Consider the following 55,532-nt stretch of genomic DNA (forward strand, 5'->3'; position numbering starts at 1 on the left):
TGCTGCAACAGTGGAAGTGGCGGAGCTGGCTGCTGCACAGGCCCGGCAGGCGGTGATCTCGCGTCGGCAGGCGCTGTCCCTTGCGGAGGCGCGTATTGATCAGGCGGCAACCCGGCTGGCGCGGGCGCAGATCGCGCTGGATGAAGCGCGGCGCAATCTTGATGATACGACCATCACAGCCGCCTTTGACGGAACTTTGCAGTCGGTCAATCTGGTTGAGGGGCGGTTGGTTTCGGCCAATGAAAAGCTTGCGGATCTGGTAGACCCGGCGCAGCTGGATGTGGCGTTTCGGGTTTCGACCGTGCAATACGCCCGGCTGCTGGACGCGGCGGGGCAGCTGCTCTCGGCGCCGGTGGCGGTTACGCTGGACGCAACCGGTGCGGCGCTGACAGCATCCGGCGTGGTGGTGCGCGACAGTGGCGATGCAGGCGAGGGGCTGGCCGGTCGGCTGATCTACGCTCGGCTGAACCCGGCGCCCGGTTTCAAGCCCGGTGATTTTGTCACAGTTGAGGTTGAGGAACCAGTGGTGAGCGAGGTGGCCCGGCTGCCCGCCTCGGCGCTGGGGTCGGACGGCACCGTGCTGGTGCTGGGAGAGGAGGGCCGACTACAGGCGCTGGAGGTTACATTGGTGCGCAGACAAGGGGACGATGTGCTGCTGCGTGGCGCCGGGCTGGAGGGGCGCGAGGTTGTCACCGGGCGCACGCCCCTGCTGGGCGCAGGCATCAAGGTGCGGCCCCTGCGACAGGGGGCAGAGTTTACCGGCGCCAATGCTGGCACCCCGCGCGACACCGCAGCGGCAGAGGCTGAATTGATTGAACTGTCGGAAGATCGCCGGGCCAGGCTGGTTGCCATGGTTGAAGGCAATAGCGGGATGCCGGAGGCGGTGCGGGCGCGGATGCTGGAGCAGCTGGCCGCCGCAAAGGTCCCCGCGCGGCTGATCAACCGCATTGAAACCCGGATGGGGGGATAGGGGTCATGCTGCGGAACCTCCCCCGTTCGGCTGGCGGCGTTCTGAGCTATTTTACCCGTCACCGGACCTTGTCGAACCTGCTTCTGGTGCTGCTGCTGGTGCTGGGCGCGGCGGCGATTCCCAATATGCGGGCGCAGTTCTTTCCGGATGTGATCGTGGACCGGGTGTCGGTCTCCGTCGAATGGGAAGGGGCCGGGCCTGAGGACATCGACAGCGCCATTGTGCAGGCGCTGGAACCCGCGCTGCTGGCCGTTGACGGGGTCGAAAGCTCCAGTGCCACATCGCGCGAGGGGCGCGCCAGCATCTCCTTGGACTTTGAGCCGGGCTGGGACATGGCGCGCGCAGCGGATGATGTCCAGAGTGCTGTAGACGGGATCACCACACTGCCGGAGGAGGCCGAAGACCCGAGCGTGCGCCGCGGGGCGTGGCGTGATCGGGTCACAGATGTGGTGATCACCGGGCCAATTGCACCGCGCCAGTTGGGACTGTTTGCGGATGAGTTGGTTGTGCGCCTGTTTGAGGTGGGTGTCACCCGTACCACGATCCGGGGCATTGCGGCCCCGCAGACCATGGTCGAAGTGCCCTCTGCCAGCTTGATCGCCCATGATATTGCGATGGCTGATATTGCGGCGGCGATTGCAGCGGAGGTTGACGCCAATCCGGCGGGTGACGTGAGTGGCGCCAATGCGCGCATCCGCACTGGCAGCGAAAAACGCACGCCAGAGGAGTTGGCCGGTATCGTGTTGCGGACAAACCCGGATGGGTCGGCCCTGACGGTTGGTGACGTCGCCACGATCCGGGTGGAGGGCGTGGATCGCAATCGCTCCTACTTCGTGGGGGAGAACCCCGCGATGTCGATCCGGGTGGACCGGTCGGATCAGGGCGACGCCATCGATATTCAGCATCAGGTCGAAGATGTGGTGGAGGCCTTGCAGGCCAGCCTGCCGGATGGCGTCAGTGCGGATCTGATCCGCACCCGCGCTGAAGCGATCACCGGGCGTCTGGATATTCTGGTCGATAACGGGCTGATGGGGCTGGGTCTGGTGCTGGCGCTGCTGTTCCTGTTTCTCAATGCACGCATCGCCTTCTGGGTGGCAGCGGGCATTCCGGCGGCAATGTTTGCCGCCATTGCCCTGATGTATATGGCCGGGCTGACCATCAATATGATCAGCCTGTTTGGCCTGATCATCACCCTTGGTATTGTGGTGGATGACGCAATTGTGGTGGGGGAGCATGCCGATTTCAGGGCGCGGCGTCTGGGCGAACACCCAGTTGCTGCGGCAGAGAACGCCGCGCGCCGCATGGCGATGCCGGTCTTCGCGGCCACATTGACCACGGTGATTGCGTTTTTCGGGCTGGTATCGATTGGCGGGCGGTTTGGCGAGTTGATCCGCGACATTCCTTTGACAGTGATTGCGGTGCTTCTGGGATCTTTGATCGAGTGTTTCCTGATCCTGCCCAACCATCTGGCCCATGCGCTGGCACATAGTGCCAAGGAGCATTGGTATGACCTGCCCAGCCGTGTGGTAAATCGGGGGTTCCGCCGCCTGCGTGACACGTTATTTCGGCCTTTGATGGCGCTGGTTGTTCGCGCCCGCTACGTGGTGCTGGCTGCTGCTGCGGTGATCTTGGCCAGCCAGCTGGCGCTGTTCATTGGCGGCGACGTCAAATGGCGGTTCTTCAACGCGCCGGAGCGTGGATCGGTCACCGGCAATTTTGCCATGGCCGAGGGGGCAACCCGGGCGGATACGCTGGCGATGATGCGGGAAATGCAGCGCGCGGTTGAGGCGTTGGGGCGTGACTATGAGGCCCGGCATGGCCGCAACCCGGTTGATTTTGTCATGGCTGAGATTGGCGGCAACGCCGGGCGTGGTCTGGCCGGGGTGGATGCCAAGGACAGCGATCTTCTCGGCGGGATTTCGATTGAGCTGATTGATGCTGATCTGCGGCCTTATTCCAGCTTTGCCTTTGTTGCGGAGCTGCAGGACAGTGTGCGCCGCCACCCGCTGGCGGAGACGGTATCGTTCAGAGGCTGGCGGTCGGGTCCCGGCGGCGATGCGCTGGATGTGCAATTCAGCGGCGCTGCTGTCGAGGTGTTGAAGGCTGCATCAGAGGATCTGAAAACCGCCGTTCTGCGCTACCCGGAGGTGTCAGCAGTTGAGGACAATCTTGCCTATGACAAGGAAGAGCTGGTGCTCGAACTGACCCCGCAGGGGCGGGCGCTGGAGTTCACGGTGGAGACACTGGGGCGGGCCTTGCGGGCCCGGTTGAACGGCATAGAGGCGGCGACCTACCCAGACGGGCCGCGCAGTGCCGCGATCCGGGTTGAGCTGCCGGAGGGCGAGCTGACCGCTGATTTTCTGGAGCGTACGCTGATGCGCAGCCCGGCGGGTGTCTATCTGCCCCTGGCCGATATCGTGTCGGTGACCCAGCGCACCGGATTTTCCACCGTTCGGCGTGAAAATGGTGTTCGTGTGATCAGCGTCACCGGGGATATCTCAGAGGATGATCCGACACGGGCACAGGCCATTGCCACCGCGCTGCAAGAGGAGATCCTGCCGAAGATCGCCAGTGAGCGACAGGTGGATTGGCAATTGGCGGGGTTGAGCGAGCAGGAAAACGAATTTCTCAATGACGCCAGAACCGGATTGATTCTGTGTTTGACTGGGATTTATCTGGTGCTGGCGTGGATTTTCGCCAGCTGGACGCGGCCCTTAGTGGTTATGGCGATCATTCCCTTTGGCCTCGTCGGGACAATCTGGGGGCACTACCTGTGGGAGGTGCCGCTGTCGATGTTCACCGTTGTTGGCCTGTTGGGGATGACAGGGATCATCATCAACGACTCGATCGTATTGGTGACAACCATTGACGAATACGCAGAAGAGCGCGGGCTGATCCCGTCGATCATTGACGGGGCTGCGGATCGGTTGCGGCCGGTGATGCTGACCACGCTGACAACCGTTCTGGGGCTGGCCCCGTTGATGTATGAGGGCTCGCAACAAGCACAGTTCCTCAAACCCACAGTGATCACGCTGGTCTATGGCCTTGGGTTCGGCATGTTTCTGGTGCTGCTGGTTGTGCCCGCATTGGTGGCGGTGCAGGCGGATGTGGCGCGTCCCTTTGCAGCGCTGCGGCGGGGAATGTCATCGCGGGCTGGTGACCTGCGTTGGCTGACGCTAGGGCTGGGAGCGGCACAGATCCTGTGGCTGGCGGTGACTGTTGGCTATGCGATGGCGGTGGGGGCGCTGCATCCGGTGCTGAGAGCGGTCGCGCCCGGGCTGGTGGAGATGGATCCGCTGCGCGCTGCCCTGCTGCTGTTTGTGACCGGCGCGGTGCTGTTGAGTGCGATTGCTTATGTCAGTGCGCGGGTCTTGGGCGGGCGTCGCGCAGGGATCTGACGATCGGCTGCCACTGGTTCGACCTGCGACATGGAGGTCACGCACCCTTTGTGCGATGCTGCCGCTCCTGGGCAAGGGCGGCGACCTCTGCCACCTGATCGATCAGCATACGGTCAGGGGTAGCGCCAAAACGGCTGGTCAGATCGGCGACCGGCACCCATTGCGCCTGCAGGGCGTCATCGTCCGGGGTTGGTTGACCTGAGATATAATCACAGAGCACAGCAACCAAGAGATACTGTCGTTGGACCTTCCCGGCCTCATCGCGCAGCATCACATCGACATGGGTCAGCACCTCGCGCGGGGTTGCGATGACGCCGGTCTCTTCAAGCAGTTCACGGGCGGCAGCCTGCATCGCGGTTTCGCCCAGTTCGACATGGCCGCCGGGGAAGCCCCACCAGCCTGCATTCGGGGGCGATTTGCGCTGGATGAGGATGACCTGATCGCCGCCCTGATTTGCATGGCAGACCACCGCAAGGGCGCCAAGGATCGGGCGCCGGGGCTGATTTGGACCGCCGGAGCTGTCGGGGATGGCTGCATCGTTGGGCATGGCTGGATCCGATCCGGCTGATAATCCCCTTATTAGTGTCGGGTGCAGCCTTTAATGTCCACCGCGTGGTTGCGGCCCAGCACGGTAAACCGCATCTGCGAGCGATCAACGGCGAAGGGGCCACCCTCAGCGGAGATGATCTCGGTTTTGGCGGTCAGATGGCGACCCTGCCGGGTGGTTGTCGTCTCGGTCGTCACCAAAGTGGGAGGGCCAGGCTCAACCACCACGATCTCATCTCCGCCCGCGCTGGGCATGGTGATCCGAGCGACCAGCTCCATGCCGTAGCGGTTGGGGGTGATCGCACAAGTTGCGGCCTGCACGCCGGCCTCTTTCGCCGACCATGGGCGATCCGCCAGCGCTGCCACAATCGCCGGATCGCGGCGGCTGTCGGGTTGGAGTGGGCGATCAAAGCGCAGTTCGGAGGGGATACAGACATCTTTGCAGATGCCCAGCTCCATCTGGCCTTTCAGCCGTAGTGGCTGGCCGGGTTTGGCGGGGGTGATTTCAATCGGAAGCACCAGCTGATCATGGTAGCCGATGGTGCGAAATCCGGAGGTCAGGAAAACCTCGGGCGTGGGCCAGCGGATTTCCACCGCACCGACGTTGCGCGATCCCCGCCAGCTGAACCGGGGCGGGATGCCGGCGTCACCGGGTGCGCGCCAGTAGGTTTTCCAGCCCTCCGAGAGCGTCAGTCGCAATGCGCCCATATGGGTGCCGCGCCGGGTCGGGCCGCCATCCAGCACTTCGATCTGCACGATATCGGACATTTGTTCGGCTGACGTGCTGGCTGGCAAGGTCAGAAGCCCCAGCGCAAGGGGTGCGCAAAGACCCTTCGCCAGTGATCTGGCAGCAGTCGCGAGAACAGAGAGAAACGGATGTGTCGTCATGTCAGGTTACATGCGCAATTCCGCCTGAAATGCCAAGTCACGTTCCGGTCAGCGCCTGCGAGCTGACGCTTTGGCACGGCTTGGCCTTGAACCTCTCGCTGTGGGTGGCCATTGTGAAAGGGCAGGCCCGTCGCCGCACTGCGGATGACGGCAATTACAAAAAGGACGACAGCTTCATATGGATCTTACCGGCGAACTGCTGATTGCGATGCCCGGCATCGGTGACCCGAGGTTTGAACATTCGCTGATCTTGCTGTGCTCACATGAAGATGATGGCGCAATGGGGTTGATCGTGAACAAGCCCGCAGCCGGTGTCGATTTGTCCAACCTTCTGGAACAGTTGGACATCACACCGCGCAGTGCAGAGGAGGCGGCGCTGCCGGTCCGTTTCGGGGGGCCAGTTGAGACGCAGCGTGGCTTTGTGCTGCATTCGCCTGAATATAAATCCAACGTCAGTTCATTGCGGGTGGCCGATGCGTTCTCAATGACGGCGACCGTGGATGTATTGGAAGACATCGCGATGGGACGCGGGCCTGAGCAGGTTATGGTGATGCTGGGATATGCAGGGTGGGGGCCGGGTCAGTTGGAGACGGAGATTGCCAATAATGGCTGGCTTACCGCTCCGGCAACACCGGAGTTGGTGTTCGGCCTGGATGATCTCACCAAATGGGAGGCGGCCTTGCGGTCGCTGGGGGTTGATCCGTTGACCCTGTCGACCAGCGCCGGTCACGCCTGACCGATCAAGACATGCTGACGTTTTGGGGACTGCCGGTCAGCGCGGCGCAGCGGCGCGGCGCAGCCGGTCGTTGATGGCGACGCCCAGCCCGGTCTCCGGTATGGGGGCGACAGCGATGGGCTGTGCTCTGGCGTCGAGGCGGTGCAGGTGGCCAAATAACTGCGCGGCCGCCTCGCGCAGGTCACCGCTGGCGGACAGGTTCAAATCACATTCCATGGCGCCAAAGCCAAGGTAGAGTTCACCGTCCTGCGGGGCCGTGACGTTCAGGCGGACGCTGGCGCGGGGGGCGTAATGTGACAGCAGCTGTCCCGGCGCGGTGAGCGGATCGCTGGCATCGCGCAGGTGCAGGGGCTGGCCCAGAACCGCCTCGATCTCTTCTGCGGCCAGCCCACCGGGTCGCAGCAACAAGGGCGTGCCAGTGGCCAGTCCGATGATTGTTGACTCCACACCAACACCGCAGGGGCCATCGTCAACAACCGCGGCGATCCGCCCATCGAGACCTGCGATAACATGGGCGGCGGTTGTCGGACTGATCTTGCCCGACGGATTGGCCGAAGGCGCGGCCACCGGACCATCCAGCACAGACAGCAGCGCGCGGGCGGCGGGATGGGCAGGAATGCGGATACCGAGGGTGTTCAGCCCGGCGGTGACCAGAGGTGAAATACCGTGGTCCTCGCGCAGCGGCAGGACCAGGGTCAGCGGGCCGGGCCAGAAGGCGTCCGCCAGCCGATCGGCGATATCGGACCAGATCACATGGCGCTGAGCGGTTTCGACCGAATGGACATGCGCGATCAGCGGATTGAAGCTGGGGCGTCCCTTGGCGGCATAAAGCGCCTCAACCGCGTCGGTCTGGCGGGCATCGGCGCCCAGTCCGTAGACGGTTTCTGTCGGAAAGGCGACAAGCTTGCCCTCCTGCAACAGGTCCGCAGCGGTGCTGATTTCCTGCGGCTGAGCGGTCAGGAGGCGGGTTGTTGGGCTGGACATGGCTGGTGACGCGGCGTTTTGGTTGCTTGAATAAAGGGCCCGGTTAGGTAATCGGACAAGACGTTCAACATAAAGGTTTGGGGCAATGATGCCAAGGCTGCCCCGACCAGCTCTCTCTGAAAGAGGCCAGACATGACCTTCCGCGCCCCCGTTCCCGAGTATCAGTTTCTTCTGAACCACATCGTTGGCTATAGCGATATTTCCGCAACTGAGCGGTTCAGCGAGGCGAGCGACGATGTCGTGACGGCAATCCTGACCGAAGCCGGGAAGTTCTGTGATGAGGTGATGGCGCCCTTGAACCGGGGCGGCGATCTGCAGCCGGCGCATCTGGAAAATGGGGTGTTGCGCACGTCGCCGGGCTATGCCGAAGGGTGGCAGGCGATCTCCGAGGGGGGCTGGATCGGGATGAGCGCCTCTGAGGCGTTTGGCGGCATGGGGCTGCCGATGACCCTGACCACCGCCGTGAATGAAATGATGTCGGGGGCCTGTCTGTCGCTGCAACTGGCACCACTGATGAGCCAGGGCCAGATCGAGGCGCTGGAACATCACGCCAGCGATGAGATCAAGTCGCTGTATCTGCCGAAGCTGATTTCGGGCGAATGGTCCGGCACCATGAATCTGACCGAGCCGCAGGCGGGGTCCGATGTGGGGGCGCTCAGCTCCAAGGCAGAGCCGTTGGACGACGGCACCTATGCGATCAGCGGGCAGAAGATCTACATCTCCTGGGGTGACAATGATTTTGCGGGCAATATCTGCCATCTGGTGCTGGCGCGCCTGCCCGATGCGGCGCCGGGCACCAAGGGAATTTCGCTATTTCTGGTGCCGAAGTATCTACCAGATGCCGAAGGCAATCCCGGCAAGGCCAACGACCTGAAGGTGGTGAGCCTGGAACACAAGATGGGTCTGCACGGCTCACCCACCTGTGTGATGCAATATGATGGTGCCATTGGCTGGATGATCGGTCAGCCGGGCGGTGGTCTGGCGGCGATGTTCACGATGATGAACAACGCCCGTCTTGGCGTGGGTGGTCAGGGCGTTGGCATTGCCGGCGCGGCCTATCAGAAGGCGCTGGCCTACGCGCTGGAGCGCAAGCAGGGCAAATCTGCGTCTGGTACCATCGTTGATCATGCGGATGTGCGCCGGATGCTGATGGAGATGAAGGCAGATCTGTTTGCCGCGCGTGCGATCCTTCTGGCCTGTTCGCAGGCGATTGATATGCAGACCGCCACCGGTGCGCAGGAGTGGGCCGCGCGGGCGGCTTTCCTGACGCCGATTGCCAAGGGTTTTGGCACCGAAACCGGGATGCGGGTCTCAGAGACCGGTGTGCAGGTTCACGGCGGCATGGGGTTCATTGAAGAAACCGGCGCGGCGCAATTCTACCGCGATGTGCGGGTGACGGCGATTTACGAGGGCACCAACGGTATTCAGGCGATGGATCTGGTGGGCCGCAAGATGATGGACGGTGGTGACATGGCACACCGTCTGATCGACGAGATCGAGGAACAGGCCGAACGCGCCCGCACCACCCATCCGAATATGGCCGAAGCGGTCTGGCAGGCTTGCGAATCCCTGCGCGAGTCGACTGAATGGCTGACAGCACAGGATGACCTGGACGAGCGTTTTGCCGGGGCGGTGCCTTATCTGCATGCTTTTGCACGGGTTCTGGGCGGGCATTATCATTTGGCGGCGGCGATGGCGGATCTGGGAGGGCCGCGTGAGAAGCTGGCACGCTTCTACATCAACCGGATGCTGCCAGAGCACGCCTCCCTACTGGCGCATGCGCAGGCGGGGAGCGCGGGCGCGCGGGCGCTGACACTGGATGAGTTGGCAGACGGATGACCAGCCCGCGCCCAGACGGCCCATGGAGTGAACCTCCCGCGCAAGGCGAGGCGATCGAGGTGGCGGAAGGCGTGCTCTGGATGCGCCTGCCACTGCCGATGAAGCTGGATCATGTGAACGTCTATGCGCTGGACGACGGCGATGGCTGGACCATCGTGGACACAGGTATGTCGTCGAACAAGACCCGTCGGATCTGGGAACAGCTGATGGCGGGGCCATTGGGTGGCAAACCGGTTCGCCGGGTGGTCGTGACCCACCATCACCCGGACCACATTGGGAATGCGGGATGGTTCCAGTCGGTGCATGGCGCCGAGCTGGTGACCACGCGCACGGCCTGGCAGTTTGCCCGCATGCTGACGCTGGATGTGCAGGAAAGCTGGCCGGAGGAGACGCTGGCGTTTTATCGCAGCGCCGGGATGGATCCGGCGATCTATGACGCGCGGGTGGCGGAGCGGCCATTCAATTTCTCTGATACGGTCTATCCCATGCCGCTTGGATTTACCCGTATCAAACAGGGCGACCTGTTCCGCATGGGCGGGCGTGACTGGGATGTGCATATGGGCAATGGCCACGCGCCGGAGCATGCAACCTTCTGGAGCCGCGATGACAATCTGGTGATCACCGGGGATCAGATCCTGTCGTCGATCAGCCCCAATATCGGCGTTTATGCCACCGAACCCATGGCCGATCCTGTGGCGGAGTGGCTGGAGGCCTGCGAGCGCCTGGCACCGCTGACACGGCCTGATCAGCTGGCCTTGGGCGGTCATAAGCTGCCATTTCTTGGACTGCCGCATCGCATGGCGCAGCTCATTGACAATCATCACGGTGCGCTGGCGCGGTTGCTCGATCACCTTGATGAGCCGAGGTCTGCGGCAGGGTGCTTTGCCCCGTTGTTCAAGCGCAAGATCGGGGGCGGGGAATACGGGCTTGCTTTGGTCGAGGCGGTGGCCCATGTAAATCATCTGTACCACCTGGGTCAGGTGGACCGCAGCCGCCGGGCTGACGGGGCCTGGCTCTACCAGCGCAAGGGGTGATCGACCCCTGGAAAGGGAGAGATCATGACAGATGAAATCGCAACAAGCGCCGAGGCTGCCGAGGCTGCTGTTCTGCCCTGTGTACATGAGGTCCATGCAGATCCTGATGCCTGCGCAGGAATCAAAAAGCTGCCTGAGCCGCTGCAAAAGCCGGTCGCAGACAAAAGCGCTGCACGCTGGGCCTATGAACGGCTGATCCTCTACATCAAGAATTTCGAAGAACAGCTGGATGGCGAGCATGAGGTCGCCATGGGGTTTGCCGGTGGCGATGCCGGGGTGATGCGGATTGAAGGTATGGGGTATTTTGACCCCGATATCATCACATATTACGGCAGCGATTCCAGCGGTGCGCGCACTCAGCTGGTGCAGCATGTTAGCCAGCTCAATGTTATGTTGCGGGCCCTGCCCAAACGCAATGAGGCAGCACCTGCCAATCGGATCGGTTTCCGTCTGGTGTCTGACCTTGAGGGCGACGGGTCTGAGACCTGATCGCGGGGTAGCACTATCGCTGTGGGGTGGCGTTGCGCTGTTTTGCTGCGTCGCCGCGGGCGCTGCTGCCGGGGATGCGGAGGTGCCAGACGGATATTGGCAGCGCTTGGAGCGGGCCGCGCATCAGGCGCTGATGCAGGAGGTCGCAGCGGCTGGGGGTGAAACAGCGCCGTTCACCACGGACGGCTGTAGTGGTGGTTTGTCGGCGATCTGGCGGCAGCTGAGCGGACAATCCGGGGCTGATGGCGGCCCGCCGTTTGAGGCCTGCTGTGTGATCCATGACCGGAAATATCACAACGCGGCTGGGATTGGCGGTGCAGATCCAGCCGTGTCGGAAGCGGCAGAACTGGCGGCGGCCAGTCAAGGTGCGCGGTTGGCAGCGGATCAGGCTCTGCGCCGCTGCGTAGAGACAAATCTCAGCGCCAAAGACCCCACAATCGCCAATCTTGCGTCACCAGTGGCGACTGCGGTCTATGCAGCCGTGCGATTCGGTGGTGCGCCCTGCTCGGGGTTGAGTTGGCGTTGGGGGTATGGCTACCTGCCCTGCCGTGGCAATTTCACCCGCTGATTTGATCCGGCTGCGCCCGATTGACGTGGTGACAGGGTCCGTGAAATCCAGTATTCAGCGGAAAACAGACGCGTATAGGAATGGACATATGGCTGACCATAAGCACGGTTCGATGGATATTACCGTTCAGGAAAAGACCTACGAAGGCTTCCTCAAATTCACCACCCGGTTCTGCATTGCGGCGCTGCTCTTTGCGGTGTTCCTTGCAATTTTCGCGACCTGATCACCCTCGTGAGCGGTTCTGATCTTAACCTGCGTTCCGGTATCCGGCGGCTGTCGACCGGATTGCGGGTTGCAGCGCTCGGTGTGGCGGTTGCTGCGCTGACGGCCTGTGCGGCCCAACAGCAGCCCAATGCCGATGACGCCACGCTTGAGCGGGTGGCCTATCGTCACAACGGTCCGCCTGCGCTGACGCTGTACACCATGATCAACAACCGCACCGGCAAGGGCGCGCATACATCGCTGATGGTCAACGCCTCAGAGCGGGTGATTTTTGATCCGGCGGGTTCGTTCTATGCAGATGTGGTGCCAGAGCGCGACGATGTGCTGTTCGGCATTACGCCGGGCGTAGAGAAGGCCTATCGCGGGTCTCATGCACGCAGCACGCATCATGTGGTGGTGCAGCGACTTGAGGTGACACCGGAGCAAGCGCAACGGGCCTATCAGTTGGTCCGGTCGAACGGGCGCGTGCCGGGCGCGTTTTGTGCCAATGCTACGGCATCAATTCTGAAACACGTTCCGGGGTTCGAGAGCCTGAACGTGACCTTTTATCCGGGTAACCTGTCGGAGCAGTTCGGCGCATTGCCGGGTGTCACAACGGAGCGTTACCGGGAAAATGACAGCGCAGACCTGCAAGAAGGTCTGGCGAAGAACAACGCAACGCTGAACGCGGGCGGTTGATCCCCTCGGCGCGTGCCACGACTGAAGATATTTGAAAAGCCGCAGCATCGCCTGCGGCTTTTGTTTTTGATCGGTATGGATCAGGCTGAAAACAGAAACAGCAGCAGAAAGCCAATCGCGCCACTGCCCATGGCGATCAGCACATTTCGCGTCCAGTAGCCGAGTGCGAAAACCGCCGCCGCAACCGCCAGATGCGGAAGGCTGGGCGTGCCGCCAGTCGGGGTCGGCCAGACCACCAGAGGCGTCACGAGTGCCGGTATGATCGCGACCGCCGTGTACCGCAAATGACGCATCAGCCAGGGTGGCATGCTGCGCCCGCCCATGAGCCCGATGAAGGCAAACCGCAGGGCGAAACTGCCAATGGCAAGACCAATGATAATGGTCCAGAGCAGGGTCGGATCGGGGGCTTGGGTCATGACGGATCCTTTGCGATTTGGCGGCGCTCCAGCCAGACTTCGGCCTGGGCACCGGCCATCATGCCAACGAGGCCTGCAACAATCAGGCCAAGGTTATAGGGCAGCGCAGTAGCAGGCAGGGCGGTGGCGACGGCGGCGAAACAGGCCACAACATGGGCCGACGTGCGCAGCATTGGCCCGATCATAGCCAAAAACGCCAGCGGCAAGACGAAATCGAGCCCCCAGCTGGCGGGGATCTGGGTGCCGACCAATGCGCCGATATAGGTGGCGATCATCCAGCCCGGCGCCACGCAGCCGTTGGTGCCAAAGAAATAGGCCATACGTTGCGACAGGGTCATCTGCGGGTGGGTTTCGAACTGCACAATGGAGAGTGCATAAGACTGATCAACCGTCAGATACGCGGCACAGGCGCGCTGCCACAGAGGAGCGCCGCCGAGGTACGGCGTAAGCGACGCCGAATACATCGCGACCCGCAGATTTACTGCCAGAGCGGAAATCAGGATGATCACCAGCGGTGTGTTCTCTTCCATCAGCTGCAGGGCCGTAAACTGTGCGGACCCGGCAAAGACCGAGAGCGAGAAGATCATGGCTTCGGGGACAATCAGTCCCGCTTCGGCGGCGAGAACGCCAAACAGCAGCCCAAATGGTCCCGAGACCAGAAGGAAGGGCGCGCCGTCGCGAAACCCCTTCCAAAACGCCGATTTCGTGGTGGTGATTGCCATGATCTGGTCCTAGGTTACTGCTCAGATGGCATAAGCCTGGTGGCGGAGGTTTGCAATTGATGGTGGCTGAAGAAGGCTCTGATCTGGCGTCGGTATTGGCCGAATATGTGATTGCCCCTGCGCCTGCTGATACGCGGCTGACGCGGGCGGTTCAGGGCATCGACCACACCGGCACGGCAACAGAAATCTCGGTGGTGGAGGAACGGCCGCTGACGATCTACCTCAACCGTCAGGAAATCGTGACGGCGATGACCATCGGGGATTATCCTGAGTATCTGGCACTCGGCTTTCTGCGCAATCAGGGCATGTTGCACCCCGGTGATGAAATTACTGCCATCGACTATGATGAAGAGCTGGAGACGGTGGTGGTTCGGACCGCGGTTGAAACCTCCTATGAGGACAAGCTGCAGAAGAAGACCCGCACATCCGGCTGCGCCGTGGGCACGGTGTTTGGTGATATGATGGAAGGGCTTGAGGGGGTCGTGCTGCCGCAGACACCCGTGCGTAGCTCCTGGCTTTATGCGCTGGCCCATAAGATCAATCGTACACCCTCGCTCTATCTTGAGGCCGGCGCGATTCACGGCACGGTGCTGTGCCAAGAAGATCGCCCGCTGGTCTATATGGAGGATGTCGGACGGCATAATGCCGTGGACAAGATTGCGGGCTGGATCCAGAGCACGGACGCAGAGGTGTCCGACAAGATCCTCTACACCACCGGGCGGCTGACCTCAGAGATGGTGATTAAGACCGCGATGATGGGGATCCCGGTGCTGGTGTCGCGATCCGGCTTCACCGCCTGGGGTGTGGAGATCGCACAGGAGTTGGGCCTGACACTCATCGGCCGGATGCGTGGGCAGCGGTTTATCTGTCTGTCCGGGGAGGCGCGGCTGATCCGGGATATGGATCCGGCCAATGTGCCCGCAGAGGCAACGGCGCATCGGCGCAAAAGTTCGGAGCGATAGGTGCCTTGCATGTGGGCTCTGCTTTTGACGCCAGGTCATTTCGCGCGCAAAGAGGAGATGTCATGAGACAAAACGGACCGTTGGGCGTCATCCTCGCAGGAGGTCTCGCGACCCGCATGGGCGGCGGTGACAAGGGACGCCTGCAAGTTAGCGGGTGCAGCCTGATCCGTCACGTGATCGATCGCCTGTCGCCGCAGGTGGAGCAGGTGGCCCTGAATGCCAATGGGGAGGCTGCGCGTTTCGACGACCTGGGGCTGCCGGTGATTGCGGACAGTATCGATGGGTTTGCCGGGCCGCTTGCCGGGGTGCTGGCGGGATTGGACTGGGCCGCCGAACAGGGGGCTGACAGCATCGTGACTGTCGCGGCCGATACGCCTTTTTTCCCGCAGGATCTCGTCGCGCGCCTGAGCGAAAGCGCCGCCGGGCAGGTGCATCCGCTGGTGCTGGCGACAACGCCACGCACTGGAGAAGAGTTGAAATCCGGTGGGCGCCGCCGGGTAAACCGACATCCAACCTTTGGCCTCTGGCCGGTGGCCCTGCGCGATGACCTGCGCGCGGCCTTGCAGGGTGGTCTGCGCAAGGTGGTGCTTTGGACCGATCAGCACCAGGGGCGTGAAGCCCTGTTTGAGGCCGAGCCTTTTGATCCGTTTTTCAACGTCAATACACCGGACGATCTGGCGCGGGCGGAGGCATTGTTGCGATGAAGGTCTACGGTGTCACGGGCTGGAAAAACTGCGGCAAGACCGGATTGATGGAGCGATTGGTCGCTGAGTTCTGTCGGCGCGGCCACAGTGTTTCGACGTTAAAACACGCCCACCACAGCACGGATGTGGATCAGCCAGGCACGGACAGCTATCGTCACAGGGCGGCTGGGGCGGCTGAGGTGATCCTTGCTTCGCCAAACCGGGTTGCGATTATGCAGGAGCTGCGCGGAGCGGATGAGCCGAGTTTTGTTGAGCTGTTGTCCAGGTTGCGCCCGGTCGATCTGGTGCTGGTCGAAGGGTTCAAACGTGAGACCCATCCGAAGATCGAAGCCTATCGCACGGCAGCGGGCCAGCCGCTTATTGCGCCCGAGGATGCGACGATCCGTGCCGTCGCCAGCGATGTTCCGCTTCATCTCGACAGGCCAGTGTTTGATCTGGACGATACAGCCGCGATTGCGGATTTCATCGCGGGGGAGATTGCCCTGTGATCCCGTGGCAGAGCTTTGCAATGGTGGACTGGTCGGGCGGCAAGGACCGTGGTGCAACGCCGCGCAAAGATGCGATCTGGGCCTGCGTCCGTCGTGACGGTGATGCGGATGCCCCTGTGTATCTGCGCAATCGCCAACTGGCAGAGGATTGGCTGACCGATCTGATCGAGGTCGAACTGACAGCTGGGCGCAGATTGATGCTTGGGTTTGATTTTCCGTTTGGTTACCCGGCCGGATTTTGCAGGGCGATGACCGGATCGGATGATCCGTTTGCCCTCTGGCACTGGTTCGAGGCGCGCATCGAGGATGCGCCCCATGATAACAACCGGTTTGATCTCGCCGGAAGCATAAATCGACAGTTTGGTGGTTTGGGGCCGTTCTGGGCCAATGGCCTCAGCCGCGATATTGCGGGGTTGCCACGCAAGAAAGACAACTACCGCAATCCGTTTCCCGAGCGCCGCGCGGTTGAGCATCACGCCAAGGGCAGTTTCACCTGCTGGCAAATGGCCGGTGCCGGAGCGGTTGGCAGTCAGGTGATGATGGGGCTGCCGGTTTTGGAGCGCCTGCGCCGCCGCTTTGCTGGACAGGTTGCAGTCTGGCCGTTCGAACCGCTGGACAAACCGGTGGCGCTGGTTGAAATCTGGCCGACACTGCTGGCTGGACCGGGACCGGATCATTGGATCAAGGATGCCTGGCAGGTCCATAAGGTGGCGCTGGAACTTGCGGGCCTACCCGTGGCAGAATTACAGCGGCTGTTGACCGTTACCGCGCCCGAAGAGGGCTGGATCCTGGGAGTAGATCAAATATGACCCTTGCCCCGCCGCCCCTGCGCAATGACTGCTTTGCTTTGCCCGCCGGGGTGGATTGGACGCCGGTAGATGTCGCGCTGGACCATCTGCGACAGAACCTGACTGCGGTGACTGCGGTTGAGAGTGTATCGCTGGCCGCAAGCCTTGGCCGGGTGCTGGCTGAGGACGTGTTTGCAGCCCGCAGCAACCCGTCGCAGGCGAATACCGCCGTGGATGGTTACGGGTTTGCCGGCCCGATAGAAGATGGGCCGCAGGTCATGCCGCTCACTGAGGGGCGGGCCGCTGCCGGGTTGGCCTATGAGGGGGAGGTCGCCGCCGGGCAGGCCATTCGTATCCTGACTGGCGCGGCGCTGCCGTCTGGTGTGGATACCGTGATCCTTGAGGAGGATGTCAGCCGGGAGGGCGCCGAGATCGCCTTTCATGGGCCGCTGAACACGGGCGCCAATACCCGCAAGGCGGGCGAGGATGCGGCTGCTGGTGATCTGATCCTGTCCAAGGGGCGGGTGATCACCCCTGCGGATCTGGCACTCGCCTCGGCGACGGGCGTGTCTGAACTGCCAGTGCGGCAGCTGCTGCGGGTGGGCGTTCTCTCTACCGGCGATGAGCTGGTGGAACCGGGGGAGCCTGCGGCGGCGGGTCAGATCTACGACGCCAATCGCCCGATGTTGTTGGGCTTGCTGACCCGGATGGGTTTCGCTGCTGTGGATCTGGGGAAAGCGCCCGATGATCGCGCGGCGTTGCGCAACTGCCTGGATCACGCGGCGACACAGGTTGATGTGATCTTGACCAGCGGCGGGGCATCTGCGGGGGATGAGGATCATATGTCGGCATTGTTGCGGGAGAGCGGCGCCATGCAGCAATGGCGGATTGCTTTGAAGCCGGGCCGACCTCTGGCGCTGGGGCTGTGGCAGGGGGTGCCGGTGTTCGGTTTGCCGGGAAATCCAGTTGCGGCGATGGTCTGCACATTGATTTTTGCGCGCCCGGCCATGGGGCTGATGGCGGGTGCGCGCTGGGTGGAGCCGCAGGGCTTTGATCTGCCTGCCGCCTTTCAGAAGCGGAAGAAGCCGGGGCGGCGGGAATATCTGCGTGCCCGCGTGCGGGATGGCAAGGTAGAGGTGTTCAAATCCGAAGGGTCAGGACGGGTCAGCTCTCTCAGCTGGGCGGAAGGGCTGGTTGAATTGGGAGATGGCGCGGCCACGATCCAACCCGGTGACCCGGTGCGTTTCATACCCTATGCAAGTTTTGGCCTGTAGCCCGCGCGGTGTTAGTCAAAGGTGCCAGCCACACGGCCCAACAGCATGAAGGCGCGTGCGGTGCGGGTTTCGCCCAGCGATGAAATATCCGTATCGCTTGCCTCTTCCTCGAACTCGGCCAGCATCTGATCAAAACGGCGCAGGAAGTGATGGGCCGCATCGCGAAAGATCGGATCCTGCTTCATCCGGGCGGAGGTCAGCGCAAGGGAACTGCGGTCGCGGACCCCGCCAAGGGCGGCCACGGCGCGGCCACGGGTGCCTTGGGCAAACTGACGCCAGATTTCAGGACGCGCCATATCGGGGCGCAGATCGTCCATGTAAATGCCATCCTGGCTGAGCAGGGTCAGCACATCCTGCGCGGCCTGAATAACCTGTGCAGCCTTACGATCTTGCAGGGCCAGACGCAGCGCGGCAAAGCCTTCCTCATCCTCTGCGGTTTCCGGAAAGTTCAGCGCGCGGATCAACTGGGTGGAGGGCAGCGGGGTGGCCAGATCCTCGGCGGGGGTGCCAAGTGCCAGAAGTCCCTGATCGGTCACCTCGCCTCCTGCTGCTGCGGCGGTGGAGATCCCCGGCATCGGCCGGTCACGGCGGCTGGTGTGGAAGGTGGCGAGGGCGGTTTCCGTCTTGCGGGTCGCGGCGGCGATTTCATCCAGCTTGCGCGTCACCGAAGGTTCGGCAACCGAGGCCGCCTGTTGGGCATGGGCAATATAGGCGTTGCGCATCCCGTCGATGGCCGAGTGGAGCCGTTGTGATTCATCCCGCATCACCTGCGCTGATCGCAAGGCGATGGCGCCCACCCAGATCAGCAGAACCGGCAGGATCACCGCGACGATGCGCAGCAGAATATCCGGCCATCCCGCTGCTGGCGTGTTTGCTGTGCCACCCAATACAAAGACCGCAACCACCACCAGAAACCACAGGGCGCTGAGCCCGAGTGCTGCGGCCTCGATCAGGCCAAAGACCGGTCGTTCCGGTGGCGCATCAAGGGCGCTGGTGGGCGGCGTTGCGGCTGGGGAACTGGAACGGGTCATACTGTTGCTCGGAAACAGGGGTGTACTGGGTTGGCATATGCCGCAGGGTGCGACGGCTGGGTGAGATGGGCGGGGCGCCTGTATGGCGCGCCACGCCGTTGCAGTGGTTAGGCGTAGATGATCTTGAGGATCTCATAGGCGCGGTCCCCACCGGGGGTGCGGACTTCGACGCTGTCGCCTTCTTCCTTGCCGATCAGGGCACGGGCGATCGGGGATTTAATGTTCAAAAGACCGGCTTCGATATTGGCCTCATGTTCGCCGACGATCTGCCAGGTCTTCTCTTCGTCAGTGTCTTCGTCGACGACGGTGACCTTGGCGCCGAACTTGATCGCACCGGAAAGTTTGGCCGGGTTGATCACATCGGCCAGCGACAGGATGCCCTCCAGTTCCTTGATGCGGCCCTCAATGAAGGACTGTTTTTCGCGTGCGGAATGGTACTCGGCGTTCTCCGACAGGTCGCCCAGCTCGCGGGCTTCGGCGATGGCCTTGATGATCGCCGGGCGTTCCACCGATTTCAGGGTCTTCAGCTCAGTTTCGAGGGCGGCGTGACCCGTGGGGGTCATCGGGATCTTTTCCATGTCTGTGTCCAGATATCGTGTCAGGTTTGGCCACCAGGCGTGGCGGTTCGCGTCTATAGGAAAACCGGTTGTCCCACTGCCGAACTGACAGCGGGACAAACCGGTTGTGTCGCATTTACCTGACCCAATCCTGCCGCCGAATGCAAGAGGGCGGGGTTGCCTGTCCACAGCGATTTCATGCCAACAGGCGGAAAACTCCGCTTTTTTAGACGCCCCCGGACAGAGGGTCGGCGAGAAACTTGCAATGTGTCGGCCGACATCGGTCCGGTTTTGGCTTCATCGCGCCAGCGTCTTGGTGCGGTCAGGGACCCTCAGGCAGGCTGGATGTTTTGCCGGTGATGCTGTGGCGGGGCACCCGTGGCCGGGGATCCAGCCGTTGCAGTAAGCTGATCAGACGGCTGATCGGGGAAGAGCGTCGGATCCCTTGCAGCTGGCGTGTCGTCGCGCGCTGCTGTGACAATATCGTCGGGGCCGGGTGCCGCCGCTGGGTGGGTAAAACCGAGCGCGGGTGGCTGCTGTGCCAGAGAAGATCAAGCATCATATTGTACCACCTCGAATTCGATATTGTCCCGGTCTCGGAAATAGAACCTGCGACCCGGTTCATAGTCGTGATGCTCGCCCGGGGTGAAGCCAGCCGCGCGGACCCGTGTCTCAACCGCGTCCAAATCGTCGACAACAACGGCGATATGGTTGAGCCCCCCGTTGATGGCGTAGCTGGTCGGGGCCTTGGCCAGGGGTTCCGGGGGGCAGTACAGCGCCAGATAGCTGTCAGCCTCACCCACGTGCAGGCTGTAGCCGCCGCTGATCGCCTCCCCCTGCCAGCGAATGTGCCAGCCAAAAACATCCTGCATCCAGGCGGCAGTGCTTTCGGGAGAGGACACGGTGATGTTTGCGTGTTCAAGACGTACGGTCATGTCAGGCTCCTTTGTGTTTTCTCTTGCCTGATTGAGTCGTAATTTCTAAACCTAACTTTAGCTCAAGCATTTTTTTGGTGTTTTGTGATTTTTCTCGGCCCGCAGGCTGAGACGCGACGGAATTTCGGGGACTGGTAGGGAGTATTTCATGGCTGCATCTCACGGGTTGACCATCGGCTATCTGGCGGAACGCACAGGCCTGGCAGTATCGGCAATTCGCTACTATGAGGCACAGGGGCTGGTTGAGCCTTGGCGCAATACGGGCGGGCAGCGGCGGTTTCACCGAGCGGATCTGCGGCGGTTGAGTTTCATTATGATTGCGCAGAAGTTCGGCTTCACACTGCCTGAGATCCGCGACTTTCTGAAAAGCCTGCCGGGCGGACGGACCCCGACCAAGGCTGACTGGACCAATCTGTCAGCCGCTTTTCGCAGCCATCTGGATGCCCGAATCGAAACGCTGGAGCGTTTGCGCGATAATCTGGACGGCTGCATCGGTTGCGGCTGCCTGTCGTTGCCCACCTGCAGGCTGTACAATCCCGATGATGCGGCCGCTGCCAAAGGGCAGGGACCGCGCTATCTGATGGGGGATAAGCCTTCAGAGATGGTGAACGACGGGAATACTCTTCCAAATGACGAAAACTGACGCTCGAATTGTCGCATTTGAGGGTTCTACAGCAGTGTAACGTAGAGTTTGGATTGACCAGTGCCTCTGCCACCCGCTAAGCAACCGCGAAACAAAATTACGCCAAGGATACGCCACCCGCATGGGATGGCCCAGACCTACAGCCAAGGAGCCCGCAATGGCCGAGATTGAACGTGAAGCGATGGAATACGACGTTGTGATCGTTGGGGCAGGCCCGGCTGGTCTGTCTGCGGCGATCCGACTGAAGCAACTGGACAGCGACCTGCAGGTCGTGGTGCTGGAAAAAGGCTCCGAAGTGGGCGCGCATATCCTGTCCGGTGCGGTGCTGGACCCGTGCGGTCTGGATGCGTTGATCCCTGACTGGAAGGAAAAAGGCGCGCCGCTGAACGTGCCGGTCAAGGACGACAATTTTTACATGCTGGGTGAGGCGGGTCAGATCCGCATCCCCAACTTCCCGATGCCGCCGCTGATGAACAACCACGGCAACTACATCGTCTCTATGGGCAACGTCTGCCGCTGGATGGCAGAGCAGGCCGAAGAGCTGGGCGTCGAGATTTTCCCGGGCATGGCATGTTCCGAGCTGGTTTACGGCGACAACGGCGAAGTCAAAGGCGTGGTTGCCGGTGTCTTTGGTCTGGAAGCGGATGGCTCCTATGGTCCCAACACCGAACCGGGGATGGAACTGCACGGCAAATACGTGTTCCTGTCCGAAGGTGTGCGCGGGTCGCTGTCCAAGGAAGTGATCGCCAAATACGGCCTCTCTGATGACAAAGAGCCGCAGAAATACGGCGTTGGCATGAAAGAGATCTGGGAGATTGATCCCGCCAAGCACAAAGAGGGCTCTGTCACCCACACCATGGGCTGGCCGCTGGGCTCCAACGCGGGCGGTGGCTCCTTCATCTATCATCTCGACAACAATCAGGTTTACGTCGGTTTTGTGGTCCACCTGAACTACAAGAACCCGCATCTGTATCCCTACATGGAGTTCCAGCGCTTCAAGCATCACCCGATGGTGGCTGAGCTGCTGAAGGGGGGTAAGCGCGTCGCCTATGGCGCCCGTGCGATCACCGAAGGTGGCTATCAGTCGATGCCGAAGCTGGTCGCGCCCGGTGTGGCTCTGCTGGGCTGTTCGGCCGGCATGGTCAACGTGCCGCGCATCAAGGGCAACCACAACGCCATGTTGTCGGGCAAAGCTGCTGCCGAAGCGGCCTTCGACGCGATCAAGGCAGAGCGTTCGGGCGATGAGCTGGCCGACTATGAGGTCAGCGTGCGCGACGGTGCCATTGGCAAAGACCTGAAGATGGTGCGCAACGTGAAGCCGATGTGGTCCAAGTGGGGCCTCACCGCGTCGCTGATGCTCGGTGGTCTGGATATGTGGACCAACAACATTCTGGGCGTGTCGCTGTTTGGCACCCTTGGTCACGGCAAGAACGACGCCGAGGCGACCGAGGAAGCCTCCAAACACAAACCGATCGACTACCCCAAGCCCGATGGCGTGCTGTCCTTCGACCGTCTGACCAACGTGGCCTTTGCGGCGACCAACCACGAGGAAAGCCAGCCGTGTCATCTGCGTCTTGGCAATCTGGACACGCCGATCAGTGTTAACCTGCCCAAATTCGCTGAACCTGCGCAGCGTTACTGTCCGGCCGGTGTCTATGAGGTGGTCGAAAAGGATGGCAAACCGGAGTTTGTCGTGAACTTCCAGAACTGCGTTCACTGCAAGACCTGCGATATCAAGGATCCGAGCCAGAACATCACCTGGACCACGCCTCAGGGCGGTGACGGGCCGAACTACCCGAACATGTGATCGTGTCGCGAGCGGTTTCGGCGGGTATTTGCCGGAATAATAGGGGCAGCCTGCGGGCTGCCCCATTGCGTGTTAAGGGGTGGCGCTCTACGCTTTGTGGCGAGGCAGATATTGACCAGTCACCAAAGAGGAGGCCCCCCGTGCCCGTCCGATTCTTTCGCAGCCTGACATGTGCGGCGGCTCTTGCCGCGACGACCACCCTGCCGATATTCTTGCAGGCCGATGCGGCGCATGCAGATGGGCTTGCCGGGGCGTATCTGGCGGCGCGGGCGGCGACATTGGATAGCGATTTTCAGGCCTCGGCAGATTATTACAATCGGGCGTTGGTGCGCGATCCGCAGAACCCGCTGCTGATGGAGCATGTGGTCTTTGCACGGCTGGCGCTGGGCGACGTCAAAGGGGCAGCGCCGGTTGCGAAACGCCTGTCCGAAATGGGCGCGCGCAGTCAGGTTGCCAATATTGTCATGACCGCCAGTCTGGTGATGGCAGAGGACTACCAGACCATCATTGAGCGGGTGACCTCGCAGCAAGACGGCCAATATGAAATCAACGCTCTGGTTGATGGGCTGTTGTTGGGCTGGGCCTATCTTGGCGCCGGATCGGTGAATGATGCGCTGGCGCAGTTCGACCAACTGGGCGAGAAAGAGGGGCTGGGCCTCTTTGCGCGCTATCACCGTGCTTTGGCGCTCGCATCCGTTGGCGATTATGAGGGGGCGGAGGCGCTTTTTGCCGCTGATGAGGGGCAGCTGACCAATACCTCACGCCGAGCGGTGATCGCACGGCTTGAAATCCTGTCCCAGCTCGGCCGCAACGAGAAGGCGCTGGAGGTCCTTTCCGAGGCTTTCAGTGGGCAGCTGGACCCCGGTCTGGCGGCTCTGTCGGACCGCTTGAAGGACGGTGAAACATTGCCTTACGCGCTGGCGGCGACACCGCAGCAGGGCATTGCCGAAGTGTTTTTCACCATGGGTGCGGCACTCAATGGTGAGATGGCGGATGACTATGTGCTGATGTATGCGCGCGTCGCTGCAGCCCTGCGCGAAGATCACGTGGATGCGCTGCTGCTGGCAGCTGAGTTGTTTGACCAATTGGGCCGCTATACCCTGTCGATTGATCTCTACAAACAGGTGCCGCGCGACCATCCCGACTACCACGCAGCTGAACTGGGCCGGGCGGAAGCCCTGCGCCGCGCCGCCAAGCCGGATGCCGCTGCTGAGGTGTTGCAGCAGTTGGCGCGCGATTTCCCAAAGGAAGTGCCGGTTCACACCAATCTGGGTGACCTGCTGCGCCAGCAGGAAGATTATAGCGGCGCGGTCGCCGCCTATGATACCGCGCTGGATCTGATGGATGAGAGCGTCGAGGGGCGCTGGTTCCTGCTCTATGCCCGCGGAATCTGTCACGAGCGGCTGAAGAACTGGGAGCAGGCGGAGGCTGATTTCCGCGCGGCTTTGGATATTCGCCCCGATCAACCCCAGGTGCTGAATTATCTTGGCTATTCGCTGGTGGAAAAGCAGATCAAGCTGGATGAGGCCCTTTCGATGATCGAGCGCGCTGTCGCGGCACGGCCTGATGCGGGTTATATCGTCGATAGCCTTGGCTGGGTCCTTTATCGCCTGGGGCGCTATGAAGAGGCGGTTGGCCATATGGAGACTGCCGTTGAGCTGATGCCGGTGGATCCGGTGGTGAATGATCATCTTGGCGATGTCTACTGGGCTGTTGGTCGGGCCCGTGAGGCTGAATTCCAGTGGAAGCGGGCGCTGTCCTTCATCGACCCGGAGGATACCGACAGCGAGGCCGACCCAGAGCGTATTCGCCGCAAACTGGACACCGGGCTGGATGCGGTGCTTGCGGAAGAGGGTGCAGCGCCGCTGAAGGTTGCCCATGACGGTTGAGGCCTTTGCCCCAGCCAAGATCAATCTGACCCTGCATGTGACTGGCCAACGCGCAGATGGCTATCACCTCCTTGATTCGCTGGTGGTTTTTGCTGATATCGGTGACCGGATCACGGTTGCTGCGTCGGATGAACGATCGCTGCAGGTGACCGGGCCGATGGCAGCAGGCGTGCCGGTGGATGCCAGCAATCTGATGATGAAGGCCGCAGCGTTGATGGATCCTGCGCGGGGCGCTGCGCTGTCACTGGAGAAAAACCTTCCGCCCGCATCTGGTATTGGCGGTGGGTCCTCTGATGCGGCGGCGACTCTACGGGCACTGTCTGAACTGTGGGGGCTCTCCCTGCCGGGCACGCAGGATGTCCTGCCGCTGGGTGCCGATGTGCCGGTCTGCATGTCGCCGGGCACGCAGCGGATGCGTGGGATCGGTGAACAGCTGGACGGTCTGCCGCCGCTGCCAGACTGCGCGATTGTGCTCATCAATCCGGGCGTGTCCGTTGCCACGCCTGCGATTTTCCGTGCGATGGGCAAACGGGACAACCCTGCCATGCCTGCCGAGCTGCCGACCTGGGACACCGTTGGAAATTTGGCGGCATGGCTCAAGACACAGCGCAACGACCTTCAGCCGCCAGCGATCCGATTGGAGCCGGTGATTGGAGAGGTTCTGGATGCGTTGTCTGAGACGGCGCCCCTGTATCACGCCATGTCCGGATCTGGCGCCACTTGCTATGGCCTCTACCCAACAGAGGCAGAGGCGCAGGGCGCCGCAGACCATTTGCGGGTGGGGCATCCTGCGTGGTGGGCGCGCGCGGGGCGTTTGCTGGTCTGAGGCCCTGATACCGAAAAGCCAGCGCATGGGCGCTGGCTTCGTTTTGGCTAAATCACCACTTTATTTTGCGATATCAGGCGAGCCGGGCAACCACGTAATCGGCCAGATCATGCAGCATCTGGCGGATTGGGTCATCGGGCAGCGCGGTCAATGCATCCTGCGCCTTTGCCACCCAATCCATGGCGTCGTGGCGGGTTGCTGTCAGGGTGTCGTATTTGTCCATCAGCGCCAGCGCGTGATCCAAATCGCCCTCGTCCTGACGCCCCTTCTCAATTGTCCGGACCCAGAATGCACGCTCCTCTGCGGTGGCCTGCGCCACGGCTTTGATCACCGGCAGGGTCAGCTTGCGTTCGCGGAAATCATCACCGACGTTCTTGCCCGTCGCGGCGCTATCACCTTGATAGTCCAGAAGATCATCAGCGATCTGAAAAGCAATGCCGAGCGCGTCGCCATAGGCAAAGAGGGCATCAACCTGCGGCTCAGGCGCGCCTGCGACAACACCACCAGCCTGCGTGGCTGCTGAGAACAATGCCGCAGTTTTGCCCCGCACCACCTGAAGGTAGATGTCCTCATCCGTGGCCAGATCACTGGCGGCGGTCATTTGCAGGACTTCACCTTCGGCAATGGTGGCGGAGGCATTGGCGAGGATGTCGAGAACCCGCAGTGATCCCGTTTCCACCATCAACTGAAAGCTGCGAGCAAACAGGTAGTCGCCCACCAAGACGGAACTTTTGTTGTCCCAGAGGAGGTTTGCCGTCGGGCGACCGCGCCGCTGGCCGCTTTCGTCCACCACATCGTCATGCAGCAAGGTGGCGGTGTGGATGAACTCCACAGTTGCTGCCAGTTTCACATGGTTGTCGCCGCTGTAACCACAGAGGCGCGCGGCTGCGAGCGTCAGCATCGGACGCAGACGTTTGCCGCCGGCCTCAACCAGATGGGCCGTCACTTCGGGAATGCGCGGGGCGTGTTTGGACGCCATCCGGGTCTGGATCAGCGTATTCACCGCTGCCATTTCGTCGCTGAGTGTCGCGGCCAGCATGTCATGCGGCTTTTGCGTCAGGATTTGATTCATCGTTTTCCCGCTTGCAAGGCTCGACAAGGCGCAGGCCTTGCCCTTAGATCCATCCCTATGAAGGAACTTTTGCGCAGCACCGACCCAACCATCATAGCCTTTGCCACCGCCCTTCTTGAGGGTGAGGATATAGACTGCTTTCAAATGGACGTAAATATGAGCATCCTTGAAGGCGGTATCGGAATCTTTCCCCGCAGGCTGATGGTGCGCAGCGATGATCATGCCGCTGCCGAGCGCGTGATGCGCGACAATGATATCCCGTTGCGCTGATGCCCGGCTTTGACGACGCGGCGCTTAGTCAGGATGCCTTCCTGGGGGGGCAAGTGCAGCTGTTGCAGCCAAAACAGGGGTATCGTGCCGGCGTGGACCCGGTGTTGCTGGCTGCGACTGTCCCTGCGCGCCCTGGCGACCGGGTGCTGGAGCTGGGCTGCGGTGGTGGGCCGGGCCTGCTGTGTTTGGCGGCACGGGTGCCGGACCTGAACCTGACCGGCGTGGAGCTGCAAGCCGACTATGCGGATCTGGCGCGACGCAATGCCGCGCTGAATTCTGTCGATATGACCGTGGTTGAAGCGGACCTGGCAGAGTTGCCGATGGATCTGCGGCAGCAGCAATTTGACCAGGTGATCGCCAACCCGCCCTATTACCGCGCGGGTGCGCACAGCCCCGCGCAGGATGTCGGGCGGCAAATTGCGCTGGGTGGCGCAACCGAATTGAACGTCTGGTTCGACACGGCTGCACGGCGTCTCTCTCACAAAGGGTATCTTCATATGATCCAGCGGGCCGATCGCCTGCCGGAAATGCTGGGGGCCTGTCTGGGGCGTTTGGGATCGCTTGAGGTTCTGCCGTTGGCCGCCCGTGTGGGCCGGAGTGCTGAGCTTGTTCTGCTGCGCGCGCGCAAGGGCGGACGTGCGGGATTCAAACTGCACGCGCCACTGATCCTGCATGATGGTGAGGCGCATCTGTGTGATGCGGAGAGCTACCGCCCGGATATCCGGGCGGTCCTTCGTGACGGATGTGCGCTGCCCTGGCCCCGTTGATATTTCCCGATGATCCGTGGAAAATCGGACCCTATTCGGCGGGTCCATGCCGAAATGACGGTTTCATGACAAAATATATGCTTCTGCAGCGTGACAGAGCAATATTCTTGTGTTCCACTCACTTTGTACGCAACACGCTCAAAGAAGGAGGAATGACATGAGCCTCAGCTCGCATCTCACCGAACTTAAGAAGAAGCACGAGCATCTGAGCATGGAAGTCGAACACGCCCAACGTTCGCCCGCGACAGACGGGCTAAGTATCGCGTCGATGAAGAAGCAGAAACTAAAGCTGAAAGAAGAAATTGAACGCCTCTCGACGGAGGAGCTTGCCGTCTGAGGAGCGCCTTGTCTCCCGCGTGACCTGCGGCCCCACCGCCGCGGTACCGGGAGCTTGAAAATAGGATGTGAGGGGGGTCATCAGCGCGGCTGGTGACCCCTTTTCGATGGTATCTGTTAGGACTGACCTCTGTTGGCGCGGGCGGCAAGAACGGCTCCGCCCGTGATCAGGCAGGCCGCGATGGCCAGCGTCCAGGTGGCAGGGGCAATTCCAACCAGCACCAGGATCAGGGTGGAGAGAAGCGGCGCCGCATAAGAGCTGGTGCCCAGCAATTGGATGTCGCCCTGTTTCACACCGATGTCCCAGACGTAGAACGCCAGCCCAACCGGCCCCAACCCCAGCGCCAGTGTTGCGCCCCAGCCTGCGATGCCAATGGGCCATTGGCTGTCCTCGAGCGCGAAATGCAGCAGCCAGGAGGCCACGGCCGTGATCAGACAGAACACGGCAACGGTGCTGGTGGGCGCGGTGCCGAGCCGTCGGGCCAGAACGGAATAGCCGGACCACGTCAAAGCGCAGAGCAGCGCCAGCGCGTATCCCGGAAGGGCTGCGGCATCAAACTCCGCGCCGCCGCCGGTGATAATGGCGGCGGCCCCTGCAAACCCCAAAATAGCCCCGAAGAGATGTCCGGCACGCAGGGTCTCACCAGGCAACAGGCCGGAGAACAGCACGATCAGCAACGGCCAGAGGTAGGCGATCAATCCGGCCTCAGCGGCGGGGGCCAGCCGCAGGGCAGAGAAATAGAGCGCGTGATAACCAAAGAGGCCCAGACTGCCAAAGAGGTAGACCCGCCAAGACACCGCCCGCAATGCGGTAAGGCCGCCACTGCGCCAGCACCAGACCAGCCCCAGCGAACCGCCAATTGTGAAGCACAGCGCATTTAACAACAGTGGCGGGGTTGGGGCCGTGCCAACGGTGAGAACCGCCAGCAGAGACCAAAGCAGCACAGCGATAAATCCGATGGCGGTTGCGCGATTTCTGCTCATGTAAGGCTGTCCACGGAGACGATGGTCAATCCCTCGGATACTTCAGCCGTCTTTTCGATCTCGGCGAGGATCCAATCACGGAAGGCGACAATTTGCGGGCGGTTCTCGGCTCCCTTCTGGCACAGAAAGCTAAAGCGGGCCTTGCCTGTTAATGCCGTTCTGAACGGTGTAACCAGCCGTCCTTCGGCGATGTCCTTTACCACCAGCGCACGTCTTCCCAAGGCCACTCCGGCACCGGCCAACGCCGCGTCTACCGCGTGATCGGCGTTGCTGAAGCGCGCGCCATGGGTCGGAGTGAACTCCTCGCCCATCATCTTGAACCAAGCTGCCCAATCAAGTTGTGGTGACATGAAATTCAGTGAATCATCATGTATCAACGGCGCATCCTTCAGCGCAGCAACCGTGGGGTATTGCCTGGCGATCTCCGGCGTCATCACCGGCATGACCCATTCGACCGGAAGCGGCATCGAATAGACATCCGGGTAGGGGCCATAGCCAAAGCGGATGGCCACATCCACGTCGTCACGCATCAGGTCTACCCGGCGCAGGCTGGCGGAAAACCGAAGATCAATCTCCGGATGGGCGCGGGCAAATTCATAGAAACGCGGGGCCAGCCATTTGGCAGTGAAGGCAGGGCCAGCGGTAACCGTCAAGGCGCCGTCGTCTTGCAGGCGCAGGGCCGTGCGCCACGCGGCGGTCAGAGCCTGGAACCCATCGGATGTTCCAGGCGCCAATGCGGTTCCGGCGGCGGTCAGCTCCACTGCGCGGTTTAGCCGACGAAACACCGGTGTGCCCAAATGCTCTTCGAGTGATTTTATCTGGAACGACAACGCGGCGGGCGTCACGTTGAGCTCCTGCGCGGCACGGGCAAAAGACATGTGGCGGGCAGCTGCCTCAAAGGCACGTAGGGCGGTTAGGGGGGGAAGACGGTCCGGCATCTGACATCAGTATTACTTAACTGAAGCCGTGAAAAGTCTCGTTTGTCGCTTTTGCAAGAAAGGTCCATATTGAGGTCAAGTTAGCAACACTGATCTGAATGGAGGCCGAAGCGATGGAATATTCTGCGAATAGTACCGTGAAACTGGCCATGCAGCGCGCGCATGAAGAGCGCGGTCAGGTCCTTCGCGCACTCTGGGCGCGTTTATTTACATCCCGCCGTATTGGCCGTGTGGGTGCAGGGGTTTCCCGCTGGGCATAGCGCGCATGTCCTTACGGGATTGGAAAAGGGCCGGCCCGTAGGACCGGCCCTTGCCGTTTTTGGCTTTCTGGGTCTCAGACGAAGAACTGCGCGCCGTTTGCCGAGATGGTTGAGCCGTTGATGAAGCCTGAGTCCTCCGACGCGAGGAAGGCGACACAGCGGGCGATCTCCTCGGGTTCACCCAAGCGGCCTGCGGGGATCTGACCGATGATCGATTCGCGGACTTTCTCTGGAACGGCCATCACCATCTCAGTTGCGATATAGCCGGGGCAGATGGCGTTTGCGGTGATGCCGGCGCGGGCGCCTTCTTGGGCCAGGGATTTCACGATGCCGAGGTCGCCAGCTTTGGTGGCGGCATAGTTCACTTGCGCGAACTGGCCCTTTTGTCCGTTGATTGAGGAAATCACGATGACGCGACCGAATTTGCGCTCACGCATGCCGGGCCAGATCGGATGCACGGTGTTGAACACACCGGTGAGATTGGTGTCGATCACCTGCTGCCACTGTTCCGGCGTCATCTTGTGGAACGGGGCGTCGCGGGTGATGCCGGCATTGGCGACCACGATGTCGATAGGGCCGATATCCGCTTCGACCTTGGCGATACCGGCAGCGCTATCCTCATAGCTGGCAACGTCCCACTTGTAGGTCTTGATGCTGGTCTCTTCGGTGAACTTTGCCGCCGCTTCATCATTGCCGGCATAGGTCGCCGCCACCGTGTAACCCTCCGCCTTCAGCGCCTGAGAGATTGCTGCGCCGATGCCGCGGGAGCCGCCGGTGACGAGTGCGTTACGTGCCATGGGATAGTCCTCCGTTATTTGACTTGGTAATCTTGCTACTATTTTGTTTTGAATTACGCAATTATATTGCGTGTGAAAAGTCTCTTCTTAAGTCGACATTGAGGTGAACGTCGCGTCGCCCTGCTCCGCAAAGGTATCGCAAAATACGCCAGAGATAGAAAAGGGCGCCACCGGGGCGCCCTTGATATGGTCAGCAGTCTGCGCCTCAGGGGCGCTCCACGCACATGGCGACACCCATGCCGCCACCGATGCAAAGGGTTGCCAGCCCTTTTTTGGCGTCGCGCCGCTTCATTTCGAATAGCAGAGTGTTGAGAACCCGGCATCCAGAGGCTCCGATCGGGTGACCAATAGCGATGGCGCCGCCGTTGACGTTCACGATTGCCGGGTCCCAGCCCATGTCCTTGTTCACGGCGCAGGCCTGCGCTGCGAAGGCTTCGTTTGCCTCCACCAGATCAAGGTCATCAACGGACCAGCCTGCCTTCTCCAGTGCTTTGCGGGAAGCGTAGATAGGGCCGACACCCATGATCGACGGATCCAGCCCGGCGGTGGCATAGGAGGCAATCCGCGCCAGAGGCTCAATGCCGCGCTTTTCGGCGTCATCCGCACTCATCAGCAGAGTGGCAGCGGCACCGTCGTTGAGGCCGGAGGCATTGGCGGCGGTGACCGAACCATCCTTGGCGAAGGCCGGGCGCAGTTTTTGCATGGCTTCGATGGTGGCGCCGTGGCGGATGTATTCATCCTGATCCACAACGATATCGCCCTTGCGCGTCTTGACCGTAAAGGCTGCGATTTCATCAGCAAATTTGCCCGCCTTCTGAGCCGCTTCGGCCTTGTTCTGGCTGGCAACGGCGAACTCATCCTGCATCTCGCGGGAAATCTGCCATTTTTCGGCAACATTCTCAGCGGTCTGGCCCATGTGGTAGCCGTTAAAGGCGTCCCAAAGACCATCGCGGATCATGGTGTCGATATAGCTCATATCGCCCATCTTGTGACCGGCACGCAAATTTGCAGCATGCGGCGAGAGCGTCATATTTTCCTGACCGCCGGCGCAGACGATAGCAGCGTCGCCCAACTGAATGTGCTGAGCGGCCAAGGCCACGGCCCGCAACCCCGATCCGCAGACCTGGTTGAGGCCCCAAGCTGCGGATTCCTGGGGGAGCCCAGCGTTGATATGCGCCTGACGGGCTGGGTTTTGACCCTGCGCTGCCGTCAATACTTGGCCCAGAATGGTTTCTGAGACTTCGGATTTGTCGATCCCGGCGCGTTCTACGACAGCTTCCAGCACCGCAGCGCCGAGATCATGAGCGGGGGTCTTGGCGAATGCGCCACCAAAGCTGCCGACGGCGGTGCGCGCGGCGGATGCAATTACTACATTGGTCATCAGTTAGGGTCCTCTGCCATTCATCGTCCCGGGAGGCCAACTGAGCAGGCCGCTTTTCGCAGCCGCAGCAACCGGGATCCCCCTGCCTTTTCTAATAAAGGCCGTGTATTTCGCTGCAGGTGCAGCACGCACAAGGTGTCCCACAGGGAGAGCCTGTGTCAATCAATACTATGGCGAATATACTGTGACAGGCCCGGGCGTTTGCCAAGCAATCAATTCAACACTGCCTTGAGGCGATCCCGCATGGAGCGAGATACCGCCAATTCTGGCAGGGGAGTGGATGGTCGGTTGGCGGCGTTCAGGAGGCGCGGCTGTTTTCCCGCAGTTCCTCCAACCAAGGCGGGCTGACGGAGGGGGCGCCGAACAGATAGCCTTGCAGGCAATCGACCCCGATCGAGATCAGAAATTCTGCGTCGGCCGGGCTTTCGACGGATTCGGCAACGACGAGCATATCAAACTGCTTGGCGATCCCGACCAGTGCGCGGACCACTGCCTGATTGTCATGGCTGGCATGGATGTTGCGCACAAACTGTCCGTCGATTTTCACCGCATCAAAGAAGAATTGCCGGAAGTAGCTGACAGCGGTTGCCCCGGCACCGAAATTATCAAGCGCGAAGGCGATGCCATGTTTCTGCATCCGGTCAATGAAATCGATCACAAGCTCAGGCGTCGCCATCGCCGACGCTTCGCTGATCTCAAGCATCAGGCGCTCACCCAGTGTGAGATCTTTCTTCAGGTGGCGTTCCAGAACCCGCATCCAGCGCCGATAACCGATAGATCGCGCTGACATGTTGATCGAGAGCCGGATATTCGGGCTGCGCGCGAGCGCCTTCAGACCGTGTTCCAGTGCGAGGCAATCCAGTTCGCGGCCTTCCTCTTTATCCTCGACCAATGGCATGAAATCGCGTGCGGGAATTACACGGCCCGTCGAGTCGAGGACACGAATATACCCCTCGTAGAAGGCAACGCCCTGCGGCGGCATGGCCTGCATGATGGGCTGATAGGCGAGCATGGTTTGGTTGTGGCGAATCGCATCGCTGACCATGTCGAGAGTTGACCGATCGCGTGAGACGACCGCAGAGGTCAGGGGATTTTCCCCGCCTTCCGGCATGTCGGCCATGACCTGTTGCTTCTTCTTCACGGGTGTATCCCTTGGCACTGGCGTGGTCTGATCAATATGGATCAGGCTGCACCTTGGCGCAAAAGCGTTGCGCTTGCATTAAAGGGACAATTTTACCCAAATTGAGAGGCGGTGCTCAGGTCTTGTCAAACCCGGCGCTGCCTATGTCCTCCGGATGGCGACGCAGATGTTTGGCGCGGATCGTCTCGGAGCTGTCGCGACTGCCATCGTGGCTATACCCAGGGGGCGCAACTGCGTAGAGCAGCCGCTGCCGTAACGTCAGGCCCGGCTGTGTCATGTCTTTGAAAATGCTGACCCATTCGTGAAAAGCCACACGCAGCGGGTTAAAGGTGCCGATGTTGTGGACCAGACCATAATCCGGACGGTCGTGATCCTGTTCGGGAACGAAGGTGCCAAACATCTTGTCCCAGATGATGAAGACGCCGGCATAGTTGCAATCGAGATAGCGTGGATTGCGCCCATGATGGGCACGGTGGTGACTGGGCGTGTTCATCACCGCCTCAAACCAGCGGGGCATGCGGCCAATTGCTTCGGTGTGGATCCAGAACTGATAGACCAGATTAATCCCCCCGACGAAAAGCACCATGGCCGGGTGGAACCCCAGCAGAACCAGAGGCGCGCGCACCACCATCATGAAGGTGAAGGTGCCGGTCCAAGTCTGCCGCAGTGCCGTAGTCAGGTTGTAGTGTTGGCTGGAGTGATGATTGACATGGCTGGCCCAGACCCAGCGCACCCGATGCCCAAACCGATGCACCCAGTAGTAACGCAGGTCATCAAGGACAAAACACAGTGCAATCACCCAGACCGAGGTGCCGAGGTCCAGCGGTGTGATCTGCCACAGCAGCATGAAGAACGCCCAAGCGATGAAACCGAGGGCAATGCCCGAGGCCACACTGCCTGCCCCCATCACCAGAGAGGTGACAGCATCCCGGGTTTCATAGCGCCCGCCCCGCCGCTTGATCGCGATCCAGAGAAACTCAGCCAGAATGGCCGCGATGAAAAAGGGAACGGCCCATTGGGTGACATCAGGGTAGGAGATCGTATCAGGCATGTGTCTGGTCTCTCTGTTCTGTGGCGATCAGGGGCTGTGAGGTGGCGCTTGCGGCCAGGATCCGGCGGCGCCAGCCCTCGCGTTCCTTATCGGACAGGTGCAGCAACACAGATGGGGTGGCGAAATCGGAAAATCTAACCCGGAACCCCTTGGGGTGATCCATCAGGCTGCACCCGGCAAGCGGGCGGGCGATTGTGTCGGCACCAAAACACCAGACCAAACCAAGCCCGTTATCTGTGTCGATCAGGGCCGCATGGCCAAGAGTGCTTGGCTGGGCATCATGGATCCGGGAGTCGGGATCGTGGCGGGCCCATGCCTTGGCAGCCGTCTCGCACGTCATGAGGACCGGCGCCGACCGGCCAGTCAAATGAAGCAGAATAGCTATGACAATAATGCCGACCAGCACCATTGCGATCAGGATCTCCAGCGGCATCATATCCTCCCTGCCACCGAGATTGGCGGCAGGGGCGCGGTCCTGTCAAAGGTGGCGTGGGGTCAAGCGGCCTGCCGTTGTCGTTGGCGGGACGTTCGGCAAGCGATTGCTCTGAGTGTCAATCAGAGGCCATCAGCGCCTGAATGATGGCTTTGGCGCTGTCAGAGTTCCATTCGGCATCGCCGCGCAGTCGGGCGATTTCTTCGCCCTCGCGGTTGAGCAGAACGGTAATCGGCAGACCCAACACCGCCATTTCACGCGCTACGGCCTGCCGGGGATCCTGATGACGAGGGAGGTTGGTGATGTCGGTATCGTCAAAGAACTTCTGGATACCGGCAGGCGAGTTGCGCCCGGTGGCAAGCGTCAGCACCTCGAAATTGTCACCGCCAAATTCCTCTTGCAGTTCTGACAGCTGGGGCATCTCCTTGCGGCAGGGCGCGCACCAGGTGGCCCAGAAGTTCAGCAGCACGATCTTGCCTTTGTAATCCCCCAGCGTTGCGGTGCCAGCGCCGTCTGCCAGCTGAAACTCTGCGCTGGACACAGGTTTTGGGGCGCTATGGAGCACCAGTTTTTTCATGTCGCCCTGTCGCATATCCGCGAGCGCCACCGGATCGGCGGCCAAGGCGGCATTTGCACCCAAGGTCAGGGCCATATAAAGGGAAAGCTGACGTAACAGACGCATATTATCTCCGGGGTTCCACACCATGACAGATCAATCCTCGAACCAGATGTGGGGCGGCCGCTTTGCCGCTGGCCCGGACGCGATCATGGAGGCGATCAATGCCTCGATCGGGTTCGACAAGCGGATGGCAGCGCAGGACATTGCCGGCTCCAGGGCCCATGCGGCGATGTTGGCCGCGACAGGCGTTATTACGGATAATGATGCTGAGGCCATTCGGGAAGGGCTGCTCACCGTTTTGTCAGAGATCGAGGGCGGAACTTTTCAGTTTTCCACCGCGCTGGAAGACATCCACATGAATGTGGAGGCCCGCCTGAAGGAGGTCATCGGAGAGCCTGCAGGCCGCCTGCACACGGGCCGCAGCCGCAATGACCAGGTTGCGACCGATTTCAAACTCTGGGTGCGCGACCAGCTGGACGCAGCCGAAAGCGGCCTTCTGGCGCTGATCCGCGCGCTTCTGTCGCAGGCTGAGGCAGGCGCCGATTGGGTGATGCCGGGCTTCACCCATTTGCAAACCGCGCAGCCGGTGACCTGGGGCCACCACATGATGGCTTATGTGGAAATGTTCGGCCGTGATTTGTCCCGCGTGCGCGACGCACGCAAACGTATGAACGAATCGCCGCTGGGCGCGGCGGCGCTGGCCGGTACCTCCTTCCCGATCGACCGGGAGATGACGGCAAAGGCGCTGGGCTTTGACCGCCCGGCGGCCAACTCGCTGGATGCGGTTTCCGACCGCGACTTCGCGCTGGAATTCCTGTCTGTGGCTTCGATCAGCGCCGTGCACCTCTCCCGCTTTGCCGAGGAGCTGGTGATCTGGTCCTCCGCTCAGTTCCGCTTTGTGACCCTCAGCGACCGGTTCTCCACCGGCTCATCCATTATGCCGCAGAAGAAGAACCCGGACGCGGCTGAGCTGATCCGCGCCAAGGTGGGCCGGATTTTTGGCGCCAACACCGCGCTGATGATGGTGATGAAGGGGCTGCCCTTGGCCTATTCCAAGGACATGCAGGAAGACAAAGAGCAGGTCTTTGATGCTGCCGACAACTGGATGCTGGCGCTGGCGGCGATGGAGGGCATGGTCAAGGACATGACCGGCAACCGCGAGTCTTTGGCCGCTGCCGCAGGGTCTGGTTTTTCCACCGCGACTGACCTCGCAGACTGGATGGTGCGGGTGCTGAAGGTGCCGTTCCGCGACGCCCACCACGTGACCGGGACGCTTGTGGCGATGGCCGAGAGCCGCGGTTGCGACCTGCCGGACCTGACGCTGGCGGACATGCAGGGCGTTCACGAAGGCATCACCGAAGACATCTTCTCTGTGCTTGGCGTCGAAAATTCGGTAAACTCGCGCATGTCTTATGGCGGCACGGCTCCGGCGCAGGTACGCGCGCAGATCGCCCGCTGGCAGGATGTCCTGTCCGATTGACGGCAGCAAGGTTGCGGTCAGAAGGCGAAACCCGACCGCAACCGCCCAACTGAGTAGAGGCCAACGTCGAAAGAGGTCACCATGGCAAAACCCGTTTTGATCCTATGTGCGCTGGCAGCCTGCGCTGGACTGGCAGCCTGCGGTGTTGACGGCGAACCGGTGCGCCCCTCTCTGAACGCAGGCGTCGGTGTTTCCAGTAGCGGTGTGCACGCAGGCGGCAGCCTTGGTCTGCACAAGGGGCCGCTCAGCGTTTATCTTGGCGTGTGATGCAGCGCGGAATCATTTGATCCGCGCCCCGGTTCTGGTCTAAGCGCGATCTATGGATCATTTTCTCTATCGTGACGGCGCGCTTTACGCCGAAGATGTGCCGGTGGCCGAGATCGCGGCCGCTGTGGGCACCCCGTTCTACCTGTACTCCACCGCGACGCTGCTGCGCCATTTCCATCTCTTTGATGACGCATTGAAGGGGATGGATCATCTGGTCTGCTACGCGATGAAGGCCGCCAGCAATCAGGCAATCCTGAAAACGCTGGCACAGGCCGGAGCGGGCATGGATGTGGTGAGCCAGGGCGAATATCTGCGCGCGAAGGCCGCCGGGGTACCGGGCGACAGGATCGTGTTCTCGGGCGTCGGCAAGACGCAGGACGAGATCCGCACCGCACTTAGCGGCGGCATTCGCCAGTTCAACGTCGAATCCGAGCCGGAAATGGATGTGATCAACGCCGTGGCGCTGGAGCTGGGCGCGGTGGCGCCTATCACCGTGCGTGTGAACCCTGATGTTGATGCCAAAACTCACGCCAAGATTGCCACCGGAAAATCCGAGAATAAATTTGGCATCCCGATTGCCCGCGCGCGCGAGGTCTATGCCCGCGCCGCCAGCCTGCCGGGGCTGAAAGTGATCGGCATCGATGTCCACATCGGATCGCAACTGACTGAGTTGGCCCCGTTTGAACTGGCCTACCAGAAGGTGGCGGAGCTGACCGAACAGTTGCGCGCCGACGGGCATGATATCCACCGACTGGACCTCGGCGGTGGCTTGGGCATTCCCTACACCCGCTCTAATGATACACCACCGCTGCCGGTTGAATATGGTGCCATGGTGCAGCGCACATTGGGGCACCTTGGGTGTGAAATTGAGATTGAACCGGGGCGTCTTATCGCGGGCAACGCGGGGATCATGGTGAGCAAGGTGATCTATGTGAAATCCGGGGAAGACCGGGATTTCCTGATCATTGACGGTGCGATGAATGATCTGATCCGCCCCGCGATGTATGAGGCATATCATGATATCGTCCCGGTCATCGAACCGGGGGCCGGGATCGAACAGCGGGCCTATGATATTGTTGGCCCGGTCTGCGAAACTGGCGATACCTTTGCCCGCCATCGCGATATGCCGCCACTTGAGGCGGGGGATTTGGTCGCCTTCCGCAGTGCAGGTGCTTATGGGGCGGTGATGGCCAGCGAATATAATTCGCGTCCGCTCATTCCCGAAGTCCTGGTGCACGGGGATCAATTCGCGGTTATCCGCCGACGTCCGGACTTTGACGAAATGATAAACCGCGATACCATCCCTGAGTGGCTCTGACGGGTTTCGCGGCATCTGGCGCGGCGCAGGGCCAAACGGAGGCGCCGCCCGGATGGTGAAGACCCCCAAGTTCCGCCGCAAGGCTGACGACAGACCTGCAACCGCGCCCGGTTCTCCGGGGCGCGATAAGGCAGATGCGGGGCGACCATGGGGGGCAGGTGGCGGCGAGGCGATGCCAGTCTCGACATCATCTGGCCTGCAACTCTCTGATCCGCGTTTGGTGCGATTGCGCTGGTCCCTGCGATTGACGTGGCTTGGCCTGCTGTCTGAACGGCTGGTGCGCGCCTTCTGGCCCTTGTCCTCTCTGGTGATGCTGGCGCTTGCCGCGATAATGCTTGGCCTCCACGAAGAACTGCCGGTGGAGCTGGTCTGGGTCGGCGCGGTTGTGCTGGTCCTCGCCGCTGCGTCAGCGTTTGCTTTTGGGGTCTGGCGCTTTGCTTGGCCTCGCCTGTCGGACACTCTGGCGCGATTGGATATGACGGTTCCCGGACATCCGATTGCGGCACTGCTGGATGCACAGGCTATTGGTTCTGATGATCCTGCATCGCAAGCGATCTGGCAGGCGCACCAGCAGCGGATGCAGGCCCACGCCGCTGCGGCCAAGGCTCCGAAACCCAATCTCTCCGTTGCGCGGGCGGATCCGTTTGCGCTGCGCTATCTGGCGATGTTGGCGCTGGCGGTGGCAGTGTTGTTCGGCTCCATCTGGCGGGTCGGCACCCTTGGCGAGATCACCCCCGGCGCGATTGCGGCTGCCACGGGACCGACCTGGGAAGGCTGGATCGAGCCGCCAAGCTACACGGGGCTTCCGGTGCTCTATCTCAATGATCAGACTGAGACTGCGCTGAACCTGCCGGAGAACAGTCGCCTTACCCTGCGATTTTATGGTGAGGTTGGCGATCTGACGCTGGACGAGACCATTTCCGGACGTGTCGGTGACCTGCCGTCTGCCGCTGCCGCCGAACAGAGTTTTGAGATTACCCGTGACGGCACGCTCGCGATCAACGGTGCAGGCGGACGCAGTTGGGATGTCACGTTGCTCAAGGATCAGCCTCCGAGCGTTGCCATCATCGGTGATCCGACGCTTGAATCCGATGACACCACATCGCTGGCCTATACCGCGAGCGATGACTACGGCGTCGCTGGCGGACAGGTGGAGATTTCACTGGATATGGACGCGCTGAATCGTCGTCACGGATTGGCGGTGACGCCGGATGCGCGTGATCCGATTGTGCTGGATCTGCCGCTGCCACTAAGCGGCGATCGCCGTGCGTTTGATGAACAGATGATTGAGACCTTTGCCAAGCATCCCTGGGCGAATATGCCGGTCACCTACCGGATGGTTGCACAGGATGCCGCTGGTCAGGAGGCGAAGGCCGAGCCGCTGAGCGCGCCGCTTGTGACCCGCCGTTTCTTTGATCCTATGGCCGCTGCCGTGGCAGAGCAGCGGCGCGATCTCCTCTGGGCGCGGGCAAATGCACCAAGGGTGGCGCAAATTCTGCGCACCCTGTCGACCTACCCGGCTGAGGTGTTTCGCGATCACGGTGATTACCTGCGCCTACGCACCATTTTGCGCCGACTTGAGCAGCATAGCACGGCGGGCACTTTGGGGCCGGATCAGCAGGAAGATCTTGCTGAGGCGCTCTGGGATCTGGCTGTTCAGCTTGAAGAGGGAGATGTCGGAGATGCCATGGCGCGGATGCAACGGGCGCAGGAGCAGCTGAGCCAGGCGATGCGGGACGGCGCCAGCGAGGAAGAGATTGCCCGCCTGATGCAGCAGCTGCGCGATGCGACGCAGGACTATCTGCGCCAGTTGCAGCGGCAGGCGCAGGAGCAGGGCAATCAGGGCGAGCAGCAGGGCGCTCCGGATGAGAACGCGATGCAGTTGAGCCAGCAGGACTTGCAGGCGATGATGGACCGGATTCAGGAGCTGATGGAACAGGGTCGCATGGCCGAGGCTGAACAGGCGCTGCGCGAGTTCCAGCAGATGATGGAGAACATGCGCGTGACCGAGGGGCAGCAAGGGCAGGATGGGTCTCCCGGGGAGCAAAGCATGGACGGGCTGGCCGATACCCTGCGCGAACAGCAGGGCTTGTCGGATCAGGCCTTCCGCGACTTACAGGAGCAATTCAACCCCGGCGCCCGCCGTGGCGAAAGCGAAGGCAATGAAGGACGCAATGGCGGTCTGGGCCGTGGACAGTCCCATGAGGGCGGACAGGGCAATCAAGGGGGGCAGGGCGACCGACCGGGTGCTGGCACTCCCGGCGGGGAGCGACAGCCCGGCCAGGGGGGGCAGGGGCAGCGCGCACCTGACGCCGAAGGGGGGCAGAGCGGTGGCGATGCAGCCCAGTCGGGTGGGCGTCGTGGCCTCGGTGGTTCCCTTGCAGATCGCCAGCAGGCCCTCAGGGATCAGCTGCGTGCGCAGCGCGACGGTCTGCCATTGGGCAATGGTGAAGGGGATCAGGCGACGCGGGACGCTTTGGATGATGCCGGGCGTGCCATGGACGGTGCTGAGGAGGCGCTGCGACAGGGGGACCTGGCAGAGGCCATCGACCGGCAATCAGACGCCATGGAGGCGCTGCGCGAGGGCATGCGGGCGCTTGGCGAAGCGATGGAAGAACAGCAACAGCCCGGACAGCAGCAGGGTCAGGGGCGCGCCAATACCTCGGCGCAGGGCAATCGCATGGACCCACTGGGTCGGCGCAACGGCGAGCAGGGGGACGGCGGGGTCTCGGACGGGCAGTTCAGCGAGGGTCAGGCCTATCGCCGCGCCTGGGACCTGCTGGAAGAAATTCGCCGCCGGGCCGGTGAACGCAGCCGCAGCGACACAGAACGCAGCTATCTTGAGCGATTACTCGACCGGTTCTGATAGGCCGGTGGCGCCACCACGTTTGGGCGTTTCTGGGCTCGGGCGCGACGGGCTATTGCTGCACTGTGAAGGCGCGCACCTGCGTATCCAGCCACAGCCGCGCGGCATCCACCTTGGCGACATAAGTGCTGAGATAGGGATCAGCCTGTGGCAGTTTCTGTGCGATCAGCGGCGCATTGTCATAGGCCATAGCAAGGGCCAGCGCGATCAGCAGGGCGAAGGCAAAGCCGCGGGCGAAGTTGCGCTTTTTCTTGGGCGGTGCTGCATCCATCGGGGGGGCGATTGGCGCTGCGGCGCCCTCGCCTGAGCGTAGGGTGGAATTGATCTCATCAATATTCGGCAACAGTCCACGGCGGGATTCCGTCTCAGCGGTGGCCAGCTGCTGCGGATCCTCGCCGCGCATCCGGGCCATCTGTTCGCGGGCTTCGCGGGCACGTCGCGCCGATTCTTCCTCAGGCAGTGAATCAAGCCCCAGATCTGTCTGGGTTTGCAGAGGGCTGTTTTCAGCGGCACGCAGGCTGGCTTCGCGCTCAGCCTCTTCGCGCAGGATATCGCTAATTGCCGGATCCAGACCGCGCGCAGTGGCCGCGACGTCAGGGGCGTGATCCTCGGCCGTGTCCTCGTCGGGGGGGTGATCTTCGGACGCTGCCTCATCGGGGGGCAGATCGGTATCTTCGGCGATATCGTCGTCTGCGTCTTCTGTCAGCGGGTCCTGATCGGAAATATGAGATGCGGGCGTATCTGCATCCGGCGGCAGGTCGGCGAGATCCGGGCCTGCTGCTGGCGCGCTCTCAGCGTCATCTGCGTCCAGCGCACGGCCAGCCTGAAACCACGTCTGACCGCAATTGGAACATTGCACGTCGCGGCCCTCATCAGGGATTACATCATCCGGCACCTCATACTGGGCGGCACAGTTCGGACATGTCAGTCGCATGGGTCACTCCTTGGGACCTGGGGTGGCTCCGGGGGGGTCCGGGCGGCTGTCGGCGTGTGATTGTTGAATAATCATAGGCAGTTCCGCCTTTCCACGAAAGAGCCAATCGCGTCGACGGGCGTCGACTGTTTCCAGAGGGCGCAGCATGGCAACAGCGCCGACCATTGAAACTGGTCGCACAGTCGGGCAAAACACCGGTGACCAAAAGGGGACCGCCGTGATCGAGCTGGACAATGTGGGGTACAATTACGGTGGCGGGGAACTGCTGAGCGAGGTGTCAGTACAGCTGGCGCCGGGGTCGTTCCATTTCCTGACCGGTCCGTCAGGGGCAGGTAAGACGACCCTGTTGAAACTCTGCTACGGTGCATTGACACCAACGTCTGGCCGCGCGCGCGCTTTCAATATGGATATCAATGGCTTGAACCGCGATCAGATGGCTTATCTGCGACGCCGTATCGGTGTGGTCCACCAGGATTGCCGGTTTCTGGACCATCTACCAGTAATCGAAAATATCGCTCTGCCGTTGACCGTATCCGGACGGGACATCGATCATGAAGAGGCCAATCTGAGGGAATTGCTGAATTGGGTCGGCCTGTCGGAGCGGGCGCATGCAACGCCGCCGGAGCTGTCCGGGGGCGAACGGCAGCGCGCGGCTCTGGCCCGGTCGGTTATTCTGTCACCCGAGGTAATCATCGCGGACGAACCAACAGGCAATGTGGACTGGGAAATGTCGCAGCGACTGCTGCAATTGCTGGTGGAGCTGAACCACATGGGCAAAACGGTATTGGTGGCCACGCATGATCTGTCGCTCATCCGGGCGGCCAAAAAACAGGTGCAGGCACGGGTTCTGCGGATTTCCAACCGGCAGCTCCAGCAGGCGGGGGCAGATCTATGAATCTGGCCCGGCTGCGCAATGTGATCGTCGGAGATGCTCAGGCTGACCGTGTGGTTCCGCCAAGCGGGTTTACCGCCCAGCTGACGCTGTTTGTGTCGGGGGCGATGGCGTTTCTGGCGGTCTTTGCGCTGGCCTTGTCGCTGGCCTCGGGCCGGTTGGCGGACCGCTGGGCGGAAGAGCTCGCCCGCGCTGCAACGCTGCGGATCAACGCGCCTGCCGAGCAACGCGTCGCCCAGACCGAAGCGGCGATGACCATTCTGGAACAGACCCCGGGTGTTGCCTCCGCCCGCGCGCTCAGCCGCGAAGAACAGGCGGCACTTCTGACACCGTGGTTCGGAACCAAACTGCCGCTGGATACACTGCCGATCCCGCAGCTGATTGAGGTGATCGAAGGTGATCCGGGCTACGATGATGCAGGATTGCGATTGCGGCTGCAGGCTGAGGTGCCGGGTGCTGTTCTGGATGATCACACCCGTTGGCGCGCGCCTTTGGTGGATGCGGCGCAGGCGCTGCGGCGTCTGGCATGGGTGTCAATTCTGCTGATCGGCGGTGCCACTGCCGCGATGATCACCCTCGCCGCCAACGCCGCTCTTGCCGCCAATGCCCAAGTGATTGAGGTGCTGCGCCTGGTCGGCGCCTTGGACACCTATATCGCACAGGCCTTTATCCGGCGCTTTACCTTGCGCGCGCTGTTCGGGGCGGGGGTTGGTATGATGCTTGGCATGTTGGGAGTCTGGCTGATGCCCGAGGCCACGCGCGAGGGTGGGTTTCTGACCGGTCTGGGCTTTCAGGGCTGGAGCTGGCTCCTGCCGCTGTGCATTCCTTTGCTTGGTGCGCTCGTCGCCTTTGCCGCAACAACCCGTGCGGCCAACAAACGTCTTGGAGATTTGGCGTGAAAACTGCATTTCGATGGCTGCTCTCGGCCGTGTTTATGGTTCAGATCTATGTGATGATGCTGATCTTTGGTCTGGTTTTTGCGCCATGGGCTCTGGTGTCGCCGCGCGGCGCCCGCATGGCCTGCCGCAGCTATGCCGGTTATGTGTTGTGGTGCGCCCGCTGGATGCTGGGCCTGCGTACCGAGGTACGCGGCCCGGTGCCCACCGAGGAGGTGATCATCGCAGCAAAACATCAGAGTTTTCTGGATATTCTGATCATCTTTCACGCTACCCCATCAGCCAAGTTCATTATGAAGCGCGAGTTGCTGTGGACACCGATCATCGGCATCTATGCCAAGCGATTGGGTTGCGTGCCGGTCAACCGCGGTAAGAAAGGCAATGCCATTGCCCGTATGGTCAAGGACGTCGCGGCAGAGTTCGCTGACCCCGGTCAGCTGGTGATTTACCCGCAAGGCACCCGCGTCGCCCCCGGGGCGGACAGGCCCTACAAGATCGGCACCGGGGTTCTTTACGCCGCGCTGGAGCAGCCTTGTGTGCCTGCGGCGACCAATGTGGGTCTGTTCTGGCCGCGTACCGGGATTATGCGCAAACCTGGGCTGGGTGTGGTTGAGTTCCTGCCCGCTATTGCGCCGGGGCTGGACCGCGATGTGTTCATGGCCACGCTGGAGCGCGAGGTCGAAGCCCATTCGAATAAGTTGATGCAGGAAGCGGGGTTCGAAGTCGATGGAGTTTCTCACCACGGTTGAGGCGCTTGAGGCGCATTACGGCACACCCGGCGCGCCCTCTCTGCGCAAGGTGGCGCGGCAGATGACGCCGCTTTATCGCAAGTGGATCATGGCCTCGCGGCTGTGTATGTTGGCCACGGTTGGACCAGAAGGCACCGATGACAGCCCGCGTGGTGATGATGGTCCGGTGGTTCTGGAGTTGGACCCGGGCAGACTGGCCCTGCCGGACTGGCGTGGCAACAACCGGATCGACAGCCTGCGCAATATCGTGCGGGATCCGCGTGTCTCGTTGATGTTTCTGGTGCCAGGATCGAACAATGTGGTGCGGGTGAACGGTAACGCTCGGGTGACGGTGGACGCCGATCTGCGCGCCATGTTTGAGAAGAGCGGCAAACAGCCCCGCACCGTCATTGTTATTGAAATCAACGAGATCTATAGCCAATGCGCCCGCGCACTGATGCGCGCACGGACCTGGACCTCAGAAGATGAAAGCGCGGATTTGCCGACTATGGGGGAAATCCTTGCCGAGCAGACCGCCGGAGAAGAGGGCGGGAAAGCTTATGACGAGGACTGGGCACCGCGCGCCGCCAAGACCATGTGGTAAAGCCAATGCGTTGGGACGCGGACCAGCGCCCTGTGTCAGGACATCGACAGTTAAGGCGTGAGGCGCCTTCGGTCAGCTCATCAGGACCTGCCCAACAAGGATCTGCGGGCGAATGTTGGTGAAGTTTGCCACATCATCAATGATCGGTCCGCCTTTCTCCGCCATCGCTGTGTCGAGCGTTTCCATATTCGGGAAGGTAATGGTTGCGATCAGCAGAAAGGCAGGCGGTACGTCCGGCCCGCTGGCAATCCCGCGCGAGGCCTCAACCGTGTCCATCATATCCCCCCAGTGCTCTTCCAGTAGGGGGAGGTGGGTTTTTTCATAGTAGTCGTAGTCAAATGTCGCGTCTTTGGATGCAGGGTAGATCACTTGCAGGCTGACGGTCATGGCAGAAGCTCCGGTTCATGAGAAAGCGGCCCACCAGAGGTGGACCGCTTTGGTGCTGGATCTGTTTCTAGCAGGAGGCAGCGGCAGAAAGTACCCCGTTTCCTGTAGACAAAGCCCTGATCAGCTGTGGATCGGACCGTCGCCGCAGGCCAAGGCCGCCTCGCGCACGGCCTCGGAATAGGTCGGATGCGCATGACAGGTGAGGGCCAGATCCTCAGCAGAGGCGCCGAATTCCATTGCGACGCAGATTTCATGGATCAGGTCGCCAGCGCCCGGACCGATGATGGCGGCCCCCAGAATACGGTCGGTTTCCTTATCCGCGATGAGTTTCACAAAACCACCTTCGGCCTGATGCACGGCCTTGGCGCGGGCATTGCCCATAAACATGAACTTGCCGGTCTTGATCTTGCGACCTTCGGCCTTCAGCGCATCTTCGGTCTGGCCTACGGTGGCCACCTCGGGTGTGGTGTAGACAACGCCGGGGATCACGCCGTAGTTGACGTGCCCGTGCTTGCCCGCGATCACCTCGGCAACAGCCATGCCTTCGTCTTCGGCCTTATGGGCCAGCATAGGACCTTCGATGACGTCACCGATGGCATAGACACCTTTGACATTGGTGGCCCAATGGGCGTCGGTGGCGATCTGGCCGCGCTCGGTCATCTTGACACCCAGAGCGTCAAGGCCCAGCCCCTCAGCGTAGGGTTTGCGACCGGTGGCGACCAACACCACATCGGCATCAATCACTTCTTCATCGCCGCCTTTTTTCGGCTGATACTTCACCTTTGCCTTGGTTTTCGACGGTTCAACCCCCTGTACCGCAGCCCCCATGATGAAGGTCAGACCCTGCTTTTCGAGGATCCGCTTAAAGCTGCGCTGAACATCCTTGTCCATGCCAGGGCAAACGGCGTCCATATATTCAACCACGGTCACGTCAGATCCCAGACGTGCGTAGACCGACCCCAGTTCCAGGCCGATGACACCAGCACCGATCACAACCATTTTCTTGGGGATCTTCGGCAGGTCCAGCGCGCCGGTGCTGTCCACCACAACCCCCTTGTCGTTATCGACCTCAACGCCTGGCAGCGAGGAGGGCACCGAGCCGGAGGCAATTACGATGTTCTTGGCCTCATGGGTGTCGTCGCCCACCTTGACCTTGCCGGCCTCGGGAATGGAGGCCCAGCCCTTGATCCAGTCGATCTTGTTCTTCTTGAACAGGAATTCGATACCGCCAGTGTTCTGGCCGATGACCTCTTCCTTGTAGGATTTCATCTGCGGCCAGTCGACCGAGGGACTTTTGCCCTTCAGACCCATATGGGCGAAGTTATGTTCCGCTTCATGCAGTAGGTGGGTGGAATGCAGCAGGGCCTTTGACGGGATACAGCCGACGTTGAGGCAGGTGCCGCCGAGGGTTTCGCGGCCTTCGACCACTGCGGTCTTGAGGCCCAACTGGGCGCAGCGGATGGCGCTGACATAGCCACCGGGGCCGGCGCCGATTACGATGACGTCATAGGATGCCATTTTGATGTGCTCCTTCAGGGTTGAACGGGGAGGGGGCTCTGCCCCCGGCCCTTGCGGGCCTCCCCCGGAGTATTTGGGGAAAAGTGACAGCTCATACCAGCGCTGCGATCAACATAAAGACGGTGGCAAAAAAGCCAACAAACCAGATGATTGAGCGGCCAGGAGACCAGCCCAATGCGTAGGCCGGCACGTAGAGCACCCGGGCGGCAAGGTAGACCCAGGCGCAGCCCGCGGTGAAGCCCGTCGATTGATCGCTGATCACCACCACGCCGCAGGCGATGGTGAAGAGGATCAGCCCTTCGAAATGGTTTTCCAACGCGCGTTTGAAGCGTCCGGCTGTACCTGTCAGGGTGACCGGTGTGTCGCGTGGGCCAAGTGCTATTTTCGGATCCAGTTGGCGATTTGCCGTGATGGCATATGCGCAAAACTGAAGCGCTTGCAGCAGCGCGGCGAGGGTGAGGGCGGTGAGTTCAGGGGTCATCTTGATCCCTCATAGACTGTCATCAGAAGTTGGATCTGGGAAACCTCTTTGGGGGTGAAATCGCCCGATGTGCCGCCCGCCATAAATTTCTCAAGCACGTACCACTCCGCATCATTGGCAAGTCTGCCGCGTTTTACAGCTTTGTCTATTGTCTTGCGTAACAGGCCAGATGTCGCAAAGAAATCAAAGCCCATATCCGTGCGAAATCGAGCGAGAAAGGCCTTGGTTTCCTGATTAATCTCTTGGTAGCCTGAATTCATAATATCATGAAACTCATTTGCAGTGTGGGCGTACCAACTTTTTACCTCCTCTAGAATTTGCTTACGGGCGCCTGTGCGTGACTGCTGATCATAAAGATCGAGGAAGTCACTTCCGGGGACCACAACGGTGTTGAGATCCAGCGTTTCTCCCAGTGGGAGCGCTGCTTCCAGCTGTGCAATCCACCACGCGCGATAGTAGTCCAGACCCTCGGTCAGTCGGACAAGTTCGGCACGTATCTCTGTATCTGGTTGAGGAGACGTCATTGTCGCCCTGTTGAGGTCATTGCAGAAGTTTATCTTGCTTTTGTTTAAGCAAGTAGACGATGGCACATGTTGAAACGGAAATCACAATTCCCCAGTAGCCGAAAAACGTCCAAAACATGAAATTTGGCAGCGTTCTACCAAAGGCGGTGGCTTCGAGAACTGAAAGAAATACCAACAGCTGTGAGGCAAGAAATAATGCCGTAAATGCAACCGCCCGTCGCGATCTCAAGAAACTTGAAATCGCGACGCCAGCGCTTGCAACGACGCTGCCAAGGGAACCCGCGAGTGAGAAGACATATGCAATCTCGTTCGAAAGTAGTGCTGGATAACGTTTCTCCGGCATTGGCATAGAAAGAATGTCTGCAGTCCGCGACAACCCGGAAATTGCAAAAATGGCGTAACCAATGATGATTAACCAAAGCAAGATGGGCTTCCCAGACTGCAGTTGCATCGCTTTCTTACAGATCCATCAGCAACCGACGAGGATCTTCCAGCGCTTCTTTGACGCGCACGAGGAAGGTGACGGCGCCTTTGCCGTCGACGATGCGGTGGTCATAGGAGAGTGCCAGATACATCATCGGGCGGATCTCAACCTTGCCGTTGATCGCCATCGGGCGGTCCTGGATCTTGTGCATGCCGAGGATGCCGGATTGCGGTGGGTTCAGGATGGGCGAGGACATCAGCGAGCCATAGACACCACCGTTGGAGATGGTGAAGGTGCCGCCCTGCATCTCTGCCATCGACAGCTTGCCGTCACGGGCGCGGGCGCCTTTCTCGGCAATCGCTTTTTCGATGTCAGCAAAGGACATCGCATCGGCGTCGCGGATGACCGGAACGACCAGACCCGTGGGCGTGCCAGCGGCGATGCCCATGTGGACGAAGTTCTTGTAGACGATGTCGGTGCCGTCGATCTCGGCGTTGACCTCGGGCACTTCGCGCAGGGCGTGCACGCAGGCCTTGGTAAAGAACGACATGAAGCCCAGTTTCACGCCGTGTTTCTTCAGGAACAGGTCCTTGTACTCGTTGCGCAAGGCCATCACCTCGGTCATGTCGACCTCATTGTAGGTGGTGAGCATGGCAGCGGTGTTCTGACTGTCCTTCAGGCGCTTGGCGATGGTCTGGCGCAGGCGCGTCATTTTCACGCGCTCTTCACGTGCAGCGTCATCTGCTGCAACCGGCGCGCGCACAGGTGCCGCCGATGCTGGGGCCGAAGTGCTGGCAGCCGGTGCAGCTGCGGCAGCGGCCACGGCACGGGCGACGTCGTCCTTCATGATGCGGCCATCACGACCACTGCCTTGCACCTGATCTGCAGAGAGGCCGGCCTCAGCCATTGCCTTCTCAGCGGAAGGTGCGTTTGCGATATCCTTGGCCGGACCGCCCTGGCCTGCGGGGGGCGTGGTATATTGCGCCCCACCTGCGGTTTCGCCTTTGCTGGGCGTAGGCGTTACGGCACCTGCTTCGCCACCTGAGATCACGCCAAGTTTAGCAGTCGCATCGACGGTGCTGCCTTCTTCAGCGGTGATCTCGGTCAGGATACCGGCAGTCGGGGCTGGGACTTCGACTGAGACCTTATCCGTTTCCAGCTCGCAGAGCATTTCGTCCTGCGCGACGCTGTCGCCGACCTTCTTGAACCAAGTGGAGACCGTGGCCTCGCTCACAGATTCGCCGAGGGTCGGTACCATGACATCGGTGCTGCCACCACCGGCATTGCCTGTTTCGGCTGCGGGAGCGGATTCGGCCTTGGGGGTGTCCGGGGTGGAGGTGCCGGAGGAGGCGCCTTCAGCAATGGTTGCCAGCAGCGCATCGACGCCGACGGTTTCGCCTTCGGCGGCGACAATCTCACCCAGGGTACCGGCGGCAGGGGCCGGCACCTCAACGGTGACTTTGTCGGTTTCCAGCTCGCAGAGCATTTCGTCTGCGGCAACCGCGTCACCCGGTTTCTTGAACCAGGTGGCGACTGTGGCTTCGGTCACGGATTCGCCCAGGGTGGGCACGCGAACTTCGGTGGTCATGGGGTGTTATCCTTCGATGCTCAGCGCTTCGTTCACGAGCGCAGCTTGTTGGGCTTTGTGTTCGCTGGCCAGGCCCGTTGCGGGCGAAGCCGAGGTGGCGCGACCGACATAGGTCGGGCGGCTGTGCTTGGCGCCGATGCGCGTCAGCACCCATTCGATATTCGGTTCGATGAAGCTCCAGGCGCCCTGATTTTTGGGCTCCTCCTGACACCAGACCACCTCAGCACCTTTGAAGCGCTCAAGCTCCTTCACAAGGGAGATGGCAGGGAACGGATAATATTGTTCGATCCGCATCAGATATACATCGTCGAGCCCACGCGCGTCGCGTTCTTCCAGAAGGTCATAGTAGACCTTGCCCGAGCAGAGAACGACGCGCTTGATTTTATCATCCGCGACCAGCTTGGTGTCGGAATTGCCATGCTGGGCGTCATCCCACAGCACACGGTGGAAGGACGAACCGGTGGTGAACTCTTCTGCCTTGGACACGGCCAATTTGTGACGCAGCAGCGATTTCGGCGTGACCAGAATCAGCGGCTTGCGGAAGGTACGGTGCAACTGGCGGCGCAGGATGTGGAAGTAGTTCGCCGGTGTCGTGCAGTTCGCCACGATCCAGTTATCTTGGCCACACATCTGCAGGAAGCGTTCGAGGCGGGCGGAGGAGTGCTCTGGCCCCTGGCCCTCAAACCCGTGCGGCAGCAGGCAGACCAAGCCGGACATCCGCAGCCATTTGCTTTCGCCGGAGGAGATGAACTGATCGAACATGATCTGCGCACCATTGGCGAAATCACCGAACTGCGCTTCCCAGAGTGTCAGCGCATTGGGTTCGGCGAGTGAATAGCCATACTCGAAGCCGAGCACAGCATACTCGCTGAGGGCCGAGTCGATCACCTCATAATGGGATTGCCCGCTGCGGATATTGTTGAGCGGATAGTAACGTTCCTCGGTGTTCTGGTTGACGATGCCGGAATGGCGCTGGGAGAAGGTGCCGCGGGTGGCATCCTGTCCGGACAGACGCACTGGATAGCCCTCAGTCAGGAGAGAGCCGAAGGCGAGCGCCTCACCGGTTGCCCAATCAATCCCCTCGCCGCTGTCCACCATCTTGGCGCGTGCGTCCAGGAAGCGACCAATGGTCTTGTGGACGGGGAAACCGTCGGGCACACGGCTGAGAGCCGTGCCCACGTCCTTGAACGTCTCCGGCGACACAGAGGTCTGGCCGCGCTGGTAATCGGTGTCCTTCTTGTCGAGGTGTGACCAGCGGCCATCCAGCCAGTCCGCCTTGTTCGGCTTGAAGTTCTTGCCGGCCTCGAATTCCTCATTCAATCGGGCCTGGAACGAGGCTTTCATATCCTCAATCTCGCCCTCGGGGATCAGGCCATCCTTGACCAGACGCTCAGTATAAAGCGACAGGGTTGTTTTGTGGCCTTTGATCTTCTTGTACATCAGCGGGTTGGTGAACATGGGCTCGTCGCCCTCGTTATGGCCAAACCGGCGGTAGCAGAAGATATCGAGAACGACATCCTTGTGGAATTTCTGGCGGAATTCCGTGGCGACCCTGGCGGCGTGAACCACAGCTTCCGGATCGTCGCCATTGACGTGGAAGATCGGCGCCTCGACCACCAGCGCGTTGTCGGTGGGGTAGGGCGAAGAGCGTGAGAAATGGGGTGCCGTGGTGAAACCGATCTGGTTGTTGACCACGATATGCATCGTGCCGCCGGCCTTGTGACCACGCAGGCCGGAGAGGGCGAAGCATTCGGCCACAACGCCCTGACCCGCGAAGGCTGCATCACCGTGCAGCAGGATCGGCAGCACCTTGGTGCGCTCGCTATCCTTGAGTTGATCCTGTTTGGCGCGCACTTTACCCAGCACGACCGGGTTCACCGCCTCAAGGTGGGAGGGGTTTGCGGTCAGCGACAGGTGAACGGAGTTGCCATCAAATTCGCGATCCGAGGACGCGCCGAGGTGATATTTCACATCGCCGGAGCCATCGACATCCTCAGGCTTAAAGCTGCCGCCCTGGAATTCGTTGAAAATGGCCTTGTAGGGCTTCTGCATCACATTGGCGAGCACCGACAGGCGACCGCGGTGCGGCATGCCGATGACGATATCGCGGATCCCCAGCGCGCCACCGCGCTTGATGATTTGCTCCATAGCCGGAATGAGGCTCTCGCCACCGTCCAGACCAAAGCGCTTTGTGCCCATGTATTTGACGTGCAGGAATTTCTCGAAACCCTCTGCCTCAACCATTTTGTTGAGGATCGCCTTGCGGCCCTCGCGGGTAAAGCGGATTTCTTTGTCGTAGCCCTCGATCCGCTCCTTCAGCCAGCTGGCCTGTTCGGGATCGGAGATATGCATGTACTGTAGCGCAAAGGTGCCGCAATAAGTCCGTTTCACAATGCTGACGATCTGGCGCATCGAGGCGACCTGAAGCCCCAGAACATTGTCGATGAAGATCGGGCGGTCCATGTCCGCTTCGGTGAAGCCATAGGTGCGCGGATCCAGCTCGGGATGCTGGGCCTCCTCGCGCATACCGAGGGGGTCGAGATTGGCGGCCAGATGGCCACGGATCCGGTAGGCCCGGATCAGCATCAGGGCCCGGATCGAATCCAGCACAGCGCGCTGGACCTGATCATCGGTGACTTCGACGCCCTTGGCGGCGGCCTGGTCCTTGATCTTCTTGCCAGCACCCTTGGCCTCTGCCGGGGCGGGCCACTCGCCCGTCAACGCGCCAGTCAGATCATCATTGGGGGCAGGCGGCCAGTCGGCGCGCGACCAGGAGGGGCCAGCGGCCTCCGCCTTCACATCAAATTCTGCGTCACCCATCTGCCGAAAGAACTCAGCCCAGGCGGCATCCACCGCGTTGGGATCATTGGCGTATTGGGCATAGAGCTGCTCAAGATACTCAGCATTGTGCCCCTGCATGAAGGAGGAGGCATGGAAGAGTTCGTTAGGGCTCTGGTCGGTCATGTAAGTACCTCTTGCGGGTTGGGACCGGTTCTAGTGCGACCTGGGGTCATGAGTGACAGCCTGATCAGAAGGCGTTTCGGAAGAGTAAAACGCCTCTGGAATCCTGCAGCAGATAAGATCGGCCTCTGGAGGTAACAATCCTATCGACAAAAGGATCCCTGAAACGGGAAGAAGAGCGCCCATGACAGGCGCTCATTTTCCGGACAGACGGTTCAGATCCGTCCGGAAAGTGATCTTGGATGCCGTATGAGGCAGGCTGCGGCATTATTTGCCGATCGCTTTCAGAACCGCCTCGCCCAGTGTGGCGGGGCTGTCGGCGACGACGATACCAGCGGATTTCATCGCTTCGATCTTGTCTTCGGCACCACCTTTGCCGCCTGCGACAATCGCGCCAGCGTGACCCATGCGGCGGCCCGGAGGGGCGGTGCGGCCTGCGATAAAGCCCGCGATGGGCTTCCAGCGGCCTTTTTTCTTCTGCTCGGCGATGAATTCTGCCGCTTCTTCTTCAGCGGAGCCACCGATTTCACCTATCATGATGATCGACTGGGTTTCATCATCGTTCAGGAACATGTCCAGCACGTCGATGTGTTCGGTGCCTTTGATCGGGTCGCCGCCGATGCCGACAGCGGTGGACTGGCCCAGACCGATGTCTGCGGTCTGCTTCACCGCCTCATAGGTCAGGGTGCCGGAGCGGGACACAACACCGACCGAGCCACGTTTGTGGATGTGGCCGGGCATGATGCCGATCTTGCAGGCATCAGGCGTGATCACGCCGGGGCAGTTCGGGCCAATGAGGCGCGATTTACTGTCTTCCAGCGCCCGCTTCACTTTCATCATGTCCAGAACCGGGATGCCCTCTGTGATGCAGACAATCAGCTCCATTTCGGCGTCGATGGCCTCAAGGATGGAGTCAGCTGCGAAGGGGGGCGGCACATAGATCACAGAGGCATTCGCCTCGGTCACATGCTTGGCTTCGTGCACGGAGTTGAAGACCGGCAGGTTCAGGTGAGTCTGGCCACCTTTGCCAGGGGTCACGCCGCCGACCATCTTCGTGCCATAGGCGATGGCCTGTTCGGAGTGGAAGGTGCCCTGAGAGCCAGTAAAGCCCTGACAGATCACTTTGGTGTTTTCGTCGATGAGGACTGCCATTTTAGGAGTCTCCTTGATTAGTTCGTCTCATTCGGCGTCTTCGCCGCAGACTGGATCCAAAGATTTGCGCAGACAAAAAACGATGCAGCGCAAAATGCGATGACAAAAGCGTAGGCGCCAAATAGCAGTGCTGCCGCTCCAATGCCGGAAGGACCGTCAATGGTTCCTGACTCAAAACCTTGTTGAATCGGATAGATGCTGGTTCTGGAAACCCAGTACCCCGCGAACCCTACGATTGGTACAAAAAGGAAAAGCGCGCTGCGATGGGCAAACCGAACCAACGGTACAAGTGCAAGCCCAACCAAACCGGCGGCCAAAGCGGCAGCCAACCCGGCAAGAATGATCGCAATTGCGTATATCGCCCACAGCAGCATAACCGGCTTTACCCCTTAACCGCTTTCACGATTTTCTCAGCACCGTCGGACAGGTTGTCGGCTGCGATGACATCAAGACCGGAGGTGTTGATGATGTCTTTGCCGGCTTCCACATTGGTGCCTTCGAGGCGAACAACCAGCGGCACCTTCAGGCCGACCTCTTTCACCGCGGCGACCACGCCCTCGGCGATGACGTCGCAGCGCATGATGCCGCCGAAGATGTTGACCAGGATGCCTTTGACGTTGGGGTCAGAGGTGATGATCTTGAACGCCTCGGTCACTTTCTCTTTGGTGGCGCCGCCGCCCACATCGAGGAAGTTGGCAGGCTCAGCGCCGTAGAGTTTGATGATGTCCATGGTGGCCATCGCCAGACCCGCACCGTTCACCATGCAGCCGATCTCACCGTCCAGAGCGATGTAGTTCAGATCGTATTTGGAGGCTTCCAGCTCTTTGGGGTCTTCCTCGGTGGTGTCGCGCAGTTCGGAGATATCAGCGTGGCGGTAAACCGCGTTGCCGTCAAAGCCGACCTTGGCGTCCAGCACCTTTAGATCGCCGGTGTCGGAGACGATCAGCGGGTTGATTTCCAGCATTTCCATGTCTTTTTCGACAAATGCCTTGTAGAGTTGACCCATCAGCTTCACGCATTGCTTGACCTGTGCGCCTTCAAGACCGAGCGAGAAAGCGATGCGGCGGCC

The 55,532-nt window shown here is 61.1% G+C and carries 57 protein-coding genes (2 of these 57 cut by a window edge); 29 read left to right on the forward strand and 28 right to left on the reverse strand.

Annotation, left to right across the window (positions count from 1 at the left end; all coding sequences use genetic code 11):
- Together D1820_RS14390 and D1820_RS14395 are read left to right on the forward strand one after the other, a co-directional pair.
- Positions 1-970, forward strand: the 3' portion of a protein-coding gene (locus D1820_RS14390; protein WP_118069522.1) for an efflux RND transporter periplasmic adaptor subunit. It extends 521 nt beyond the left edge of the window; 970 of the gene's 1,491 nt are visible here — the last part of the coding sequence; its start codon lies off the left edge, out of view; its stop codon occupies positions 968-970.
- Positions 971-975: 5 nt separating this feature from the next.
- Entirely contained in the window at positions 976-4,368 is a 3,393-nt protein-coding gene (locus tag D1820_RS14395) for an efflux RND transporter permease subunit (protein ID WP_118069523.1), read from the forward strand.
- Between the two features lie 37 nt (positions 4,369-4,405).
- On the opposite strand, the gene D1820_RS14400 is transcribed toward D1820_RS14395, so the two are convergent.
- Positions 4,406-4,915, reverse strand: coding sequence for an NUDIX hydrolase (locus tag D1820_RS14400; RefSeq protein ID WP_118069524.1), 510 nt, complete (start codon positions 4,913-4,915; stop codon positions 4,406-4,408).
- Between the two features lie 32 nt (positions 4,916-4,947).
- Positions 4,948-5,802 (reverse strand): protein-disulfide reductase DsbD domain-containing protein, encoded by an 855-nt coding sequence (locus D1820_RS14405; RefSeq protein ID WP_118069525.1) that lies wholly within the window; start codon positions 5,800-5,802, stop codon positions 4,948-4,950.
- Between the two features lie 178 nt (positions 5,803-5,980).
- Here D1820_RS14405 and D1820_RS14410 point away from each other — a divergent pair, with 178 nt between their 5' ends.
- Complete coding sequence (locus D1820_RS14410; protein WP_040180640.1) at positions 5,981-6,538, forward strand: YqgE/AlgH family protein; 558 nt, start codon at positions 5,981-5,983, stop codon at positions 6,536-6,538.
- Positions 6,539-6,574: 36 nt separating this feature from the next.
- Here the strand turns inward: D1820_RS14410 and D1820_RS14415 are convergent, their stop codons facing one another.
- The gene (locus D1820_RS14415; RefSeq protein ID WP_118069526.1) at positions 6,575-7,522 is read right to left on the reverse strand and encodes an L-threonylcarbamoyladenylate synthase; all 948 of its coding nucleotides are present in this window, start codon (positions 7,520-7,522) and stop codon (positions 6,575-6,577) included.
- Positions 7,523-7,654: 132 nt separating this feature from the next.
- On the opposite strand from D1820_RS14415, the gene D1820_RS14420 reads away from it, so the two are divergent.
- From D1820_RS14420 to D1820_RS14445, 6 genes are all read left to right on the forward strand, one after another.
- Positions 7,655-9,361: an acyl-CoA dehydrogenase gene (locus tag D1820_RS14420; protein ID WP_118069527.1), complete on the forward strand. Its 1,707-nt coding sequence runs from the start codon at positions 7,655-7,657 to the stop codon at positions 9,359-9,361.
- Positions 9,358-10,395: an MBL fold metallo-hydrolase gene (locus D1820_RS14425; protein ID WP_118069528.1), complete on the forward strand. Its 1,038-nt coding sequence runs from the start codon at positions 9,358-9,360 to the stop codon at positions 10,393-10,395. The genes D1820_RS14420 and D1820_RS14425 overlap by 4 nt, the downstream gene beginning before the upstream one ends.
- A gap of 24 nt (positions 10,396-10,419) precedes the next feature.
- A complete protein-coding gene (locus D1820_RS14430) occupies positions 10,420-10,884 on the forward strand; it encodes a DUF6173 family protein (protein ID WP_040171316.1) in 465 nt (154 codons plus the stop codon).
- Positions 10,885-10,966: 82 nt separating this feature from the next.
- A complete protein-coding gene (locus D1820_RS14435) occupies positions 10,967-11,452 on the forward strand; it encodes a hypothetical protein (protein WP_118069529.1) in 486 nt (161 codons plus the stop codon).
- A gap of 88 nt (positions 11,453-11,540) precedes the next feature.
- Entirely contained in the window at positions 11,541-11,675 is a 135-nt protein-coding gene (locus tag D1820_RS14440) for an aa3-type cytochrome c oxidase subunit IV (protein WP_024098525.1), read from the forward strand.
- Between the two features lie 8 nt (positions 11,676-11,683).
- Positions 11,684-12,352, forward strand: a complete 669-nt coding sequence (locus D1820_RS14445; RefSeq protein WP_118069530.1) for a hypothetical protein — start codon at positions 11,684-11,686, stop codon at positions 12,350-12,352.
- 80 nt (positions 12,353-12,432) lie between these two features.
- On the opposite strand, the gene D1820_RS14450 is transcribed toward D1820_RS14445, so the two are convergent.
- A complete protein-coding gene (locus D1820_RS14450) occupies positions 12,433-12,768 on the reverse strand; it encodes an AzlD domain-containing protein (protein WP_024098523.1) in 336 nt (111 codons plus the stop codon).
- Entirely contained in the window at positions 12,765-13,490 is a 726-nt protein-coding gene (locus D1820_RS14455) for an AzlC family ABC transporter permease (RefSeq protein WP_118069531.1), read from the reverse strand. The genes D1820_RS14450 and D1820_RS14455 overlap by 4 nt, the downstream gene beginning before the upstream one ends.
- A gap of 59 nt (positions 13,491-13,549) precedes the next feature.
- Between D1820_RS14455 and D1820_RS14460 the strand changes: the two genes are divergently transcribed.
- The 5 genes from D1820_RS14460 to glp all read left to right on the forward strand — a co-directional run bounded on the left by D1820_RS14460 (position 13,550) and on the right by glp (position 17,706).
- Complete coding sequence (locus tag D1820_RS14460; RefSeq protein WP_118069532.1) at positions 13,550-14,452, forward strand: formate dehydrogenase accessory sulfurtransferase FdhD; 903 nt, start codon at positions 13,550-13,552, stop codon at positions 14,450-14,452.
- A 62-nt stretch (positions 14,453-14,514) separates the two neighbouring features.
- Positions 14,515-15,156: a molybdenum cofactor guanylyltransferase MobA gene (mobA, locus tag D1820_RS14465; RefSeq protein ID WP_118069533.1), complete on the forward strand. Its 642-nt coding sequence runs from the start codon at positions 14,515-14,517 to the stop codon at positions 15,154-15,156.
- Complete coding sequence (mobB, locus tag D1820_RS14470; protein WP_118069534.1) at positions 15,153-15,644, forward strand: molybdopterin-guanine dinucleotide biosynthesis protein B; 492 nt, start codon at positions 15,153-15,155, stop codon at positions 15,642-15,644. Before mobA ends, mobB begins: the two co-directional genes overlap by 4 nt.
- Positions 15,641-16,453 carry a molybdopterin guanine dinucleotide synthesis gene (locus tag D1820_RS14475; protein ID WP_118069535.1) on the forward strand — a complete coding sequence of 271 codons (813 nt, stop codon included), beginning with the start codon at positions 15,641-15,643 and terminating at the stop codon, positions 16,451-16,453. The genes mobB and D1820_RS14475 overlap by 4 nt, the downstream gene beginning before the upstream one ends.
- Positions 16,450-17,706: a gephyrin-like molybdotransferase Glp gene (gene glp / locus D1820_RS14480; protein ID WP_118069536.1), complete on the forward strand. Its 1,257-nt coding sequence runs from the start codon at positions 16,450-16,452 to the stop codon at positions 17,704-17,706. Before D1820_RS14475 ends, glp begins: the two co-directional genes overlap by 4 nt.
- Positions 17,707-17,717: 11 nt before the next feature.
- On the opposite strand, the gene D1820_RS14485 is transcribed toward glp, so the two are convergent.
- The 3 genes from D1820_RS14485 to D1820_RS14495 form a co-directional block, all read right to left on the reverse strand.
- Complete coding sequence (locus D1820_RS14485) at positions 17,718-18,737, reverse strand: hypothetical protein (RefSeq protein ID WP_118069537.1); 1,020 nt, start codon at positions 18,735-18,737, stop codon at positions 17,718-17,720.
- A 107-nt stretch (positions 18,738-18,844) separates the two neighbouring features.
- Entirely contained in the window at positions 18,845-19,315 is a 471-nt protein-coding gene (gene greA, locus D1820_RS14490) for a transcription elongation factor GreA (protein WP_024098515.1), read from the reverse strand.
- Between the two features lie 530 nt (positions 19,316-19,845).
- Positions 19,846-20,229, reverse strand: coding sequence for a VOC family protein (locus D1820_RS14495; RefSeq protein WP_072505746.1), 384 nt, complete (start codon positions 20,227-20,229; stop codon positions 19,846-19,848).
- Between the two features lie 148 nt (positions 20,230-20,377).
- Here D1820_RS14495 and soxR point away from each other — a divergent pair, with 148 nt between their 5' ends.
- The 4 genes from soxR (at position 20,378) to D1820_RS14515 (ending at position 25,394) form a co-directional block, all read left to right on the forward strand.
- A complete protein-coding gene (soxR, locus tag D1820_RS14500; protein ID WP_118069538.1) occupies positions 20,378-20,872 on the forward strand; it encodes a redox-sensitive transcriptional activator SoxR in 495 nt (164 codons plus the stop codon).
- Positions 20,873-21,029: 157 nt separating this feature from the next.
- Entirely contained in the window at positions 21,030-22,679 is a 1,650-nt protein-coding gene (locus D1820_RS14505) for an electron transfer flavoprotein-ubiquinone oxidoreductase (protein WP_118069539.1), read from the forward strand.
- A 140-nt stretch (positions 22,680-22,819) separates the two neighbouring features.
- Positions 22,820-24,568 (forward strand): tetratricopeptide repeat protein, encoded by a 1,749-nt coding sequence (locus D1820_RS14510; RefSeq protein WP_118069540.1) that lies wholly within the window; start codon positions 22,820-22,822, stop codon positions 24,566-24,568.
- On the forward strand, positions 24,558-25,394 hold the full coding sequence (locus D1820_RS14515) for a 4-(cytidine 5'-diphospho)-2-C-methyl-D-erythritol kinase (protein ID WP_118069541.1): 837 nt from the start codon (positions 24,558-24,560) through the stop codon (positions 25,392-25,394). The genes D1820_RS14510 and D1820_RS14515 overlap by 11 nt, the downstream gene beginning before the upstream one ends.
- A gap of 73 nt (positions 25,395-25,467) precedes the next feature.
- Here the strand turns inward: D1820_RS14515 and D1820_RS14520 are convergent, their stop codons facing one another.
- Positions 25,468-26,466, reverse strand: a complete 999-nt coding sequence (locus D1820_RS14520; protein ID WP_118069542.1) for a polyprenyl synthetase family protein — start codon at positions 26,464-26,466, stop codon at positions 25,468-25,470.
- Positions 26,467-26,523: 57 nt separating this feature from the next.
- Here D1820_RS14520 and D1820_RS14525 point away from each other — a divergent pair, with 57 nt between their 5' ends.
- The 3 genes from D1820_RS14525 (at position 26,524) to D1820_RS14535 (ending at position 27,840) form a co-directional block, all read left to right on the forward strand.
- The gene (locus D1820_RS14525) at positions 26,524-26,736 is read left to right on the forward strand and encodes a DUF2007 domain-containing protein (protein ID WP_096870482.1); all 213 of its coding nucleotides are present in this window, start codon (positions 26,524-26,526) and stop codon (positions 26,734-26,736) included.
- Positions 26,736-27,503, forward strand: a complete 768-nt coding sequence (locus tag D1820_RS14530; RefSeq protein ID WP_118069543.1) for a tRNA1(Val) (adenine(37)-N6)-methyltransferase — start codon at positions 26,736-26,738, stop codon at positions 27,501-27,503. Before D1820_RS14525 ends, D1820_RS14530 begins: the two co-directional genes overlap by 1 nt.
- A gap of 157 nt (positions 27,504-27,660) precedes the next feature.
- Positions 27,661-27,840 carry a YdcH family protein gene (locus D1820_RS14535; protein WP_014873441.1) on the forward strand — a complete coding sequence of 60 codons (180 nt, stop codon included), beginning with the start codon at positions 27,661-27,663 and terminating at the stop codon, positions 27,838-27,840.
- A gap of 116 nt (positions 27,841-27,956) precedes the next feature.
- Here the strand turns inward: D1820_RS14535 and D1820_RS14540 are convergent, their stop codons facing one another.
- From D1820_RS14540 to D1820_RS14575, 8 genes are all read right to left on the reverse strand, one after another.
- The gene (locus D1820_RS14540; protein WP_096870484.1) at positions 27,957-28,823 is read right to left on the reverse strand and encodes an EamA family transporter; all 867 of its coding nucleotides are present in this window, start codon (positions 28,821-28,823) and stop codon (positions 27,957-27,959) included.
- Positions 28,820-29,761: a transcriptional regulator GcvA gene (gene gcvA / locus D1820_RS14545; RefSeq protein ID WP_096870485.1), complete on the reverse strand. Its 942-nt coding sequence runs from the start codon at positions 29,759-29,761 to the stop codon at positions 28,820-28,822. Before gcvA ends, D1820_RS14540 begins: the two co-directional genes overlap by 4 nt.
- A 334-nt stretch (positions 29,762-30,095) precedes the next feature.
- The gene (phbB, locus tag D1820_RS14550; protein ID WP_118069544.1) at positions 30,096-30,818 is read right to left on the reverse strand and encodes an acetoacetyl-CoA reductase; all 723 of its coding nucleotides are present in this window, start codon (positions 30,816-30,818) and stop codon (positions 30,096-30,098) included.
- 205 nt (positions 30,819-31,023) lie between these two features.
- Positions 31,024-32,199 (reverse strand): acetyl-CoA C-acetyltransferase, encoded by a 1,176-nt coding sequence (locus D1820_RS14555; RefSeq protein ID WP_040171273.1) that lies wholly within the window; start codon positions 32,197-32,199, stop codon positions 31,024-31,026.
- A gap of 298 nt (positions 32,200-32,497) precedes the next feature.
- Positions 32,498-33,319 (reverse strand): EAL domain-containing protein, encoded by an 822-nt coding sequence (locus D1820_RS14560; RefSeq protein ID WP_096596773.1) that lies wholly within the window; start codon positions 33,317-33,319, stop codon positions 32,498-32,500.
- 136 nt (positions 33,320-33,455) lie between these two features.
- Complete coding sequence (locus D1820_RS14565; RefSeq protein WP_118069545.1) at positions 33,456-34,391, reverse strand: sterol desaturase family protein; 936 nt, start codon at positions 34,389-34,391, stop codon at positions 33,456-33,458.
- The gene (locus D1820_RS14570; RefSeq protein WP_118069546.1) at positions 34,384-34,824 is read right to left on the reverse strand and encodes a hypothetical protein; all 441 of its coding nucleotides are present in this window, start codon (positions 34,822-34,824) and stop codon (positions 34,384-34,386) included. The genes D1820_RS14565 and D1820_RS14570 overlap by 8 nt, the downstream gene beginning before the upstream one ends.
- A gap of 118 nt (positions 34,825-34,942) precedes the next feature.
- Positions 34,943-35,506 carry a TlpA disulfide reductase family protein gene (locus tag D1820_RS14575; RefSeq protein WP_254683321.1) on the reverse strand — a complete coding sequence of 188 codons (564 nt, stop codon included), beginning with the start codon at positions 35,504-35,506 and terminating at the stop codon, positions 34,943-34,945.
- 22 nt (positions 35,507-35,528) lie between these two features.
- Between D1820_RS14575 and argH the strand changes: the two genes are divergently transcribed.
- From argH to D1820_RS14595, 4 genes are all read left to right on the forward strand, one after another.
- Positions 35,529-36,923, forward strand: coding sequence for an argininosuccinate lyase (argH, locus tag D1820_RS14580; protein ID WP_205521383.1), 1,395 nt, complete (start codon positions 35,529-35,531; stop codon positions 36,921-36,923).
- 81 nt (positions 36,924-37,004) lie between these two features.
- Positions 37,005-37,190, forward strand: coding sequence for a hypothetical protein (locus D1820_RS14585; protein WP_014873451.1), 186 nt, complete (start codon positions 37,005-37,007; stop codon positions 37,188-37,190).
- 52 nt (positions 37,191-37,242) lie between these two features.
- Positions 37,243-38,508, forward strand: coding sequence for a diaminopimelate decarboxylase (gene lysA, locus D1820_RS14590; protein ID WP_096870492.1), 1,266 nt, complete (start codon positions 37,243-37,245; stop codon positions 38,506-38,508).
- Positions 38,509-38,560: 52 nt separating this feature from the next.
- Complete coding sequence (locus D1820_RS14595) at positions 38,561-41,374, forward strand: DUF4175 domain-containing protein (protein WP_118069548.1); 2,814 nt, start codon at positions 38,561-38,563, stop codon at positions 41,372-41,374.
- Between the two features lie 52 nt (positions 41,375-41,426).
- On the opposite strand, the gene D1820_RS14600 is transcribed toward D1820_RS14595, so the two are convergent.
- A complete protein-coding gene (locus tag D1820_RS14600; protein ID WP_118069549.1) occupies positions 41,427-42,308 on the reverse strand; it encodes a zinc-ribbon domain-containing protein in 882 nt (293 codons plus the stop codon).
- Positions 42,309-42,525: 217 nt separating this feature from the next.
- On the opposite strand from D1820_RS14600, the gene D1820_RS14605 reads away from it, so the two are divergent.
- The 4 genes from D1820_RS14605 to D1820_RS14620 are packed head-to-tail and all read left to right on the forward strand — an operon-like array spanning position 42,526 to position 45,428.
- On the forward strand, positions 42,526-43,203 hold the full coding sequence (locus D1820_RS14605; protein WP_118070232.1) for a cell division ATP-binding protein FtsE: 678 nt from the start codon (positions 42,526-42,528) through the stop codon (positions 43,201-43,203).
- On the forward strand, positions 43,200-44,099 hold the full coding sequence (locus tag D1820_RS14610) for an ABC transporter permease (protein WP_040171255.1): 900 nt from the start codon (positions 43,200-43,202) through the stop codon (positions 44,097-44,099). The genes D1820_RS14605 and D1820_RS14610 overlap by 4 nt, the downstream gene beginning before the upstream one ends.
- Positions 44,096-44,845: a 1-acyl-sn-glycerol-3-phosphate acyltransferase gene (locus D1820_RS14615; protein WP_096870495.1), complete on the forward strand. Its 750-nt coding sequence runs from the start codon at positions 44,096-44,098 to the stop codon at positions 44,843-44,845. Before D1820_RS14610 ends, D1820_RS14615 begins: the two co-directional genes overlap by 4 nt.
- The gene (locus D1820_RS14620) at positions 44,823-45,428 is read left to right on the forward strand and encodes a pyridoxamine 5'-phosphate oxidase family protein (RefSeq protein WP_118069550.1); all 606 of its coding nucleotides are present in this window, start codon (positions 44,823-44,825) and stop codon (positions 45,426-45,428) included. Before D1820_RS14615 ends, D1820_RS14620 begins: the two co-directional genes overlap by 23 nt.
- A 72-nt stretch (positions 45,429-45,500) precedes the next feature.
- Here D1820_RS14620 and D1820_RS14625 read toward each other — a convergent pair whose 3' ends face one another.
- The 10 genes from D1820_RS14625 to sucC all read right to left on the reverse strand — a co-directional run.
- Positions 45,501-45,815 carry an EthD family reductase gene (locus D1820_RS14625; RefSeq protein ID WP_118069551.1) on the reverse strand — a complete coding sequence of 105 codons (315 nt, stop codon included), beginning with the start codon at positions 45,813-45,815 and terminating at the stop codon, positions 45,501-45,503.
- Positions 45,816-45,935: 120 nt separating this feature from the next.
- Positions 45,936-47,333, reverse strand: coding sequence for a dihydrolipoyl dehydrogenase (gene lpdA / locus D1820_RS14630; protein ID WP_040171246.1), 1,398 nt, complete (start codon positions 47,331-47,333; stop codon positions 45,936-45,938).
- A 91-nt stretch (positions 47,334-47,424) separates the two neighbouring features.
- A complete protein-coding gene (locus D1820_RS14635) occupies positions 47,425-47,814 on the reverse strand; it encodes an MAPEG family protein (RefSeq protein WP_118069552.1) in 390 nt (129 codons plus the stop codon).
- Positions 47,811-48,338: a hypothetical protein gene (locus tag D1820_RS14640; RefSeq protein ID WP_118069553.1), complete on the reverse strand. Its 528-nt coding sequence runs from the start codon at positions 48,336-48,338 to the stop codon at positions 47,811-47,813. Before D1820_RS14640 ends, D1820_RS14635 begins: the two co-directional genes overlap by 4 nt.
- A gap of 16 nt (positions 48,339-48,354) precedes the next feature.
- The gene (locus D1820_RS14645; protein WP_118069554.1) at positions 48,355-48,789 is read right to left on the reverse strand and encodes a hypothetical protein; all 435 of its coding nucleotides are present in this window, start codon (positions 48,787-48,789) and stop codon (positions 48,355-48,357) included.
- A gap of 7 nt (positions 48,790-48,796) precedes the next feature.
- Complete coding sequence (odhB, locus tag D1820_RS14650) at positions 48,797-50,350, reverse strand: 2-oxoglutarate dehydrogenase complex dihydrolipoyllysine-residue succinyltransferase (protein WP_118069555.1); 1,554 nt, start codon at positions 50,348-50,350, stop codon at positions 48,797-48,799.
- Between the two features lie 6 nt (positions 50,351-50,356).
- Positions 50,357-53,314, reverse strand: a complete 2,958-nt coding sequence (locus tag D1820_RS14655) for a 2-oxoglutarate dehydrogenase E1 component (protein ID WP_118069556.1) — start codon at positions 53,312-53,314, stop codon at positions 50,357-50,359.
- A 264-nt stretch (positions 53,315-53,578) separates the two neighbouring features.
- A complete protein-coding gene (gene sucD, locus D1820_RS14660) occupies positions 53,579-54,463 on the reverse strand; it encodes a succinate--CoA ligase subunit alpha (protein WP_014873464.1) in 885 nt (294 codons plus the stop codon).
- A 17-nt stretch (positions 54,464-54,480) separates the two neighbouring features.
- Positions 54,481-54,837, reverse strand: a complete 357-nt coding sequence (locus D1820_RS14665) for a hypothetical protein (RefSeq protein ID WP_118069557.1) — start codon at positions 54,835-54,837, stop codon at positions 54,481-54,483.
- Between the two features lie 8 nt (positions 54,838-54,845).
- Positions 54,846-55,532: the 3' portion of an ADP-forming succinate--CoA ligase subunit beta gene (gene sucC / locus D1820_RS14670; protein WP_061049648.1), read on the reverse strand. 507 nt of this gene lie beyond the right edge of the window; the window shows 687 of its 1,194 coding nt (coding positions 508-1,194); the start codon falls outside the window, past its right edge; its stop codon occupies positions 54,846-54,848.

The organism is Phaeobacter sp. LSS9 (assembly GCF_003443595.1).
Classification (GTDB): domain Bacteria; phylum Pseudomonadota; class Alphaproteobacteria; order Rhodobacterales; family Rhodobacteraceae; genus Phaeobacter; species Phaeobacter piscinae.

What these genes read in the sequence shown, in the direction of transcription:
- phbB (WP_118069544.1), bottom strand. Translation starts at nt 30,818, where the DNA reads ATGGCACGTAACGCACTCGTCACCGGCGGCTCCCGCGGCATCGGCGCA.
- D1820_RS14585 (WP_014873451.1), top strand. Translation starts at nt 37,005, where the DNA reads ATGGCAAAACCCGTTTTGATCCTATGTGCGCTGGCAGCCTGCGCTGGA.
- D1820_RS14635 (WP_118069552.1), bottom strand. Translation starts at nt 47,814, where the DNA reads ATGACCCCTGAACTCACCGCCCTCACCCTCGCCGCGCTGCTGCAAGCG.
- mobB (WP_118069534.1), top strand. Translation starts at nt 15,153, where the DNA reads ATGAAGGTCTACGGTGTCACGGGCTGGAAAAACTGCGGCAAGACCGGA.
- D1820_RS14505 (WP_118069539.1), top strand. Translation starts at nt 21,030, where the DNA reads ATGGCCGAGATTGAACGTGAAGCGATGGAATACGACGTTGTGATCGTT.
- D1820_RS14640 (WP_118069553.1), bottom strand. Translation starts at nt 48,338, where the DNA reads ATGACGTCTCCTCAACCAGATACAGAGATACGTGCCGAACTTGTCCGA.
- D1820_RS14655 (WP_118069556.1), bottom strand. Translation starts at nt 53,314, where the DNA reads ATGACCGACCAGAGCCCTAACGAACTCTTCCATGCCTCCTCCTTCATG.
- D1820_RS14415 (WP_118069526.1), bottom strand. Translation starts at nt 7,522, where the DNA reads ATGTCCAGCCCAACAACCCGCCTCCTGACCGCTCAGCCGCAGGAAATC.
- D1820_RS14525 (WP_096870482.1), top strand. Translation starts at nt 26,524, where the DNA reads ATGAAGGAACTTTTGCGCAGCACCGACCCAACCATCATAGCCTTTGCC.
- D1820_RS14645 (WP_118069554.1), bottom strand. Translation starts at nt 48,789, where the DNA reads ATGCAACTGCAGTCTGGGAAGCCCATCTTGCTTTGGTTAATCATCATT.
- D1820_RS14410 (WP_040180640.1), top strand. Translation starts at nt 5,981, where the DNA reads ATGGATCTTACCGGCGAACTGCTGATTGCGATGCCCGGCATCGGTGAC.
- D1820_RS14495 (WP_072505746.1), bottom strand. Translation starts at nt 20,229, where the DNA reads ATGACCGTACGTCTTGAACACGCAAACATCACCGTGTCCTCTCCCGAA.
- D1820_RS14440 (WP_024098525.1), top strand. Translation starts at nt 11,541, where the DNA reads ATGGCTGACCATAAGCACGGTTCGATGGATATTACCGTTCAGGAAAAG.
- mobA (WP_118069533.1), top strand. Translation starts at nt 14,515, where the DNA reads ATGAGACAAAACGGACCGTTGGGCGTCATCCTCGCAGGAGGTCTCGCG.
- D1820_RS14530 (WP_118069543.1), top strand. Translation starts at nt 26,736, where the DNA reads ATGCCCGGCTTTGACGACGCGGCGCTTAGTCAGGATGCCTTCCTGGGG.
- lpdA (WP_040171246.1), bottom strand. Translation starts at nt 47,333, where the DNA reads ATGGCATCCTATGACGTCATCGTAATCGGCGCCGGCCCCGGTGGCTAT.
- D1820_RS14460 (WP_118069532.1), top strand. Translation starts at nt 13,550, where the DNA reads ATGGTGGCTGAAGAAGGCTCTGATCTGGCGTCGGTATTGGCCGAATAT.
- sucD (WP_014873464.1), bottom strand. Translation starts at nt 54,463, where the DNA reads ATGGCAGTCCTCATCGACGAAAACACCAAAGTGATCTGTCAGGGCTTT.
- D1820_RS14420 (WP_118069527.1), top strand. Translation starts at nt 7,655, where the DNA reads ATGACCTTCCGCGCCCCCGTTCCCGAGTATCAGTTTCTTCTGAACCAC.
- odhB (WP_118069555.1), bottom strand. Translation starts at nt 50,350, where the DNA reads ATGACCACCGAAGTTCGCGTGCCCACCCTGGGCGAATCCGTGACCGAA.
- D1820_RS14600 (WP_118069549.1), bottom strand. Translation starts at nt 42,308, where the DNA reads ATGCGACTGACATGTCCGAACTGTGCCGCCCAGTATGAGGTGCCGGAT.
- soxR (WP_118069538.1), top strand. Translation starts at nt 20,378, where the DNA reads ATGGCTGCATCTCACGGGTTGACCATCGGCTATCTGGCGGAACGCACA.
- D1820_RS14520 (WP_118069542.1), bottom strand. Translation starts at nt 26,466, where the DNA reads ATGAATCAAATCCTGACGCAAAAGCCGCATGACATGCTGGCCGCGACA.
- glp (WP_118069536.1), top strand. Translation starts at nt 16,450, where the DNA reads ATGACCCTTGCCCCGCCGCCCCTGCGCAATGACTGCTTTGCTTTGCCC.
- D1820_RS14665 (WP_118069557.1), bottom strand. Translation starts at nt 54,837, where the DNA reads ATGCTGCTGTGGGCGATATACGCAATTGCGATCATTCTTGCCGGGTTG.
- D1820_RS14565 (WP_118069545.1), bottom strand. Translation starts at nt 34,391, where the DNA reads ATGCCTGATACGATCTCCTACCCTGATGTCACCCAATGGGCCGTTCCC.
- D1820_RS14620 (WP_118069550.1), top strand. Translation starts at nt 44,823, where the DNA reads ATGGAGTTTCTCACCACGGTTGAGGCGCTTGAGGCGCATTACGGCACA.
- D1820_RS14535 (WP_014873441.1), top strand. Translation starts at nt 27,661, where the DNA reads ATGAGCCTCAGCTCGCATCTCACCGAACTTAAGAAGAAGCACGAGCAT.
- D1820_RS14625 (WP_118069551.1), bottom strand. Translation starts at nt 45,815, where the DNA reads ATGACCGTCAGCCTGCAAGTGATCTACCCTGCATCCAAAGACGCGACA.
- D1820_RS14595 (WP_118069548.1), top strand. Translation starts at nt 38,561, where the DNA reads ATGGTGAAGACCCCCAAGTTCCGCCGCAAGGCTGACGACAGACCTGCA.
- D1820_RS14555 (WP_040171273.1), bottom strand. Translation starts at nt 32,199, where the DNA reads ATGACCAATGTAGTAATTGCATCCGCCGCGCGCACCGCCGTCGGCAGC.
- argH (WP_205521383.1), top strand. Translation starts at nt 35,529, where the DNA reads ATGACAGATCAATCCTCGAACCAGATGTGGGGCGGCCGCTTTGCCGCT.
- D1820_RS14395 (WP_118069523.1), top strand. Translation starts at nt 976, where the DNA reads ATGCTGCGGAACCTCCCCCGTTCGGCTGGCGGCGTTCTGAGCTATTTT.
- D1820_RS14400 (WP_118069524.1), bottom strand. Translation starts at nt 4,915, where the DNA reads ATGCCCAACGATGCAGCCATCCCCGACAGCTCCGGCGGTCCAAATCAG.
- D1820_RS14455 (WP_118069531.1), bottom strand. Translation starts at nt 13,490, where the DNA reads ATGGCAATCACCACCACGAAATCGGCGTTTTGGAAGGGGTTTCGCGAC.
- gcvA (WP_096870485.1), bottom strand. Translation starts at nt 29,761, where the DNA reads ATGCCGGACCGTCTTCCCCCCCTAACCGCCCTACGTGCCTTTGAGGCA.
- D1820_RS14405 (WP_118069525.1), bottom strand. Translation starts at nt 5,802, where the DNA reads ATGACGACACATCCGTTTCTCTCTGTTCTCGCGACTGCTGCCAGATCA.
- greA (WP_024098515.1), bottom strand. Translation starts at nt 19,315, where the DNA reads ATGGAAAAGATCCCGATGACCCCCACGGGTCACGCCGCCCTCGAAACT.
- D1820_RS14610 (WP_040171255.1), top strand. Translation starts at nt 43,200, where the DNA reads ATGAATCTGGCCCGGCTGCGCAATGTGATCGTCGGAGATGCTCAGGCT.
- D1820_RS14425 (WP_118069528.1), top strand. Translation starts at nt 9,358, where the DNA reads ATGACCAGCCCGCGCCCAGACGGCCCATGGAGTGAACCTCCCGCGCAA.
- D1820_RS14515 (WP_118069541.1), top strand. Translation starts at nt 24,558, where the DNA reads ATGACGGTTGAGGCCTTTGCCCCAGCCAAGATCAATCTGACCCTGCAT.
- D1820_RS14560 (WP_096596773.1), bottom strand. Translation starts at nt 33,319, where the DNA reads ATGGCCGACATGCCGGAAGGCGGGGAAAATCCCCTGACCTCTGCGGTC.
- D1820_RS14430 (WP_040171316.1), top strand. Translation starts at nt 10,420, where the DNA reads ATGACAGATGAAATCGCAACAAGCGCCGAGGCTGCCGAGGCTGCTGTT.
- D1820_RS14570 (WP_118069546.1), bottom strand. Translation starts at nt 34,824, where the DNA reads ATGCCGCTGGAGATCCTGATCGCAATGGTGCTGGTCGGCATTATTGTC.
- lysA (WP_096870492.1), top strand. Translation starts at nt 37,243, where the DNA reads ATGGATCATTTTCTCTATCGTGACGGCGCGCTTTACGCCGAAGATGTG.
- D1820_RS14575 (WP_254683321.1), bottom strand. Translation starts at nt 35,506, where the DNA reads ATGCGTCTGTTACGTCAGCTTTCCCTTTATATGGCCCTGACCTTGGGT.
- D1820_RS14485 (WP_118069537.1), bottom strand. Translation starts at nt 18,737, where the DNA reads ATGACCCGTTCCAGTTCCCCAGCCGCAACGCCGCCCACCAGCGCCCTT.
- D1820_RS14450 (WP_024098523.1), bottom strand. Translation starts at nt 12,768, where the DNA reads ATGACCCAAGCCCCCGATCCGACCCTGCTCTGGACCATTATCATTGGT.
- D1820_RS14540 (WP_096870484.1), bottom strand. Translation starts at nt 28,823, where the DNA reads ATGAGCAGAAATCGCGCAACCGCCATCGGATTTATCGCTGTGCTGCTT.